The following is a 57,671-nucleotide window of genomic DNA, read 5'->3' as shown; positions in this document are numbered from 1 at the left end:
TTTTTATATTAATTTAGGACTGGATAAAGTTAAGCAGGCACCTGCAGCCACCTCAATAACAATGGTATTCCTGGGGGCCTTTTTAACCGGATTGGGAATATACGATCAGATAGGTAAAAGAGCAGGTGCGGGGTCAATAGTTCCAATTACAGGATTTGCAAATTCCATTGTTTCTCCCGCTATGGAATTTAAAGCAGAGGGTTTCGTTCTTGGGGTAGCCGCAAAAATGTTCGTAGTAGCGGGTCCGGTGATAGTATACGGTGTTACGGTTTCTATGATTATAGGAATTTTATACTATTTTTTGAAGTTGTGAGGGGAAAATATGTCTAATAAAAAAGTGGGAAAGCAAACAATAATGCTTGAAAATGCTCCTGCCATTATTGGAGTGGCATCAATTGTTGGACCGAAGGAAGGGCAGGGTCCTTTAAAAGATTATTTTGACTTAATAATAAACGATATGTACTTCCAGGAAAAAAGCTGGGAAAAAGCGGAAAGAAAGATGATGAAGGAAGCTGTGGAAATGGCTATAAAAAACAGTAAACTTCCTTATGATGCTGTGGAATATTTTATTGCCGGAGATTTGCTCAATCAAATAATATCAGCCGGTTATACAGCTCGGGATATTGGAATACCCTTCTTAGGGATATACGGAGCATGTTCTACAATGTCGGAAGGTTTGGCCCTTGGAGCGATGATAGTTGATGGTGGATTTGCAGAAAATGTAGTAGTTGCTACTTCCAGTCATTTTTGCACTGCCGAAAGACAGTTCCGCTTTCCTCTTGAACTGGGTAATCAACGTCCTCCTACTGCCCAAACCACTGTCACGGGGGCGGGTGCTGCAGTGATTTCTTTAAAAAATGACAATCCAAGAATTACATTTATAACCATCGGCAAAGTAATTGACATGGGCCAAAAAAACCCCAATGATATGGGTAGTGCAATGGCTCCGGCAGCAGTTGATACTATATTCCGTCATTTTGAAGATACAAAAAGAAGTCCGGATTATTATGACCTTATAGTAACAGGAGATCTTGCCAGTATAGGGAAAGATATTGCAGAAGATCTATTAAAAGAAAAAGGCCTGGATATTTCTAACAAATATTCAGATTGCGGTTTAATGATTTTTAGTCCGAATCAGGATGTCCACGCAGGAGGAAGCGGATGTGGATGTGCAGCGACTGTTTTTTGCGGATATATATATAAAGAAATGAAAAAGGGAAGGTTTAATAAGGTTTTACTTGTGGCAACGGGGGCATTGATGAGTACTACGAGCACTCAACAGGGAGAATCAATACCCTGTATAGCTCATGCCGTTGCTATTGAAAATCTGTGAAAAGGGGATTAGAAATGGAGTACTTAAAAGCCTTTATCGTGGGTGGACTAATTTGTGTAATAGGACAGCTTTTAATGGATCTTACCGGTTTAACTCCTGCTCATGTTCTTGTTTTATTTGTTTCCTTGGGAGCAATATTAAGCGGATTGGGAATTTATCAACAACTTGTTGATTTTGCCGGAGCAGGAGCATCTATCCCTCTTCCGGGTTTTGGTCATACCCTTACAAAAGGTGTAATTGAACACGTTAATACCTACGGGATTTTGGGAATTTTTACCGGAGGATTTTCTTCTGCCGCTGCGGGAATAAGTGCAGCAATATTTTTCGGTTATTTAATGTCTATTTTATTCAACCCTAAACAGAAGTGAGGAATTCCTATGTTTGTAGATTTAATAGGACTAATATTAACCGTATTATTTATAAATTTTAATTACTGGTACATTATTTTATTATTAACCTTTGCGGGGGTAATATTTGAATTTTTATTATTCACCACTTTGAATATGAAGATAATGAAGGTATCCGCCGGTGGTATTTTTAGTGAAATTGTATTATATAATTCCTTCTATAATTTAAACTGGGTTATTCCAGTTATTTTCATTGTATTGGGACTTATTTTTATGGATCGTAAGGACATTGATGTTATTAAAATTTTGGACCCTTCTGCAAAATATAATAAACCTGTCCCTGTTTTATTAATTAAATACGGGTTAGCCCGAATGCTAATCATATTATTAATGAATAGATGAAAGAATAAATATGGAATAATATGGTAAGACTAATTAAGAGGTGTTATCTCAATGGTGATAGGAATCCCCAGAGGATTATTTTACTATTTGTATTTTCCTTTATGGAAATCCTTTTTCGAAAATTTAGGTTGCGAGGTTGTAATATCTTCAAAGACCAACAAAAAAATAATGGAGGATGGTTTAAAAAACTGTGTGGATGATGCATGCCTTCCTGTTAAGGTGTTTCACGGTCATGTAATTGATTTAAAAGGAAAATGTGATTATATATATATTCCTCGAATAATTAGCACAAATAAAAGGGAATATATTTGTCCAAAATTTATGGGGCTTCCCGATATGGTATACAATTCAATTGAAATAGATATTCCGATTATAGATGACGAAATAGACTTATATAAAAGTAACATGAGCCTATATAAACATTTCTACGGTATAGGACAAAAACTGGGAAAACCAAAAAAGGATGTTATAAAAGCTTTCTTATTAGCCTTGCATAATTTCAAATCTCATATAAAACTTATAAAGAAAAAACAGATTATACCCTACATGTCAACTATTGAAAATCCTGAAGGTGGATATAAATACAACGTATTGCTTTTGGGACATCCCTATAATATTTATGACGAATATGTCAGCATGAATTTAATCAAAAAATTAAACGATTACCGGGTAAAAGTTCTTACACCGGATGTCATTGATGAGAAAGAGATATTAAAGGGTACTTCTTATTTAAATAAAAAACTTTTTTGGACCTTAGAAAAAAATATAGTGGGAAGCGCCTTTTCGAAAATTTATAGTAAAGAAGTGGATGGTATTATTTATGTGGCTTCTTTTGGATGTGGCCCCGATTCTATTATAGGGGATTTATTGAAAATAAAAATAGAAGATAATTATGAAATACCCTTTCTTCAATTGAATTTGGATGAACATTCCGGACAGGCAGGATTCGATACTCGTTTGGAAGCTTTTATAGATATTTTAGAAAGGAGATAAAATTAAAAATGAAACTTACCTTTCCGCATATGGGGAATTTATATATACCTCTAAAAACCTTTTTTGAAGGAATAGGAAATGAGGTAATAACCCCTCCATATTGCAGCAAACGAACTCTTGAAATTGGAACTAAACTTGCTCCTGAATATGCTTGCTTACCCCTAAAAATTAATCTTGGCAATTTTATAGAAGCTTTTGAAAGAGGAGCCGATACAATAGTTATGGCAGGAGGTATTGGCCCCTGCCGCTTTGGTTACTATTGTGAAATCCAGCGGGAGATATTGAAGAAAAATGGTTATGATTTTGAAATGATAGTTTTAGAACCTCCAAAAAAACAAATGCTTAAACTTATTAATAATATTAAAAGACTTTTAAAAAAAGATATTTCTACATTGATAAATTCTGCCAGGTTTGCATGGAAAAAAGCAATCATTTTAGATAACCTTGAACGAATAATATCGAAAAAAAGGGCTATGGAAAGGAAAAAAGGGGAAACGGAAAAGGTTTACAAGGAATTAATAAAAAAGTTAGAAAATATTTCCGAAGAAAATATGTTGGAAAAATTTTCAGTAGAAATAGAAGAAAAATTAAACATGATTGAAGAAGACAAAAAGGTCCCTCTTGTTATAGGCATTGTAGGGGAAATATATACGATTTTAGAACCTTTTGCCAATTTAAATATAGAAAAACAATTAGGGGAATTAGGTGTAGAAACAAAGAGAAATATATATATTACGGACTGGGTAAGAGAAAATCTATTTCCAAAATTTTTAAAACCCAAAAATCTCAATGAAATAATTGAAAAAGCTTTTCCTTACATCAGGCATTTTGTAGGAGGCCATGGACAGGAGTCAGTAGCACAAATAGTTAATTTTTCTAATAAAAATTTCGATGGAGTAATCCATTTATTACCTTTTACTTGCATGCCTGAAATAGTAGCCAAAAGTGCTATCCCCAAGGTTTCTAAAGATTATAAAATACCGGTAATGACATTAGTATTAGATGAGCATTCCGGTGAAATAGGTTTTAGGACACGATTAGAAGCTTTTGTGGATTTGATTGGTCAAAAAAAGGAGGAATACATTTTAAATGAAAGGCTATTTGGGAGTGGATATAGGGTCAGTTAGCACCAATATTGTGCTATTAAATGAGATGGAAGAAGTAGAATATAAATTATATTTGAGGACAATGGGAAGACCTATTGATGCGTTAAAATCAGGTTTGGAAAATCTTTTATTGCAATACGGAGAAAACATTGAAATTGTTGGTGTAGGGACTACAGGGAGCGGTAGGATATTAGCAGGAACAATACTTGGAGCTGATGTCATAAAAAATGAGATTACCGCTCATTCGATTGCTACGATTAAAGAATTTCCCGATGTGAAAACTATAATTGAAATCGGCGGACAGGATTCAAAAATTATTATTATAAGAAATAAAGTTGTGGTGGATTTTGCTATGAACACTGTCTGTGCTGCAGGAACCGGGTCTTTTCTCGACAGACAGGCTGACCGTTTAGGAATCCCTATCGAAAAGGTTGGTGAAATTGCTTTAAAATCAAAAAATCCTACGAGAATTGCGGGTCGATGTGCGGTTTTTGCTGAATCGGATATGATACACAAACAGCAAATGGGCTATAAAATAGAAGATATTTTAAAAGGGCTATGCAAGGCACTGGTCAGAAATTATTTATCAAATGTAGCAAAAGGAAAAGAACTGAACCCTCCCTATGTGTTTCAGGGTGGGGTTGCTGCAAATAAAGGTATTAAGAAAGCTTTTGAGGAAGAGCTGGGAGAGAATATTTATATCCCGAAAAATTACGATGTAATGGGGGCCATCGGGGCAGCTCTACTTGCAAAAAAATATATTAATTCCACTTTAAAAAAGACAAATTTTAAGGGATTTAAAATTGTCAAATCAAGAATTGACACGGAAATGTTTGAATGCGATGGATGTTCTAATAGTTGTGAAGTTGTTCAGATTTACTTTGAAGGCAAAATTATCGGGAGATGGGGCGATAAATGTGGAAAATGGTCTAATTCTTTAAATTTAGAAAGATACGATATTGCACAAGAAGCTATTTTATGATATACTTACATGCGGTAAAATACGGAATACTCACGCCGGTGATTCCAGAAAGGGTGCCTTAATAGGTCTTTTTGGAAGATGAGCTGTGCGGAGGAAAAAACAAAAAGGAGGTATATTTAATGTCAATTATTTCAATGAAACAACTGCTTGAAGCAGGGGTACATTTTGGACATCAAACCAGAAGATGGAACCCTAAAATGAAGGAGTACATCTTCACCGAAAGAAATGGAATCTACATCATTGACCTGCAAAAAACCGTTAAAAAATTAGAAGAGGCTTATGAATTTGTTAAAAACTTGTCTGCAGAAGGTGGAAAAATTCTCTTTGTCGGTACAAAAAAACAGGCTCAGGAATCCGTCATGGAAGAAGCCAAAAGATGTGATATGTTTTATGTTAATCAAAGATGGCTGGGCGGAATGCTTACCAATTTCAGAACTATAAGAAAAAGAGTGGAGCGTTTAAAGGAACTGGAAAAAATGGAACAGGAAGGAACCTTTGACGTTTTGCCCAAGAAAGAGGTTCTAAATTTAAAAAGAGAAAAAGAGCGCTTAGAAAAGTATTTAGGTGGAATAAAAGAAATGAATTCACTTCCCGATGCCCTATTCATCGTAGATCCAAGAAAAGAAAAAATAGCAGTTGCTGAAGCAAGAAAATTAAATATTCCTATTGTAGCCATTGTAGATACCAATTGTGATCCTGATGAAATTGATTATGTAATTCCTGGAAACGATGATGCCATTAGGGCTGTAAAACTGATAGCTGAAAAAATTGCAGATGCCGTTTTGGAGGGCAGGCAGGGAGAACAATTGAACGCTGCTGAGGCTTAAGACGAAGAGGTAAGGACGGCATTTTGTCCTTACCTTAAGTATATATTACAGGAGGTATAAAAGGATGATTTCATCAGAACAGGTAAAAGAACTTAGAGAAAGAACAGGTGCTGGAATAATGGATTGCAAAAAGGCATTAGCCGAAGCTGACGGAGATATGGAAAAAGCTGTTGTAATTTTAAGGGAAAGAGGATTAGCTAAGGCTGCGAAAAAAGCTGGAAGAGAAGCAAAAGAAGGCATTATTGATTCATACATTCATGGTGGAGGCCGTATCGGTGTGCTTTTGGAAGTAAATTGCGAAACTGATTTTGTAGCAAGAAATGATGAATTCAAATCCTTGGTCAAAGATTTAGCCATGCAAATTGCGGCGGCTAATCCAAAGTACATAAAAAGAGAAGATGTACCTGCTGAAATTATAGAGAATGAGAGGCATATACTCAGAACTCAGGCTATTAATGAAGGTAAGCCCGAACATGTTGTAGATAAAATCGTAGAGGGTAGACTGGAAAAATTTTTTGAAGAAAATTGCTTATTAGAACAACCTTTCATTAAAGATCCCGATAGGAAGGTTTCGCAAATCATAATGGAAAAAATTGCCTTATTGGGAGAAAATATTACCGTATCAAGATTTGTAAGATTTGAAAAAGGAGAAATGGATACGGGAAGCAAAGTATAATTTTAAAAAAGAGACACTATTCGTGTCTCTTTTTTAAAAAATAAAACAATTTATTAAAGAGAGGGTTTATAAATGCAGAAATTAAAGTACAATAGAATTGTATTAAAAATTAGCGGAGAAGCTCTGGCAGGAGAGAAAGGATTTGGTATAGATCAGGAAGTAGTGGATTCTATTGCTGAAGAAATAAAAGAAATAAGAAAATATGGAATTAGTGTAGCAGTAGTTGTAGGAGGAGGCAATATCTGGCGCGGTCGGAATTATCCACAGCTTGATAGAGCTACTGCTGATTATATGGGGATGCTGGCAACGGTAATAAATGCTTTAGCTCTTCAGGATGCACTGGAGAAAAGAAATATAGAAACAAGAGTTCAAACAGCTATTGAAATGAGAGCAATAGCAGAACCTTATATTAGAAGAAGAGCTATTAGACACCTTGAAAAGGGAAGAGTAGTGATCTTTGCTGCGGGTACAGGTAATCCCTTTTTCTCGACCGATACCGCGGCAGCTCTTAGAGCTGCTGAAATCGAAGCAGACGTAATACTTCTTGCAAAACGGGTGGACGGTGTTTATGATTCGGATCCTTTGAAAAACCCAAATGCTCAAAAATTTGAGAGCCTTGATTATATTGATATTTTAAATATGGGGCTTGGGGTTATGGATTCTACCGCTACTTCCTTGTGTATGGATAATAAAATCCCAATTATAGTATTTGGTCTCAATCAACCGGGGAATATAGTAAAGGCGGCATTGGGAGAAAATATAGGAACATTTGTTAAAGGGGGTTAAATTGTGGATAAGAAGCTATTTAAAGAAACCGAGGAAAAGATGAATAAGGTTATTTCCCTTTACAAACAGGAATTAGCAACAATTAGAGCCGGTCGTGCTACAACAGCTTTGCTTGATAAAGTTATGGTTGATTATTACGGTACCCCAACACCCGTAAACCAGGTTGCAACCATAAACATCCCGGAACCAAGAATGATAATAATTCAGCCCTGGGATGCTAAAATGCTTCAACCCATAGAAAAAGCAATTTTAAAATCTGATCTGGGATTAACTCCCAATAACGATGGAAAGGTAATAAGATTAGTGTTGCCCGTTTTAACTATGGAAAGACGAAAAGAACTAACAAAAATGGCCAAACAAAAAGCTGAAGAAGCTAAGGTACATATTAGAAATATAAGAAGAGACGTAAATGATCAGTTGAAGAAAATGGAAAAAAACGGAGAAATATCGGAGGATGAGCATAAGAGAGCCCAAGAGGATATTCAAAAAATGACGGATAAATTCATTGAAGAAATTGATAAAATTTATAATTCTAAGGAAAAAGAAATAATGGAGGTATAAGTATTTTTATTGAAGAATTGACAGGCATTGAGTTAAAAGATGCTTTAGAAATTTTAAATCAGCAAAATGTTGAAATAAATTCAATAAAATATTTATTTCCCTTCAAAGAAGTAAAGGGTTTTACCAGAGAAGTTGTGGTAAGGGTGAAATTAATTAATTCAAAAGCTGATATTCTGGTAGCTTATTTTAAACCTTAACAGGAAATCCCCCTTTTTCATAAAAGGGGGTATGGATTTATTTAGGAGGTAATATGATAGATAAAATTATTCCTTCGCATATTGCTATAATTATGGATGGTAACGGCAGATGGGCTCGTTCAAAGGGTCTTCCCAGAATAGCGGGACATTGGGCGGGCGCAGATAGTTTAAAAGAGATTGTGGAGTACTGTGCGGAAATAGGAGTCAAAGTATTAACGGTTTATGCTTTTTCTACCGAAAATTGGAAAAGACCCTATGAGGAAGTAAGTACGATTTTTAATTTGCTGAGATATTTTTTACAGAGAGAGACAGATAGGTTAAAAAACAACAATATTAAAATTAAAGTATCTGGAGATATCGAAAGATTACCAAAAAAGGTTAAGGAAGAAATAAAAAAATCTTTGGAAAAAACTATAAATTGCAGTGGTTTGATATTAAACATTGCAGTAAATTACGGTGGAAGGGACGAAATTTTAAGGGCATGCAAAAAAATTGCAGATGAGGTAAAAAAAGGTAATTTAGAAATTGATGAGATTGATGACTCATTGTTCAAAAAATACTTATATACAGAAGATTTACCGGATCCCGATCTTTTAATCCGCCCCAGTGGAGAATTAAGAATCAGCAATTTTTTACTTTACCAGTTAGCTTATACGGAGCTTTGGTTTTGTGAAAAAACCTGGCCTGATTTTAAAAAAGACGATTTGATGAGGGCTATCTCGGATTTTCAAAAAAGAGATAGAAGATTTGGGGGTTTAAATAATAACAATGATAAAAAATGAATTTCTTATAAGAAGTATAAGCGCTGTGTTGGGGATAATATTGCTGGGGTATGTTATAAATGTAGGGAAAATAATTTTTCTAATCTCACTGGGCATACTCAATACAATTGCAAATTGGGAACTTTACAATGCTTTTAAGAAAATAGGAATAGATATTAAACTGGGCTACGTCGTTTTGCTAAATATATTTCTGCTTTTTTTTGTTTATTTTGTTCCGAATATTCAGCTCGTATTTTTCCCTTTTTCGATAATAATAATGATGAGTTTTTTAACTACTTTAATAAATAATGACAAGAATAATCTAACCGATATAGTTTATACCTTATTTAGTTTTATTTACACTTCAATAATGTTTTTACATTTTTTACTACTCAGGAATTTAGAAAACGGGATAATTTACGTATGGTGGGTTTTTGCTTCCACATGGGCTTGCGACACCTTCGCATATATTGTAGGTATTCTTTTTGGCAAACATAAACTTATACCGTCGGTAAGTCCTAAAAAAAGTATTGAAGGTAGCATAGGAGGTATAGGAGGAAGTGTCTTAATAAGTATTGTTTTCGCAAAATATTTTTTGCCTGCCGTAAAGCCGTTTGAAGCTTTTATTTTAGGGCTTCTTATTGGAATATTTTCCCAAATAGGGGATTTATCCTGTTCTTTAATTAAACGTTTTTGCAAAATAAAAGATTTTTCCAGGATTATCCCCGGACATGGAGGAATTTTAGATAGATTTGATAGTACTCTATTTTCGTTTCCTGTAGCATATTATTATATTATGATCGTTATAATAAAAGGAGGGTTAATATGGTTTTAAAGAATGAATATAAACCCCTCCTTTACCTCGGTATTTCTATTATAATTGCCACAATAATCGTTACATTAACTATTAGATACCTTTTGCCCTTTGTATTCGGAGTAATAATTGCTTTTTTAATCGAACCTCTGGTTAAATTTGCTGAAAGGCTCAATATTAAAAGAACGTATTCTTCTTTAATAATTTTATTAGGGATTTTTACTCTAATAATTTATATTATTATTTTAAGTATATCGAGAATTACGGTAGAATTGGGTAAGCTCGTAACGATTCTTCCCAATTATTATAACTTAATTTATGAATTATGGAATAAATTTAATCTTGCTCTTTATAATATTTCCAAGTACATACCTAAGGAAACGCTTGATTATTTAAACAATAACTGGGATCAAGTAATTTCTTATGTTTCTACGTATATATCAAATTTTTATAGTTTTTTACTCAATAAGCTTGTTTTGATACCAGGAGTAATTGTATTTTTAATTTTCACATTTCTTGCCAGTTACTTTTTTTCAAAGGATAAGCAAAAAATTTTAGACACATTTAAGAGAATTCTTCCCACTTCCCTTCACAAAAAATTGGAAAACATACAGATAGAATTGTTTTTATCATTTATAGGTCTAATAAAGGCACAAATAATTCTGGTAATAATTTCTACTGCAATTACCATAGCAGGTTTTTACATATTAAAAGTAGACTATGCATTAACCCTTGGATTAATTTGCGGGCTTTTAGATATACTTCCCTTATTTGGTCCCAGTCTAATTTTTATTCCGTGGATATTGTATTTAATATTAACCGGAAGTGTAAGTTTTGCCGTATATATATTGACAATATATTTAGTGGTTATCGGAACAAGACAAATTCTTCAGGCAAAAGTTATAGGTAGTAATTTGGGATTGGATCCTACTTTAGCATTAATAGCTATATATTTAGGTATAAAAATTTTTGGTTTTCTTGGACTTTTTTTAGGTCCGCTTATTGCTGTAATTATAAGGGCTGCTGTGCACTCAGGCTTAATTCCTCCTCTTAGTAAAAAGTAATTTTCATGGCAGGTGATAAAAATGGGTAATACCATTATTTTTTCTATAATAATCTTAGGTGCTCTTGTAATAGCCCATGAATTTGGTCACTTTATTATGGCAAAAAAAAGCGATATGAAGGTGAATGAATTTGCTATAGGTTTTGGTCCAAGTATTTTTTCGAAAAGAATTGGAGAAACAGTTTATTCGTTAAAAATTTTCCCCTTAGGTGGCTATGTTAAAATTGAAGGAGAAGATGAAAAGACAAATGATCCCCGATCTTTTGCTAATAAACCGCTTATTTCAAGAATGGCGGTAGTATTGGCAGGCCCATTAATGAACCTCTTATTAGGAGCCTTGCTGTTTTCGGTGGTAGCTTTTTTTACCGGTATAACTACTACAAGTGTAGAAGTAATTCCCGATTCACCCGCTTTTAAAGCTGGTATTAGAGACGGTGATGTTATTTACAAAATTGATGGGGAAAAAATAAGTTCCTGGGAGAATATAGTGGATATAATAAGTAATAGACCAGATAAGGAAATAAATATAGAGATAAAAAGAGGAGAAAGTATTATACCTTTAAGAGTAAAAACTCAAATCGATCCACAGACAAAAAGGGGTATAATCGGAATAAAATCAAAAATGATAAAACATTCTTTTTTTGCTAGTTTAATATTCGGGTTTAACAGAATGTTTTACGTAGTAAAAATGATAGTGATTTCCTTGGTCACAACAGGTATTAGAACTCAGGATTTAGTAGGTCCTGTAGGAATGGTGCATATAGTAGGGGAAGCTGCTAAATTTGGAATATTTAACGTTATTTTTCTTGCGGCAATAATTAGTATAAACTTAGGATTATTTAACCTATTTCCAATTCCCGCATTAGACGGAAGCAGAATAATTTTCCTGCTTATTGAATTAGTGAGAAAAAAGCCCGTAGATCCAGAGAAAGAAGGTATGATTCATTTTATAGGCTTTGCTATTCTGATTATACTGGCTATTTTTATTGCCTATAAAGATTTTATAAAATTTTACTAAAAAATACTGAGAATAACATTTTAAGGTCAGAATTTGAGGAATGATAAAAATGAATGGAGAAGTAATTAAGAGAAAGTTAACAAAAAAAATCAGAGTGGGGACCATTTATATAGGCGGTGACGCTCCGATTACAGTTCAGTCAATGACCAACACCAAAACTGAAGATATAAAATCTACGGTAGAACAGATCTTGAAATTGGAGGAATGTGGATGCGATATAATAAGAGTGGCAGTTACCAATATAGAATCAGCTGAAGCGATAAAATCGATAAAAAAGAATATACATATTCCAATTGTGGCAGATATACAGTTCGATTACAGGTTAGCAATAGAGTCAGTTAAAAACGGTGCGGATAAAATAAGGATAAATCCGGGGAATATAGGTGACAGGCAAAAATTAATAGAAGTGGTTAAAGCACTTAAATATTATGGTTTACCTTTAAGAGTTGGAGTAAATTCAGGGTCTTTAAAAAAAGAGCTCCTGAATAAATATGGAATGCCCACCGCTGAAGCTCTTGTAGAAAGCGCTTTAGAAGAAATTAATATTTTAGAGGATCTGGATTTTCAAGATATAGTTGTCTCGATTAAATCTTCGGACGTTATAACAACAATAAAAGCTTATGAACTTATTTCTCAAAAGGTAAATTATCCTTTACATTTAGGTGTTACTGAGGCTGGGACATTGATAAAGTCAACAGTGAAGTCCTCGGTCGGTATTGGAACCCTTCTATATAAGGGAATTGGAGATACCATACGGGTTTCTATTACCGGGGATCCGGTAGAAGAAGTAAAGGTGGGTATTGAGCTTTTAAAAAGCCTTAATTTAAAAAAATCAGGGATCGATCTTATTTCATGTCCGACTTGTGCAAGATGTAATGTAAATTTAATATCGATAGCAAAAGAGATAGAACAAAGGCTTTCTAATATAAAAGAACCTTTAAAAGTGGCGGTCATGGGATGTGCTGTAAACGGACCCGGGGAAGCTAAGGAAGCAGACATTGGATTAGCAGGAGGAAATAAAAGTTTTGTTTTATTTAAGAAAGGAAAGATTGAGAGAACCGTGGGAGAGAATGAGGCAGTGGAAGTATTAATACAAGAAATTAAAGAGTTATTAAAGAAGAGTAAAAGTATTTGACAAATATGTAAAATTTTAATAAAATAAAATACAAATTAAAAATTTAAAGGTAATGACGGAGGCTAATAGAAAGTTTACCTGCGAAAAAGAGAGCGCACCCCATAGGCTGAAAGGGTCGCCGCAAGGGACTTTCGAACCCACCTCCCGAGCTGCTTTTGCCGGCAAATGCCGTTATCTCGAATGAGTACCAAATAGGGTGGTACCGCGAATAACCTTCGCCCCTTCAGGCGAAGGTTTTTTAATTTTATGAAGGAGGTATTATTATGGAAGAAAAATTTGTGAAAGAAATTACCCCGCGCAGTGAAGATTTTGCTCAATGGTATGTAGATGTAATTTTGAAAGGAGAACTTGCTGATTATTCACCCGTTAGGGGCTGTATGGTAATAAGGCCCTATGGATATGCAATATGGGAAAACATACAAAAACTTTTGGATAAGCGTTTTAAAGATACCGGACATAAAAATGCATATTTCCCTGTTTTTATACCCGAATCATTACTTAAAAAAGAAGCAGAACACGTGGAAGGTTTTGCCCCCGAAGTTGCATGGGTAACTCATGGTGGGCAGGAAGAACTGGCGGAAAGAATTGCCGTAAGACCTACTTCGGAAACTATTATTTGTAGCATGTATGCAAAATGGATAAAATCTTATAGAGATTTGCCTGTACTGATTAATCAGTGGTGTAATGTAGTAAGATGGGAAAAAAGTACTAAACCCTTTTTAAGAACTGCTGAATTCTTATGGCAGGAAGGTCATACAGCCCACCGAACCGAAGAAGATGCAGAAGAAGAGACTTTACGGATGCTGGAAGTATACAGAGACTTTGTGGAATCGGAACTTTCCATACCGGTAATTAAAGGAAGAAAATCAGAAAATGAAAAATTCGCTGGTGCTCTGAGAACCTATACAATTGAAGCCTTGATGAGCGATGGGAGGGCATTGCAGGCAGGTACTTCGCACAATTTGGGGCAGCATTTTTCAAAAGTTTTTGACATACAATTTTTAGACCAGGACGGGCAGCTGAAATACGTATGGCAAACCTCCTGGGGTGTATCTACGAGATTAATAGGTGCGATTATAATGACTCATGGCGATGACCGTGGATTAAAATTACCGCCCAAGATAGCGCCAATTCAAGTCATAATAGTTCCCATTTTTGGTCAAAAGAAAGATTTAGTTTTGAATAAAGCAAAGGAAATATACGAACTATTAAAGAACGAATTCCGGGTTGAACTTGATGATAGAGATGAATATACGCCGGGATGGAAATTTAACGAATGGGAGATGAAGGGAGTACCTATCAGGTTAGAAATAGGTCCTAAGGATATTGAAAATAAACAGGTAGTGGTTGTCAGGAGAGATACTTTCGAAAAGAATATTGTTGCCGAGGAAAATGCCGTGGAATATATAAAAAATCTGCTGAATGATATTCAAAAAAATATGTTTGAACAAGCCCAAAAATTCAGGGAAGAAAACACAAGGGTAGCTTTAAACTTTGAGGAATTAAAAAATATAATTGAAAATTATAGAGGGTTTGTCAAGGCAATGTGGTGTGGCAATGGCGATTGCGAAAAACACATTAAAGAACAGACAGGAGCCACACTCCGTTGCATACCTTTTGAACAGGAAAAATTATCTGATAAATGCGTAGTGTGTGGAAAGGAAGCACAAAAAATGGTTTATTTTGCAAAATCCTATTAATTCGAGGTGAAAGGAGAATGAAAGCTACCGAAATTTTCCCAAAGAGCACATTTAATATCCCTGCCGGTTTAAAATACGATACCGAAAAACTCTTGTATAAAAGCGGATTACTAAGGTCAGGGGAAACCCTGACCTTTTATTCCCTGGGTGTAAAAATTTTGGATAAAATAAAAGAAGTAATTATAAGTAGAATCGAAGCCGAAAATTTTAAAAAAATACATCAGTTTAAACCTTCCGTAGAAGATATAAAAAGAGAAATCTACAATGAAAAAATCCTTCCTTTATACTTTTATTCTTTAAACGATTTTACCCTCTATTCCTATGAAATCACAAACAATACTCCAAAATTGCTCAAAATATTAAGTGAAATTTTGGATTATCTTATGCAAAAAGGTATCAAACAAAATTATTTTAGCGTAGCAGAAAGTGATGAAAAAATAATCTATTCTTTTTCCTCGGAAAAAGGAGATTTTGCTTTTTTGCATTGTCCGGGGTGCTCAAATTCATACTCCTTAAATTATATAAGTTATAAAAAAGAAATTGAGCCTAAAAATCTTAAAAAAAATGAAAGCATGAAAAAGGTTTATACACCCGGTATTAAGACCATTCCAGAACTTTGTAGCTTTTTAAATATTTCTCCAGAAAAAACTATCAAAACAATGATTTATAAAGTTAATTATAATAATAATAAAGAAGAATACATAGCTGCTCTTGTAAAAGGTTCAAGGAATATTAATGAAGAAAAGTTAAAAAGGGTGTTAGGTGCCATCAAAGTTGCTTTGGCCAATGAAGAAGAAATAATAAATTTTACCAATACCAAAATGGGATTTGCTGGTCCTATTGGGCTTGACTTGAAAGTAATAGCCGATAAGGATATTATTGACATACAGGAAGCAGTAGTAGGTGCAAATGAAGAAGATTATCATTTAATAGACGTTATTCCGGAAAAAGATATAAAGATTGATATCCTTTGCGACATTAAAGAAAATAAAGATGGTGACCCTTGCCCTGTTTGCAACAGACCAATGGAAATAATTGAGGGTCAAATAGTTGCAGAATTTGCGACATCCAAGGAAAATAATATAACCTTTAATTCAATGAAAATAGATTTATTTAATCTCTTTTATTTAATTTCTGAAAAAAATAGGGATTCTGAAGGATTGATATTTACCCCGGAGTTTTCTCCGGTTCTCTGCTATATTATCCCAATAAATGTAAAAAATGAGTCTATTCTTAATGCATCAAAGGAAATTTATGAAAAATTAATAAAGTATGTGGATATCATTATTGACGATAGGGAAGAAAGCCCGGGGGTTAAATTCAAGGATGCAGATTTGCTGGGTATACCGTATAAAATAATAATTGGAAATAAATTTATTAAAGAAGGAAAAGTTGAAATAAAAGAAAGAAAAACTGGTAAGTCCTTTGAAATAGAATTAAATAATATTAATATTGAATTTTTTAATTCTCTGTGATAAATTTTTTTTGCTTGATTTAGATTTTTCTTAATGTAAATTATGGATAAAAGGAGAGGGTACCATGTCAGTGGCAGCTTTAATTCCAGCATATAATGAAGAACGTACGGTAGGATCGGTTTTAAAAACGATTAAAGAAAGCGGTTTGTGCGATGAAATTATTTTAGTTAGTGATGGTTCTACTGACAATACTTCACAAGTAGGAAGAAACCTGGGAGTTAAGGTAATAGACATAAAAGAAAACAAAGGTAAATTTTCGGCTATTTTAGAAGGGTATAAATGTTCTAAATCGGAAATTATTTTAATGTTAGATGCAGATCTGGTAGGCTTAAAAAAAGAGCATATCGAAAAATTAATTGAACCGGTAAAAAAAATGGAAGCAGATATGAGTATTGGAATTTTTAAAAACGGGAGAGGAGCCACTGATTTAGCGCAAAAAATAACACCTTTTCTATCGGGACAAAGGGCTTTGAAAAGAGAGGTAATGGAAAAATTGATAACTTATCCTGCTGATAATTACGGTTTAGAAATGGCGTTAACAATCTTATCGAAAAAAGAAGGATTTAAAGTAAAGATGGTAGATTTATACGATTTAACCCATGTAATGAAGGAAGAAAAAAGGGGATTTTTTAAAGGGAGTATTGCTCGTTTGAAAATGTACTATGATATATTAAGGGTATTTTTAAAACTTAGATTCGGGGTGTATTAAATGATTACTCAAAGTGAAGTGGTGACTCGTCTCCTTTTATCGATAATTCTTGGAGGAATCATAGGAATTGAAAGGGAGAGTGTAAATAGGCCAGCCGGCTTTAGAACACATGTACTTGTCTGCGTAGGTTCGACTTTGACAATGCTGGTTTCAATATTTGTATTTGAAAAATTTAGAGCTTTTACCTCTACAGACCCTTCAAGAATTGCAGCACAGGTAGTAAGTGGTATAGGATTCCTGGGTGCCGGAACAATTATAAGAGTAGGACCTACTGTTAAGGGTTTAACCACGGCTGCCAGCCTGTGGACTGTAGCTTCCATCGGACTTGCTATAGGTTGCGGTTTTTATTCTGCTGCAATTATTGCTACTATTTTTACTTTTATTACACTGATTTCTCTTTCCAGAATAGAAGCGGTATTCATTAATCGCAGGCTACTTTATAACATATATGTCACTGTTTCGGATAAACCGGGACAATTGGGGAAAATTGGTACTGTTTTGGGAGAATACGGAATAAGTATAAGAAATGTCAAAATGGAAAATTTAGATGAGGGTAGAGTAAATATTAATCTTACTGTCAGGTTACCATCAAATGTAAAAATAGAGGATATTATAATGAAATTATCAGCTATTGAAGGTGTTCAATGTATTGATATTTAATTTAGCCGGAGGAAGCATTATGTTAAATCTATTTAAAATTGTTTCTTTACCAAATTATAATGATAAAGAAATTTTAATTATAAAAAATACAATTGTAAAAAAAGTAGAAATAAATAAAAAACAAAAAAGCGTTGAAATATATCTGGAATGCATAGATCCTATAAAAGAAGAGTTAATTAATAAAATTACAAGAGATATTAAACAAAAAATTGGTTATGATGCAAATATAAACTTAAATTTTATAGAAAAATCAAAAGACTATGATAAAAAGGTTGCAATAGAAATAATACAAGAGAATTGGGAAACTTGCAAAGAAGAGCTTTTTAAGAAATATCCTTCCACAAGAATATTTTTAATAAATACAAATTGGGAATATAAAAATGGAGTACTGGAGATCATAGTTGAAAAAAATGGTAACAAGTATTTAGAAAAAAAAAGAGCAAAGGATTTTATCGAAAAATTTTTTCTTACTTTCGGTATTGAAATCAATGTAGAATTTAAAGAAAAGTTAGAAGTTGAATATTATGATTTCGAAGAAGAGGAAAGAAAAATTGTTGAATCTATCTTAATGGATTTAAATTGTGAAAAAGATAAAATACATGAAAAACAGATAGATGTTATTTTGGGGAAAGACTTTGAACAACCACCAATTAATATCAATTCAATTTCCGGTGAAGAGAAAGAAATAGTAATATTAGGGAAAATATTTGATGTACAAGTAAAAGAACTGAAAAATGAAGGATTGCTTGTAACTTTCGCAATTACGGATAATACGGCTTCTTTACCGGTAAAATTATTTTTAAAAAAAGATAAAAAGGAATTAATTAATTATTTAGAAGAAGGACGATATTTAAAAATTCGAGGCAGGATGGAACAAAGTAAATTTACACAGGAATACGAATTGATACCTTATGATATTAAGCTTTCTGAAAAACCCTCGAGAAAGGATGAAGCAGAAGAAAAAAGGATTGAGCTTCATTTACATACTAAATTTTCATCGATGGATGCGATTTGTTCTCCAAAAGAAGTAATAGAAATGGTAAAAAGTTGGGGTTGGAAAGCTATAGCATTTACAGACCACGGGGTTGTACAAGCTTTTCCTGAGATTTACGAAGCTTCTCTAAATTCGGGCGTAAAGCCTATTTACGGAATGGAAGCCTATATCTTTGATGACCAATTTCCAGTAATAGCATTTCCACCGGAAGGAAATATTGATGATTTTATATATGTAGCCGTTGATATTGAAACAACAGGCCTATCAATGGATTCTGACGAAATAATAGAAATTGGTGCTGTAAAAATATATAAAGGAGAAATTATCGATACCTTTCATACTTTTATAAAACCTAAAAAATCTATCCCATCAAGTATTTCCAGCTTAACAGGGATTACAAATGCTATGGTAGAAAATGCCCCTTCTCTTAATGAAGCTTTAGATTTATTTAAAGATTTTATTAAAGATGCTGTATTCGTAGCTCATAATGCAGAATTTGACTCTGGATTTTTAAGAAGAGACTTTTATAAACTGGGTATTCCCTTTAAAAATAGTGTTATTGATACCGTTGCTTTTTCAGCTATGGTTCTTGATGATATTAAAAACCATAAGCTGGATACCGTGGCAAAGTATTTAAACATTAAGCTAAAAAATCATCACAGGGCTACAGATGATGCAAATGCCCTGGCACTTATATTTATAGAATTAATAAAAAGAGCAAAAGAAAAAGGAGCATTAAAACTTTCTGATTTAAACACATTAAGTACACCTTTTAATATAAATTCCTATCATGCGATTATACTGGCTCAGGATGAAACGGGGCTTTATAATTTATACAAATTGGTTTCCATATCTCACTTAAATTATTTTTACAGACACCCGAGGATACCCAAATCTCTGCTTAATTCCATGAGACAAGGTCTTTTGATAGGTTCGGCGTGTGAATCGGGGGAACTTTTTCAGGCTATTTTAAATTATCATTCTGAAGAGGATATTGAAAGGCTTGCATCCTTTTATGATTTTCTGGAAATTCAACCTTTAAAAAATAATTACTTCATGGTTCAAAGAGGTATTGTAAAAAGCGAGGAGACGTTGAAAGAAATAAATAAAAAAATTTACCGCCTTGGAAAGAAATTAAATAAACCCGTAGTTATGACCAGTGATGCCCATTTTATTAATCCGGAAGATGAAATTTATAGAAAGATTCTGCTCCATGCCCAGGGATATCAAGATTATGATAAAAGCTCCATGCTATATTTGAAAACCACAAAGGAAATGTTATCCGAAGCTGAATACTTGGGTGATGGCCCGGCTTACGAAGTAGTTATTGAAAACCCAAGGAGAATTGCCGAACTTATAAAAGATAATTTAAAACCAGTTCCCGATGAACTATATCCCCCTAAAATAGATGGGGCCGAAGAAGAAATAATAAATATGACTTATAAGAGAGCAAAAGAAATTTACGGAGAGGATCTTCCAGAAATTGTTAAAAAAAGAATCGAAAGAGAGCTTAATTCTATAGTAAGTAACGGATATTCGGTAATTTATTTAATTGCTCATAAACTTGTAAAAAAATCTTTGAACGACGGTTATTTAGTAGGTTCAAGGGGTTCCGTTGGATCTTCCCTGGTGGCTACCATGTGTGAAATCACCGAAGTAAATCCTTTACCGCCTCACTATTTGTGCCCCGAATGCAAGAAAACTATTTTTGTAGAGAACAATGAAGGAATTGTGGGACCCGATCTCCCGGACAAATTATGTCCAAATTGTTCAAGTAAGATGAAAAAAGACGGATTTAATATTCCCTTTGAAGTTTTTATGGGCTTTGAAGGAGATAAAGTACCGGATATTGATCTTAACTTTTCAGGGGAATATCAAAGTAAAGCTCACAAGTATACAGAAGAGCTTTTTGGAAAAGATAGCGTTTTCAGGGCAGGTACTATATCTACTATTGCCGAGAAAACGGCCTATGGTTTCGTAAAATCTTATGCAAATGATAATAAATTAAACCTCCCCGAGTGTGAAATTAAAAGGTTAGCACAGGGAATAACGGGAGTAAAAAGAACAACGGGTCAGCATCCCGGCGGATTAATGGTAGTTCCCAAAGATAAAGAGATTTATGAGTTTACACCCATACAATACCCGGCAGATGACAGGGGATCAGGAGTCATAACTACCCATTTTGATTATCATTCGATAAGTGAAAGGCTTTTAAAATTGGATCTTCTGGGGCACGACGATCCTACCGTGATTAAGTTGCTGGAAGAAGAAACCGGGGTAAACGCAAGAGAAATTCCCTTAGATGACAAAAAAACCATGGGTATATTTTCCAGTTTAGAGCCTTTGTCATTAAATCCGGAGGATGTGGGAACTACAGTAGGAACCTTAGGAGTGCCGGAATTTGGGACTCGTTTTGTAAGACAGATGCTGGAAGATACAAGGCCCACTACTTTTTCCGAACTTGTTAGAATCAGCGGTTTATCCCATGGGACTGATGTATGGTTAAACAATGCACAGGATTTAATTAAAAACAAAATAGCAACTTTGAAGGAAGTAATTGCTACCCGTGATGATATTATGCTACATCTTATTGAAAAAGGAGTAGAGCCTAAAATCGCCTTTAATATAATGGAAAGGGTAAGAAAGGGAAAGGGATTAAAACCCGAAGAAGAAGAAATTATGAAAAAAAATAACGTAGAACCATGGTTTATTGAATCCTGCAAGAAAATAAAATATATGTTTCCAAAAGCACATGCAGTTGCTTACGTAATTATGGCTTTTAGAATTGCTTATTTTAAAGTATACTATCCAAAGGCTTTTTATGCTACTTATTTCACGGTTAGGGCAGATGATTTCGATGGAGAATTAATTTTAAAAGGACATAGGGCTATAAAGGAAGCTATTAAAGAAATAGAAAGTAAGGATAAGGAAGCTTCAGCAAAGGAAAAGAATTTATTAACAATTCTAGAAGTAGCTAATGAAATGTACCTGAGGGGAATAGAATTTTTACCCGTAGATTTATATAACTCTCATTATAAAAAATTCATTATTACCGATGAAGGTATTTTACCACCCTTAACTGCTCTACCCGGCCTGGGCATTGCTGCTGCGTTAAGCATTTTTGAAGAAAGACAAAAAGCTCCTTTCACATCAATAGAAGATCTTAGAATAAGGGCCAAGGTAACAAAAAATGTTATTGAAATATTAAGAAAAAACGGGGTTCTTGGTGGTTTAAGGGAAACTGATCAGATTTGTCTTTTTTGAATATTGTATAAAAAAATTCAATGTGCTATAATAAAATGAGATTAATTTTGGAAGATTAGTAATAGAGTGGGTTTTCTCCCACTCTTTTAAATTATTTTAAAGGGTGGTACGGTATTATGCAGAAAAATCTTATTTTAGAAAAAGCTAAAAATATTGCTGACGAAGCATTAAAGGGGAAAAATTACGAATTAGTGGATATTGAGTTTGTTAAAGAAGGAGGTAATTGGTATTTAAGGTATTATATCGATAAACCGGGAGGAGTGACCTTGGACGATTGTCAGGAGGTGAGTGAAGAAATTAGCAGACTGCTGGATATTTATGATCCTATTCCTCAAAGGTATATTCTTGAAGTTTCTTCTCCAGGTGTAGAGCGGCCGCTAAAAAAAGACAGCGATTTTATAAGATTTAAAGGTAAAGAGATAGAAGTAAAAACCTTTGAACCAATATCTGGTAAAAAATCCTTTGCGGGCATTTTAGTTGATTTTATTGATGGAGTAATTGTTTTAAAAGAAAAGGATACTAATTTTAGTATACCGAAAGATAAAATTTCCTCTGCTCGACTTAAATTCAATTTCAAATTTGACGAACAGGAGAGGTAAAGATGAATATTGAATTTCTTGAAGCACTGGAACAAATTGAAAAAGATAAAGGAATTAATAAAGAAATTCTCATAGAGGCAATTGAAGCCGCCCTTGTTTCAGCATATAAAAAAAATTACGGGACGACTCAGAATGTAAAAATCAATATCGATAGAGAAACTGGCGAAGTAAAAGTATTCTCTCAGAAAACAGTAAAAGAAGATGTTTTAAATCCTCTTTTGGAGATTAGCCTTGTGGAAGCAAAAAAAATTAACCCTTTAGTAAAGGTAGGAGATATAATTTCAGTAGAAGTAAAGCCAAAAAATTTTGGCAGAATTGCGGCTCAAACCGCTAAACAGGTAGTCATGCAGAGGATTAAAGAAGCTGAAAGAAATATAATTTATGAAGAATTTGCAGGCAGAGAAACGGACCTGGTAACAGGTATTATTCTGCGCACGGAGAAAAAAAATGTTATAATAGATTTGGGGAAGACGGAAGTTATTTTACCTCCAACTGAACAAATTCCTAATGAAGTGTATAATACCGGTGAAAGGATAAAAGTATATGTTTTGGAAGTTAAAAAAACTACAAAAGGGCCACAGATTACCGTATCCCGTTCTCATCCGGGATTAATAAAGAGGCTTTTCGAATTAGAAGTACCGGAAATTTATGAAGGAATTGTCGAAATAAAAAGCATTGCCAGGGAAGCAGGATCAAGAACAAAAATCGCTGTTCATTCTCGAGATGAAAATGTGGATCCCGTAGGAGCTTGTGTAGGTCAAAAAGGTACCCGAGTGCAAACAATTGTGGATGAACTCAAAGGTGAAAAAATAGATATAATAAAATGGAGTAAAGATCCTGCTGAATATATATCAAACGCTTTAAGCCCTGCAAAAGTATTGAAAGTAGATATAGATGAAGATAACAAAACAGCAAGGGTGATTGTTCCGGATAATCAGCTTTCCCTTGCAATTGGAAAAGAAGGACAAAATGCTCGTCTTGCTGCAAAATTAACGGGCTGGAAAATTGATATTAAACCGAAAAATAAATCTTAGGGGGGATTAACTTGAGCCCTAAAAAAATCCCTCAAAGAATGTGTTTGGGCTGTAAGCAGATGAAACCAAAAAAAGAATTAATCAGGGTTGTAAGAGCTCCTGATGGAAGTATTTTCATAGACCTCACCGGTAAAAAGTCCGGAAGAGGGGCATATTTTTGCAGGGATCCCAAATGTTTTGATAAAGCTTTAAAGGAAGATAGACTTTCAAAAGCTTTGGATTGTAGTATAGATAAAGATACTATTGAAAGGCTTAAGGAGGAAGTTATAGAAAGTGAAGCCTTGTAATATTTATTTTCTCCTTGGCCTTGCTCAAAAAGGAGGAAAAGTAGTTTCCGGGTGGAGCCTTGTGAAAAAACTAATCCCTTTAAAGAAAATAAAGTTAGTAATAGTTACACAGGACGCCTCGGAAGGAACAAAAATTTATTTTAAAGATATGTGTGAAAGGTTCAATGTTCCGTTTTGTATTTTTGGTAATGCATACGATTTGGGTAAATCTATTGGAAAAGATGAAAGGAAAATACTGGGTATAAAAGATTATTATTTTTCCAAAAAAATCATAGAATACGTAGGGGCTCATTTAAAATCGGAGGTGGGGAATATTGACTAAGGTAAGGGTGTATGAACTTGCAAAAAAATTAGGAGTTCCCAGTAAAAAATTAATGACCATTTTAGAGGATTTAGACATTGACGTCAAAAATCATATGAGCAGCCTTGAGGATGATATGGCTCAACTTATTATAGATTTAATAAACGAAGAAAAAGAGCCAAAAAAGAATAAAAAAGATAAAGAAGAGGAAAAGGAATTAAAAATAATTGAACCCAAAAAGGAAGTAGAAAAAAAAGAGGAACAGGCAAAGAGTAAGACCCAAAAGGTAGTTTTACCTGAAAAGATTACAATTAAAGAATTGGGGCAGAAAACTAATATTGAACCGGTAAAACTGATAAAAAAATTGATTGATTTTGGTTTAATGTTAAATATTAATGCTGATATAAATTTTGAATCTGCAAAAAGACTCTTAAAAGAATTCGGTTTTGAAGCTGAAAAGGAAGAAGAGGAATCAAAGGAAAAGCTGGTAAAGAAAATAAAAGAAGAATCTGCAGGAAACCTAAAACCTCGTCCTCCTGTGGTAACAGTTATGGGACATGTAGATCATGGAAAAACCACATTACTTGATGCTATCAGGGAAACAAGAGTGGCAGCTCAAGAAGCAGGAGGAATCACCCAGCACATAGGTGCTTCGCAAATAGAAAAAGACGGGAAAATTATTATTTTTTTAGATACACCAGGCCATGAAGCTTTTACGGCACTTAGAGCAAGAGGAGCAAGCGTAACAGATATCGTGGTTTTAGTTGTTGCTGCTGATGATGGAGTAATGCCTCAAACAATTGAAGCAATAAACCATGCTAAAGCCGCTGGTGTGCCAATTATTGTGGCAGTAAATAAAATAGATAAACCTGATGCTAACCCGGAGAAAGTAAAACAGCAACTGACGGAATATGGCTTGATACCGGAGGAATGGGGTGGAGATACCATTTTTGTAAATGTATCAGCAAGAAACCGTATTGGTATAGATCAACTTTTAGAAATGATTCTGCTCGTAGCAGATATGCAGGAGTTGAAGGCTGATTACGATAGTCCTGCAGTAGGTGTAATTATCGAAGCGAAACTTGACAAGGGGCGAGGCCCTGTAGCATCAGTAATTGTTCAAAAGGGAACATTAAAAGTAGGAGATATAATAGTGGCAGGAGGTACCTGGGGAAAAGTAAGAGCAATGTTTGATTCCCGTGGAAAGATAGTTAAAGAAGCTACTCCCTCTATTCCAGTTGAAGTAATTGGATTTGAAGAAGTACCTGTAGCCGGAGATATTTTAAAAGTAGTCGTAGATGAAAAAACAGCAAGAGAAATGGCTGAAAAAGAAAAAGAGTTATTAAAAGAAAAAGAGGATATTACTTCTCCAAAAGTATCCCTGGAAAAATTGTTTGATAAAATTAAAAAAGGAGAAGTAAAAGAATTAAACATAATTATAAAAGCGGATGTTCACGGCTCTTTAGAAGCTTTAAAACAGGCTATTGAAAAATGTTCCAATGATCAAGTAGTAATAAGGATAATACATGGTGGGGTTGGTGCTATAAATGAAAGCGATATCCTGTTGGCATCAGCTTCCAATGCCGTAGTTATTGGATTTAATGTAAGACCCGATTCGAATGCAAGAAAATTGGCTGAAAAGGAAAACATAGATATAAGAACTTATAGAATCATATATGAACTAATTGAGGATTTACAATCCGCAATGAAAGGTTTATTGGAACCTGAATACAAAGAAGTAGTTATCGGTCATGCACAGGTTAGAGCGCTGTTTAAAGTACCTAATGTGGGTATAGTAGCAGGGTGTTATGTAGTAGATGGTAAAATTACTCGAAATGCTAACATAAGGGTTATCAGAAATGGCGTGGTCATTTATGAAGGTAAAATTTCATCATTAAAGAGGTTCAAGGATGACGTCAGAGAAGTTGCGAGCGGATATGAATGCGGAATTGCAATAGATAAATTTAATGATATAAAAGAAGACGATGTTCTTGAAGCATTTGTAAATAAAAAGGTAGAATAATTATAATCTAAATATTAAAGAAAGATAAAGGGGGAAAAAAGGTGGAATTCTCAAGAACCGATAGAATAGCAGGAGAAATTAAAAAAGCTGTAAGTGAAATTATAAACAATGATCTAAAAGACCCCCGAATACAAGGACTTATTTCTGTAACCAAAGTAGAAGTATCAAAGGATTTAAGACATGCTAAAATATTTTTAAGTATATTTGGTAATGACAGTGAAAAAGAAGAAATAATTTCAACTATACAAAAAGCTGAAGGGTTTATCAGGAAAGAATTGGGATCAAGGATTAGAATCAAGTTTTTGCCCGAATTATCTTTTAAATTAGATGAATCAATTGAATATGGGATTCATATAAGTAAATTGCTAAAAGATATTTCACAAGAAACAAAGGAAGAGGAATAAAATATGGATATTATATCCGTCAAGGAAGCAATATTAAACAATAAAAGTTTTATAATAACTTCTCATTTAACCCCCGATGGAGACGCTATAGGTTCACTGCTGGGACTTACTTTGGCTTTAGATAATTTGGGTAAAGAAGTATTTCCTATTTTAAACGATAGTGTCCCAAAGCGTTATTTATTTTTACCCCATGCAAAATCGATTGTAAACGAAAATGCTCTTTCAGGAAAAAAGGATGTTATTATTTGCCTTGATTCCGCAGATTCCGAAAGGTTAGGTTTTAAAAATCCCTTAAAAAATTACGCCGATATTATAATAAATATTGATCACCATAAAAGCCATGTGCTATTTGGGGATTTAAATTACGTTGATCCTTCAGCTTCCTCGGTGGGGGAAATGGTTTATAATTTGGTTAAGGAAATTAATGTCAAAATAAATTATGATATTGCGCTTTGCCTATATACTGCAATAATTACAGATACGGGTTCTGTAAAACATTCGAATACCACACCCTCTGCTCTTAGAGCTTTAGCTGATTTTGTGGAATTAGGAGTTAAACCCGATAGGGTGAGCTGGGAGGTATTTGAGAAAAACAGCCTTAATAGTATTTTACTTATAAAGGATACATTAAATACATTAAAGATATCTGATGATGGGAAAATTGCCTGGCTAACCATTACCCGGGAGATGCTGGAAAAAACAAATACCTTAGAAGAAGATACCGAAGGTTTGATTGATTACGCAAGAAGTATAGAGGGTGTAGAAATAGCATTGCTTTTTAAAGAAAGAGAAGATAATAAAATAAAAATTAGCTTGCGGTCAAACGGTTGGATAGATGTTAGTGAAATAGCAAAAAAAATGAACGGGGGAGGCCATGCGAAGGCTGCGGGTTGCATGTTGGACGGAAATATGAAAGATGTAGAAAAGAAGGTATTAAGTATTATAAAAGAGTATATGAAAGAGGGGCAAAATGGAGGGAATTATTAATTTAATAAAACCACCGGGGATTACTTCCCACGATGCAGTATCTTATTTAAGAAAGGTTTTTTTCATTAAACGCATAGGCCATGGTGGAACGTTGGACCCCGGTGCTTGCGGGGTAATTCCAATATTTATCGGGAAGGCTACCAGAACAATTGAATACTTTGAAAACTGCGATAAAGAGTATATAGCAGAAATCACCCTGGGTAAAACTTATGATACGGGAGATAACTTTGGGAATTTAATTGACGAAAAAGATCCTTCCAAAATCACCTTTGAAGATTTTAGAGATGTTATTTCAAAATATATTGGGGAGATAGAACAAATTCCTCCGATGTATTCAGCTGTTAAAGTAAGGGGCATAAAGCTTTATGAATACGCTCGAAAGGGAATGGAAATTGAAAGAAAGCCAAGAAAAATATGTATACACACTATTAAAATACTTGATTTTAAAAATCCAATAGCAAGGATCAAAATACACTGTTCCAAGGGTACTTATATTAGGGCTCTATGTGAAGATATTGGAAAAGATTTAGGATGCGGTGCACATATGTCATTACTTATTAGAACAAGATCCGGTCCATTTACCATCGAAAAATCGGTAACTTTTGAAGAAATTGAAAAATATTACAGAACAAATGAAATAAATCGATTTCTTTTACCTGTGGATAAAATGCTCAATAGCATAATGAAAAAAGTTAATATTCCTTATGAAAAAGAACAGATAATAAAAAGAAATTTTATACCTTTAGACAAATTATCAGAGGATTTTAGAGTATATAATGAAGATTATTATATGCTATATGATAAAAATAATGTTTTTTTTGGCATAGGCAAATTAGATTCAGGTGGAAAAATTATAAGGTTCCATAAAATTTTTATTTGAGGGTCGAGATGATAATGAAAACATATTTGGATATAGAAAATTTTACAACAGAAAAAAATACTGCTGTAGGGCTGGGAAATTTTGACGGGGTTCATTTAGGACACAGGAGGCTTATAACCGTTTTAAAAGAAGAATCAAGAAAAAGGAATCTCGTTTCCACAATACTTACCTTTGATCCCCATCCTTCTAAAATTTTATTTCCTGAAAAAGATTTTTCATTAATTGATACACTAAATAAGAAAATTTCTATTATTAAGAGCATGGGAATTAGTTTATTAGTTATCGCTCCTTTTACTTATGAATTATCGCGACTGAATTGGGAAGAATTTGTTGAAGAAATACTCCTTGAAAAAATGAAGGCAAAATTAATTGTAGTTGGTTATAATTTTACATTTGGATATAACGGTCAGGGAAATGTGGAAAAATTATCTTGTATTGGAAAGGAAAAGGGCTTTGAAACCATTGTTATACCTCCGGTAAAAAAAGAAGGAGAGATAGTTAGCAGCTCAAAAATAAGATTGTATATTAAAGAAGGTGATATGGAAAAGGCTCAGATGCTCTTAGGCCGTCCTTTCAGTATTGAAGGAAGAGTAATTAAGGGAAAATCTTTGGGTAGAAAGCTTGGTTTTCCCACCGCCAATATAGAAATTCCTGAAGGAATTGTATTGCCATCTTTTGGTGTATATTCCGTATATATAAAAATTAATAACGATAAAATATATGAAGGGATAGCTAATATAGGAATAAACCCAACTTTCATGGATGGAAAAATTAAAAACCCTATTTTGGAAGTCCACATATTTGATTTTACGAAATTAATATATGGAGAACAGGTAGAGGTGTTTTTTATAAAAAAAATAAGGGATGAAAAAAAGTTTGAGAGTCCCAATGCCTTAGCCGAACAAATTAAAAATGATATAACTACCGCAAAGGAAATTTTGAGAGGAGCATCTTTTTCCAGAATTTCTTGTATAAAGGGATAACATATGTTATAATACCTTTTGGAAAATATTTATGAACCCTTGCGCGGTAACCCATTACCTCCGGTAGGTTACTGGGCAATGGGGATTAAGAGAAGTTAGGAGGTGAAAAAATGGCATTAACAAAGGAATTAAAGCAGGAATTGATAAGTAAATTTAAAGTACATGAAAATGATACGGGATCTCCGGAAGTACAGATTGCTCTTCTTACCGAAAGAATAAATCAGTTAACCGAGCACCTTAAGGTTCACAAAAAGGATCATCACTCTCGTCGGGGACTTTTAAAGATGGTAGGTAAGAGGAGAGCCCTTCTTAATTATTTAAAAGAAAAAGATTTTGAACGTTATAAATCCGTAATAGAAAAATTAGATCTAAGAAAATAAAAAAGCGGGGATTCCCCGCTTTAATTTTTAAAAAAAAGAAGGAAAAAATATATTTAATGTAGAATAAAAATTATGGTTTTTAGTGGAAGAAAGGAGGCAATAATTAGTTGGAAATATTTAATACAGAAATAGCAGGAAGGACATTGGTTTTCGAAACAGGGAAACTTGCTCAACAAGCAAATGGAGCAGTTTTAGCAAAATACGGTGATACTGTTGTTCTTGTTACCGCAACCGCTTCAAAGGAACCGAGAGAAGGGGTGGATTTCTTACCTCTAACAGTTGACTATGAGGAAAGATTATACGCAGTTGGGAAAATTCCCGGCGGATTCATAAAAAGAGAAGGAAAACCCAGCGAAAAAGCAATACTTTCAGCGCGTTTGATAGACAGGCCCCTTAGACCTTTATTTCCGAAGGATTTAAGAAACGATATTCAAATTATTGCTACTATTTTATCCGTAGACCAGGATAATACTCCGGATGTTCTTGCTATCAATGGTGCATCCTTAGCTCTTTGTATTTCTGACATTCCTTTTGAAGGTCCTGTAGGAGCTGTTTCGGTTGGTTTAATTGACGGAAAGTTTGTTATCAATCCTACCGTAGAGCAACATGAGAAAAGTCGTTTGAGATTAGTAGTAGCAGGAACGAAAGATGCTATTTTAATGGTTGAAGCAGGTGCGGATGAGGTTACGGAAGAAGAAATGTTAAATGCAATACTTTTTGGACATGAAGAAATTAAAAAAATAGTAGCTTTTCAGGAAGAGATAATAGCTAAAATAGGTAAACCTAAAATGGAAATACCTCCTATTGACATTGATGCCGAAATGGAAAAAGCTGTTAGAGATTTTGCCACCCCAGAAATACAAAAAGCTATTCGTATATATGAAAAACAGGAAAGAGAAGCGTATCTTTCCAAAATTACTGAAGATACTCTAACTCATTTTGCAGAAATTTATCCGGAAAAGGAAAAGGAAATATCGGATATACTGTATAATATTTTAAAAGAAGAAGTTAGAAAAATGATTACTAAAGAAGGAGTAAGGCCAGACGGGCGTAAAAGCAACGAAATAAGGCCAATCTCTTGCGAAGTAGGAATTCTACCAAGAACTCACGGATCAGGACTTTTTACCCGTGGACAAACTCAGGTTTTAACAGTTGCTACCTTAGGTGCTCTTGGAGATGTTCAAATCCTTGATGGCTTAGATCTGGAAGAAACAAAAAGGTATATGCATCATTATAACTTTCCTCCCTATAGTACCGGTGAAACAAGAGTTCTTAGGGGACCCGGCAGAAGAGAAATTGGACATGGCGCTCTGGCAGAAAGAGCATTAGAACCCATGATACCTCCTGAAGAAGAATTCCCTTACACAATTCGACTCGTATCAGAGGTATTAAGCTCAAATGGATCTACTTCTATGGCGAGTGTATGTGGTTCAACCTTAGCATTGATGGATGCAGGAGTTCCTATAAAATCTCCTGTTGCGGGAATTGCAATGGGTCTTATAAAAGAGGAAGAGGATTTTACTATTCTTTCTGATATTCAAGGTATAGAAGACTTTTTAGGTGACATGGACTTTAAAGTAGCCGGTACAGCAAAGGGAATAACTGCAATACAAATGGATATTAAAATCAAAGGAATTGACGCGGAAATAATGAGAAAGGCTCTGGTTCAAGCCAGGGAAGGAAGACTTTACATTCTTGAAAAAATGCTTTCAGTGATTTCTGAGCCGAGAAAAGAACTTTCTCCTTATGCCCCCAGAATTTTCTCTATCACTATCGATCCAGAAAAAATAAGGGATGTTATAGGACCCGGTGGAAAAACGATAAATAAGATAATTTCTGAAACGGGAGTAAAAATTGATATAGAAGATGATGGAAGAATATACGTGGCAGCACCCAATGAAAAAGCTGGAGAAAAGGCCTTAGAAATGATTAATAGAATCACTCAGGATGTAGAAGTTGGCAAGGTTTATTTGGGCAAAGTACTGAGAATAACGAATTTTGGAGCTTTTGTAGAAATATTACCGGGGAAAGAAGGCCTTGTGCATATATCAAAGCTTGCTAAAGGAAGGGTTAAAAGAGTGGAAGATGTAGTAAATGTTGGAGATGAGATACTGGTAAAGGTCACGGATATTGATAAACAGGGAAGAATTAATTTGTCTCATAAAGATGTTTTTCCTGAAACTCCAAAAAATAAAGTAAATGCATAAACCGATGAAATCGGTTTATGTTTTTTTTATGTACTTTTTTAGTCATTTTTTTTATAAATTTATAATAAATTTTATTAAAAACTTTTATATAGGGGGAAAGCTAAATCTATGAAAATCATTTCTTTTAGCGTCCCCAGGTATTTATCAAAAATAATTTTATTAATAGTTATTATTACATTATGGACCGTAATAAAAACAGAGGTATTTTGGTATAAGGATACCCAAACCTTAAATCCAATATATGAGCTGAATACCGAAAAAAAAATGATAGCCTTTACCTGCAACGTAGCATGGGGGAATGAGTACCTGCCAAACATGCTGGAAATTTTCGATAAAAATAAAATTAAAATCACCTTCTTTATTGAAGGAAGGTGGGCGGAAAAATACCCGGAATTAGTAAAAGAAATTAAGAAAAGAGGACACGAAATAGGGAATCACGGTTACAGTCATGCTCATCATGCCAAGCTGAATTTGATGGACAATAAAAAGGAAATTGAAAAATGTGAACAGGTACTGGTGAAGCTTATCGGTGAAAAAACAAAGTTATTTGCTCCACCTTATGGTGAATTTTCAAAAGATACCATCAAAGCTGCTGAAGAAATGGGTTATAAAGTAATATTATGGTCAATCGATACCATAGATTGGAAAAACCCTGGAGCAAATTATATCATTAATAAAGTATTAAAAAATGCAAATAATGGTAAAATCGTTTTAATGCATCCTACAAAAGATATCATAGAAGCTCTTCCTGTAATAATTGAAAATTTAAAATCGAAAGGATTTATAATAGTTCCTGTAGGAGAATTATTAGAGTAATATGGAAATTTAAGAAAAAGTTGCAAACTACTTTTGAATTTTATATACTTTATTTTAAAAGATTATAAGGTTTGGATGAGGTGCGAATAATTGAAAAAAGTAATAATAAAAATAAAAAAAATTAAAGGTTGCGAAGATTTACCTCTGCCTTCTTATATGACCCCGTCTTCCTCTGGAATGGATCTTTTTGCTGCGGTAGGTGACGAAGTGATGATAAAACCAGGGGAAATAAAATTAATACCTTGCGGATTTATGATGGAATTACCTGAAGGATATGAAGCTCAGATTCGACCCAGAAGCGGATTAGCTTTGAAATACGGGATTACAGTTCTTAATTCCCCAGGTACAATAGATGCAGATTACCGGGGTGAAGTAAAGGTAATTTTAATAAATCACGGAAAACATGATTTTACAGTGAAGAGGGGAGATAGAATAGCACAAATGGTATTATCAGAAGTTATAAAAGCTGAATTTATTGAAGCGGAGGTTTTAGAGATTACCGAAAGAGGAAAGGGAGGTTTCGGACATACAGGCATATAAACTTATAAAATTTTAGTATTAAAATTATCTTTGCCCCCATAGAATATAAATGAAGGGGGGCATGTTTATGAGGTTAAGTGAACTTTGCAGTAAAGAAATAATAAACTTAGAAAATGGCGAAAAAATGGGAAGCAACGGTTATATTGATCTAATATTTGATGAGTTAACGGGGAAAATAGAATATATATTAGTGCCGGGTAAGTTCAGGTTTTTTTCTTTTGGTATAAAAAATTACATACAGATTCCATGGAACTCTATAAAAAGAATTGGCCCGGATATTATTATTATAGAGTTGGAGAAATCTAATTACGGAAATAAAATATAATAATTATTGTATTGGAGGTGCTATTTTTTGTCAAAAAACGAACCAAAGATTCAAATTATACCTCTTGGCGGCCTTGGAGAAATAGGTAAAAATATGACTGTAATTCAATACGAAAAAGAAATACTGGTAATTGATGCGGGTTTGATGTTCCCCGAAGAAGACATGCCTGGAATCGATATTGTAATTCCTGATATTACTTATTTAAAGGAAAATCGCGAAAACGTAAAAGCCATCTTATTAACACATGGGCATGAAGACCATATAGGGGCTCTTCCCTATGTATTGCAAGAATTAAATGTTCCTTTATTTGGGACAAAGCTTACTCTGGGACTGGTTGAAGGTAAATTAAAGGAAAATAAAATCAAAAAAAATGTTTCTATGAATGTGGTAAATCCCCTTCAAACTGTAAAAATAGGTAATTTTACGGTGGATTTTTTTCGTGTAAATCACAGCATACCGGATTCCTTAGGCATTGCTATTCATACTCCTGTTGGTACTATTTGTCATACAGGGGATTTTAAATTCGATCAAACCCCTGTAGATGGTAAAATTGCGGATCTTCATAAATTGGCCGAACTGGGCAGCAAAGGAGTATTAGTACTGCTATCGGACAGCACAAATGCAGAAAGAACGGGTTACACTATGTCCGAAAAAGTAGTAGGAGCTACCATAGAGGAAATATTTGGTATGGCCAAGGGAAGAATTATCGTTGCAACCTTTGCATCTAATATACATAGAATTCAACAGGTCGTAGATGCAGCTTTTAAATACGATAGAAAAGTAGCAATTGTGGGAAGAAGTATGGTAAATACCGTTTCTATTGCAGAAAGCTTGGGGTACATTAATCTTCCCGAAAATATGATACTGGAACTCGACGAAATAAGCCATCTTCCAGAAAATAAGATAGTGATTATAACTACCGGTAGCCAGGGAGAACCGATGTCTGCTTTAACTCGAATGGCTATGTCAGAACATAAAAAGTTAGAAATTTTACCGGGCGATACGGTATTAATAGCAGCCACACCTATACCCGGCAATGAAAAACTTGTCGCAAGAACAATTGATCATCTTTTTAAGCAGGGTGCCGATGTGATATATGAAAAGATTTCTGGAGTACATGTTTCCGGTCATGCAAGCCAGGAAGAACTAAAATTAATGATCAACTTAGTAAGACCCAGGTATTTTATACCTGTTCATGGGGAATTCAGGCATCTTATCCATCATGCAAACCTGGCAAAAGAAGTGGGGATACCTGAAGAAAATATTTTCATCGCCGAGAACGGTAGAATTATAGAATTTTCAAAAGATGGTGCGAGATTTTCCGGAAAGGTAACAGCCGGGAAAGTTCTGGTAGATGGTCTTGGTGTGGGAGATGTGGGAAATATTGTATTAAGAGATAGAAAACAATTAGCACAGGATGGAATAATGATTGTTGTTGTTACAATAGATAAAGAGTCTACTGAAGTCGTTGCTGGACCGGATATTATTTCAAGGGGCTTTGTTTATGTGAGAGAATCTGAACAGCTTATAGAACAAGCTAAGGATATTGTAAAACAGGAATTGAAAAAATGTCAGGAGGAAAATATTACCGAATGGTCATCTATAAAATCTGAAGTCCGAGAAGCCTTGGGGAAATTTCTTTTTGAGCAGACACGGAGAAGACCAATGATACTTCCGATAATAATGGAAGTATAAAATATCATATGAATATTAGATTTACTATTAGTAAAGGCTAATATTAGTTAGAAAACTAATTTGGAAGGATGAAATACTATGGCCTTTACTAATAGAAATAATTCCAAAAATATATCAAAAGAAAACCCAACTCAAGAAATTCCTCTACAAACTTCCGTCACCGATACAATTAATCAATTAGGACAAACGGATATACCTCGTTCGGAAAGCAATATTCACTGTCTTTCTATTGTTGGACAAATAGAGGGACATATAATATTACCACCTCAAAATAAAACAACAAAATACGAACATATTATTCCTCAATTGGTAGCTATTGAGCAAAACCCAAAAATAGAAGGACTTTTGATTATTTTAAATACAATTGGTGGGGATGTGGAAGCAGGACTTGCTTTAGCCGAAATGATAGCCAGCATGAGTAAACCTACTGTTTCTTTAATATTAGGAGGCGGGCACTCCATAGGAGTTCCCATTGCCGTTGCAAGTAACTATTCTTTTATAGCAGAAACGGCTACAATGACAATACATCCAATCAGGTTAACAGGTCTTGTGATCGGTGTACCTCAAACCTTCGAATACCTGGATAAAATGCAGGATAGGGTTATTAAATTTATTGTAAACCATTCAAAAATAACGGAGGAAAATCTACGTAAATTAATGTTTAATACAGGGCAGTTAGCCAGGGATATCGGTACAGTTCTTATTGGTGAAGACGCGGTAAGATATGGAATAATTGATGAAGTGGGAGGGCTTGGTAAGGCGGTAGACAAACTAAAGAGCTTAATTGAAGAAAAAAATAAACCCAAAGGAGTAAATTAAGATGATATTATATACACCGATGCCTTATGAAATAATAATGGAGGGGTTTGAAAAATCCAACGTTAATTATAAAGAAATTTCGGTTGATGTGGACTTAAAACTTATAGTAGAACCAATGGATAATTTTTCTGCTAAAATTATAAGAATTATTAGTTCAAATCCTATGGATTATTTAAATCCGGAATTACAACCGGGGAAAATAATTTTATTTAGAATGCATTAATAAAAAGGCTTAAAAGCCTTTTTATTTTTTAAAAAGGATTTTCCTTCTATATGGAGAATTATTTCTTGGTGGGGTGATTCGGTGAAGACAGTAATTAATAAAAAAAGAGGATTGTTTCAAGAAATAAAAGGAATTGTTTTTGTTTTTTTGGGAATGTACTTTATTATATCTTTATATTTTAAAAATACCGGTGCTGTAGGAAATTTTATTAAAAATATTTTATATTTAATCGCAGGCGAAGGAGCCGTTGTATTCAGTGTAATATTTTTGTTTATAGGTCTTTCTTTATCCTTAAAAATAAATAATAATGAACTCAATCTCAGAACAATGGGAGCAATAATAATTTTTATAGTAGTATCCTCAATCCTTCATTTTAAAATTAAAAACAATATTATCTCGGTAAACCTTACTGAGCTAATTAAAGAAAGTATTCTTTATGCAAAACAGGGCAAAGGTGGAGGAATCTTAGGGGCAATAAATTATTATTTTTTCTTTAAATTATTTGGTTTATGGGGATTCTATATTTTTATTACTGCGCTTTCAAGTATAAGCATAACCCTGATTACAGGGTCTTCGCCTATTGATATAATGCTAAAAACTTTTAAAAGACTATGTAAAAGAAAAATTAAAATTAAATCTCCAATAAAGGAAGAATTAGACAAAATAGAGGCTAAAAATGATTTACAAAGCCCTGCAGCGAATAAATCCTTAGAGATAAATGAGTTACCGATCAAGATAAATAATTTGTCCAATAATAACAAATTTTCGAATGATAAAGATGAAGACAATTTTAAAACTGATGTTGTAAAAAAGAATTCCGTATGCGAAAATTATATTGATTATAAGTTACCGCCGATAAGTTTACTGAAAAAATCCCCTGATAAAGGTCAAAATTTAAGCGAAAAGGAAATTTTAAATACAGCTCAGGTGCTCGAAAATACTTTATTAAGCTTTGGGATTCAAGCAAAAGTTATAGAGGTAGGATGCGGACCTACAGTAACAAGATTTGAGCTTCAACCTTCTCCGGGAGTAAAGGTGAGTAAAATTGTAAGCCTTGCGGACGATATAGCTTTAAGCCTCGCTGTACCGGATGTTAGAATAGAAGCTCCCATACCCGGAAAATCAGCAGTAGGTATAGAAATACCTAACAAAGAAGTCTCAAGGGTATTTCTTAGAGATATTATAGAATCTCCTCCTTTTAAAAATTCTGACTCACCTTTAACTGCGGCTTTAGGTAAGGATATTGCAGGTAAACCAATTGTAGCTGATTTACAGGAAATGCCCCATTTGCTAATTGCAGGTGCTACGGGTTCAGGCAAAAGTATTTGCATTAACTGTATAATTTTAAGCATTTTATTTAAAACTACGCCAATGAACGTAAGGCTATTACTGATTGATCCTAAAAGAGTAGAATTATCTTGCTACAACGGTATACCTCATTTATTGACACCGGTTATCAATGATCCGAAAAAAGCTTCTGCCGCTTTAAATTGGATGGTCAGCGAAATGGAAAGAAGATATCAATTATTTGCTCAAAAAGGTGTAAAGGATATCAACAGGTATAATGAAATTATAGGACAAGAAAAACTACCAAAAATTTTAATAATTATTGATGAATTAGCAGATCTTATGATGGTTTCTCCAAAAGAAGTAGAAGATTCCATATGTCGTTTAGCACAAATGGCGAGAGCAGCGGGAATGCATTTGATAGTTGCCACTCAAAGACCTTCTGTAGATGTAATTACCGGCTTGATAAAAGCAAATATACCTTCAAGAATTTCTTTTGCGGTATCTTCTCAGGTTGATTCCAGAACTATTTTGGATATGGCAGGAGCGGAAAAATTACTGGGTAAAGGCGACATGTTATTCTTACCTATAGGAGCTTCTAAGCCTGTAAGAGTTCAGGGAGCGTATATCAGTGAAAAAGAAATTGATAATGTATTAAATTTCATTAAAAACCAGATGAAACCAACCTATGAGAAAAATTTAGAAGAAATTGATGGCGAAATAGAGCAAAAAAATTACGAAGAATTGGATGAACTATTCAGAGAAGCATTGAAAATTGTTTTTGAAAACGGTCAAGCATCGGTTTCTCTTCTTCAAAGGAAATTAAGAGTTGGATATGCCAGGGCTGCAAGATTGATAGATCAATTAGAAGCACAAGGGATTATCAGCGGTTACGATGGTGCGAAACCTCGACAAGTTTTGATAAACAAAGAGCAATATGATAAGTTAATGAATAAATGATAATAACGAAAAGTCGAAACATATAAATATTGTGAAAATTATGCGATTTCCAGGGAAATATTTTTAAAATTATTAGGGGGGCAAAAAAGTCCTATGGAAATAAATGAAATTAAGAATTTTAAGGATTTGGGTGAGTATTTAAAAAATGAAAGAGAAAAAAAAGGTATAACTTTGGATTATATAGAAAAAGAGACAAAAATAAGGAAAAAATATTTATCTTCTATGGAGGAGGGGAATTTTCATTTAATCCCCGGAGGCGATGTATATGTTAAGGGCTTTTTAAAAAATTATTCCCAAATATGCGGTATCGATTATATATCAATTCTAAATGTATATAAAAACCTGGTTAATAATACTGAAATAAAAAATAAAGAAGAAAATCTTATATATAAAGGGGAAACTTCAAAAAAAGAAATCCAGGAAGTGAAACCAAATAAGAAAAAAATTAAAGCGTGGGTAGTTTGGACTTTTACTCTAATAATAATTGCAGGAATAATATACATTCTTAATTTAAACCCTCTGAACTATTCTTTCAAATCCACAAATAACGTAAATAATTTAAATAATTCGGAATCCGTCATTGAATCCCCCACACCAAATCCTGATCAAGATAACTCTCAAAATAATCAAATGCCGGTAAAGGAAAGCAAGGAAGAAGTAAAAGTTGTGGAAGAGACTGCCAAAAAAATTACTGCTGAAGTTTCATCTGAAAAAATTCGGGCAAATATAAAAGTATTATCTGATAAATGCTGGATCTCGGTGAAAGAAAATGGAAAAATTATATTTGAGGGCACCTTACAATCCAAGGAGGAAAAATACTTTGAATCCACCACTGGATTAGAAATTAGAGTAGGAAATCCAAAGGCAATAGAATTTTTTATATTGAATAAAAAACTACCATTAAGCGGCTCAAGCCCTGTAACTATTTTCATTAATAAAATATAGCTAAAAAATATTACTGCTGGAGGTAAATTCGTGGTTGAAAAAATAAGCTTAATAACCTTAGGATGTGATAAAAATTTAGTAGACTCGGAGTTAATACTGGGAACTCTAAAAAAGGAAGGTTACAGTTTTACCGAAAACATTAAAGAGGCTAATGTAATAATTGTAAATACTTGTGGGTTTATTAAAGCTGCAAAAGAAGAATCTTTAAATACCCTTAAAAAAATTGCCGCACAAAAAAAGAATAATAAAAATGTCTTCCTAATAGCTGCGGGCTGTCTTGCTAAACTTCTCGGAGAAGAAATAAAAAATGAAATCCCTGAAATAGATGCAATAATAGGTTCGGGAGATTTATATAAATTACCCGGAATAATCAAGAATAGGAATAGAACGATTGAGATTAGCGATCACTCTCATTTAATTTATTATAATGAGAAAGATAGGATCTTAAGTGATGCCGTTTCAGCAAACTTAAAAATTGCCGAAGGTTGCGATAATTGTTGTTCTTATTGCGTAATCCCCAGGATAAAAGGAAAATACAAAAGCAGGGATATGGAATCTATAATAAGAGAAGCAAGATATTTAGTTTCAAAAGGAGTAAAAGAAATTAACATAATAGCCCAGGATATAACTTTCTATGGCAAAGATTTATATGGGAAATTCAGCCTTTCAGAACTTCTCAAAAGAATAACTGAGATTCCAGGGGATTTCTGGATAAGATTATTATACGCCTACCCTTCTTATATTGATGATCAGTTAATTGAAACGATTGCAGAAAGCGAAAAAATCGTAAAATATTTAGATATTCCCCTTCAACATGTTAATGATAGGATATTAAAATTAATGGGTAGAAAAACCAGCTCCAGAGAAATAAAAATATTGTTTAGTAAATTGAGGCAAACTATCCCCGATATTGCTTTAAGAACTACATTTATAGTAGGATTTCCATCTGAGAAAAAGGAAGATTTTGAGGAGCTTAAAAACTTTATCTGGACTTATCAAATTGACAGGGTAGGAGCCTTTAAATATTCAAAGGAAGAAGGGACATTAGCCTACCATTATAGATTACATTTATCCGAAAAAATAAAAGAGCAAAGATATGAGGAATTAATGAAAGTTCAGAAACTTATTTCCAAAATCATCAACAAACGTTTTATTGGTAAAAAATTAAAAGTTCTTATAGAAGGATATATAAATGAAAGGAATTTATTTTTCGGAAGAAGTTATAGAGACAGCAAAAATGTAGATGGTGTTGTTTTTGTTAAGGGAAATAATATAAAAATAGGAGAATTTGTAGATGTTATCATAAAAGAAGCATACTATTATGATCTTTATGGAGAAAAGGTTTAAAAAAGAGAGGCTTATTCTAAATATTGCCTCTCTTTTTTTATGACAAAAAAAATTTTTATATGCTATAATATTTGAGTAAACAAATATTCGTTTAAGGGGGATAAAATGAAATTTGAAGATTTAGATGTTAAACTAATAGCTATTGTCTTTATCATTTCTTTTTTTCTTTTGATTGCCGGACAGCAAGTATATAAGAAATACGGTATAGATAAACCATTGTTGGAAGAAATTAAACAAAAAAATTATATAAAAAATGTGGAGATTGAAAAATTTAATGATCAGGTAAATATAAAAATAGAACTCAATAAAGTCGAAAGCTTTAAAGAGAGTTATGAAGATTTAAATAAAACAATTCAAAAATATTTAAAAAATAAACCTTACAGGATAACTATTATCAATAAAAGAGGCGAGCTTAGCAATATATATGAAGAAAAAATAAGATTTATAATTTATGAAGCGCAAAAAACTGGCGAATATGTAAAAATGAAGGATTCGATTGATCAACTTTCTACTAAGAAAAATTTTCATGTAAAAATTGAGTTTGATGAGTATATGAATTTATATTTAACAATGGAAAAAAATAATGAAGTGTTTTATCAAGTTTTATTTGATAAATAAATTTACTCTTAAATTTTTGGGGCATAAGGGGTGTTAACGGTGATTTTTGAAATAATACTCGGATCGGTAATTGCCGTATCAATTTTTCTGTTAATAAATGGAATAAATATTCTTCCAATAATTGGCATCGGGTTGTTTTCAATAGTTTTTTTTAATATTTTAAAGAACACCAATAATATAAAAGTTAGTCAAAAAAAGGATAATAATGAAACAAGAATTACCTTTGAGGATATAGGAGGACAGGATACAGCAAAAAACGAACTTCAGGAGGCTTTAGATTTTATAAAAAATTACGATGAGGTAAAAAGAATGGGTATTAGACCCCTCCGAGGTATCCTTCTTACCGGAGAACCCGGTACAGGAAAAACTCTGCTCGCAAAAGCCGCTTCAAACTATATTGATTCCGCTTTTGTTTATGCTTCTGGTAGCGAATTCGTAGAAATGTATGCGGGTGTTGGGGCTCAAAGGGTCAGGCAGCTTTTTAACACTGCAAGAAATTTAGCCCGCAAGAACTCTAAAAGACACTGTATTATATTTATAGATGAAATCGAAATAATAGCAGGATCAAGAGGTAAAAACAATAGCCATATGGAATATGATCAGACCCTGAATCAGCTTTTGGTTGAAATGGATGGGCTTTCTGCAAAAGATGATGATGTAAATATTTTAGTTATTGCTGCAACTAATAGACCTGATATATTAGATCCTGCAATTTTAAGACCGGGTAGATTTGATAGAATAGTAAAAGTTAATTTACCTGATAAAGAAGGAAGACTTGAGATATTAAAAATTCATACTCAGGATAAGCCTCTCGATGTGGATGTAAATTTAGATGCAATAGCAAAAGAAACCTTTGGTTTTTCCGGAGCTCACTTAGAAAGTTTATGCAACGAAGCAGCTATTCTTGCTATGAGGGAAAAAGAAAAGAAAATAAAGCAGAAGCATTTTTTAGAAGCAATAGATAAAGTAATAATGGGAGAAAAGCTCAAGAGAAAGCCCGGAAAAGAAGAAATCCGGAGAATTGCCGTGCACGAAATAGGTCATGCTTTGGCCAGCGAATATTATAAACCGGGTTCCGTATCAGCAATTACCGTAACCTCAAGAGGTCAAGCCCTGGGGTACATGCGTCAGAAAATGGAGGATGACACGTATCTTTTTACAAAAAGGGATTTGGAAGCAAATATTGCAATATCATTGGCTGGAGCTGCCGCTGAAGAAGTATTATTAGGTGAAGCAAGTACGGGTTCAACGAGTGATATTAATCAAGCTGTAAATTATGCTAAAAATATAATTTATTCCGGTATGTCTTCTCTTGGCACGGTAGATAAAAATACACTGCCGCAGCGCGAACTCTATACGGAAATGGTTAAAATCATAAATAATATAAAGGAAGAAGTAAAAGAATTAATAGAAAAATGCAAGAAGGATTTAACCAATATTGTGGAAATTTTAATTGAAAACGAGAAAATTGATGGAGATACTTTCCGAAACTTATTAAAATCTTCAGAAATCTTTAAAGCTGCTTAAAAAACTTTCAAATCTTATTAGAAGGGTGAAAAAGAATGAAGGCAGAAATAATTTGTGTAGGTACAGAATTACTGCTGGGAGATATAGTAAATACAAATGCTTATGTTATTGCCAGAGCACTGAAAGAAATCGGTATTGATGTGTACTATCACACTGTGGTTGGGGACAATTTTGCAAGAATAAAGGAGGTTTTTCTATCTGCCTTAAAAAGATCCGATATTATTATTACTACTGGGGGATTAGGACCGACCAGGGATGATATTACCAAGGATGCAATTGCTGAAGCATTAAATTTAAAAATGATTATCAATGAAGAAGCATTGATAAAAATTGAAGAATTTTTTAAACGAGTCAACAGGGAATTTACTAAAAATAATCTTAGACAGGCTCTGATTCCTGAAACCTCTCAAATAATTCCTAATGAAATAGGTTTAGCTCCGGGAGTTTTACTTGAAAAAGATGATAAAATTGTTATAATGCTCCCGGGGCCACCTTTTGAAATGGAACCAATGCTTTATAATTATTGTATTCCTTATCTTCAGAAAAAAAGCGGAGCAATAATATTTTCTCGTGTATTAAAATTTTACGGAATAGGAGAATCATCCTTAGAAGAAAAATTAATAGATCTAATAGATTCTCAATCGAATCCTACTATAGCCCCGTATGCAAAAATGGGAGAAGTTACCATCAGGATTACTGCCAAAGCAAAAAATAAAGAAGAAGCTATACAAATGATTATTCCTATAGAAGAAGAAATTAAAAGAAGGGTGGGCAATTACATTTACGCCTTTGATGATCAAAAAATAGAAGATGTAGTAGCAAAAATGCTCATAGAAAAAGGTATTACCATAGCAATCGCAGAATCCTGTACCGGAGGGCTTATTTCCCATAAACTCACCAATGTACCGGGTATTTCAAAATCCTTAGAAAGGGCAGTAGTTAGTTATAGTAACAAATCAAAAATCGAGTTATTGGAGGTAAACCCAGAAACAATCGAAAAAACCGGCGCTGTCAGCGAGAAAACTGCGGAAGAAATGGCAATGGGCATTAGAATTAATGCTAAATGCGATATAGGGCTTTCGATTACAGGAATAGCCGGACCCGATGGAGGCACATTGGAAAAACCTGTAGGATTGGTATATATAGGATATTCGGATAAAAATAATACTTTTTCAAAAAAATTTTTATTCAAAGGCAAAAGACAAGAAATTAAAGAACGGGCTGCAAATGCTGCTTTACAATTATTAAGAGAAAAATTACTGGAATTTTAGGAAGGGTGCATTGCTTTTGAGTGAAAATCTAATTAGAACCTTTATTTCCATTGAAATAGACGAAGATACAAAAAAAGAAATAGCAAAATACTGCAGAAGACTTAATTACATTAAGGGCATTAAATGGGTGGAACCCTATAATTACCATTTAACTCTAAATTTTCTGGGAGAAATACCTGAAATTATAATACCAAAATTAATCGAAATATTAGACAAAGTTAGCCTAAAATACAGTAGTTTTAAAATAGAATTAGGGGATATAGGATTTTTCCCAAACTCTAAAAAACCCAGGGTTTTATGGGTGGGTATTAAAAATCCTGAGCAGGTTATTAATATCAAAAAAGAATTAGATGAATTGTTGAAAAATAGTAATATTTCCTTTGATGAAAAAAGTTTTAAACCTCATTTAACTCTGGGAAGATTTAAAGAGGATACAAAACAGATTTTTCTACCGGAAGATTTAAAATTTGAAATTTCTTTTATTGTGAATTCAATTTATTTAATGAAAAGCACACTTTCAAGGCAGGGTCCTCAGTATTCCGTAATTCATTCTTCTTTCTTCAAAAACAATATTGTATAAAATTTTATATGTTTTTTATTTTACTCATTGTGTATAATTAACTTATTACTTATTATTATTTTATTTTTGGAGGGGTTAATATAATGATGGAAAAGCAAAAAGCGCTCGAAATGGCATTGACTCAAATAGAAAGACAGTTTGGCAAAGGTTCTATTATGCGCTTGGGTGAAGCTGCGGCAAAATTAAGCGTAGAAGTAATCCCAACGGGGGCCCTTCCTCTTGATATCGCCTTAGGAGTAGGGGGTGTACCAAGAGGGAGAATCATTGAAATATATGGTCCTGAATCCTCAGGAAAAACTACCGTTGCTTTGCATATAATTGCTGAAGCGCAAAAAATGGGAGGAATTGCTGCCTTCATCGATGCAGAACACGCTTTAGATCCTTCTTATGCAAAAAAATTAGGTGTAGATATCGATAATCTTTTGATTTCTCAGCCCGACACAGGAGAACAGGCATTGGAAATAGCAGAAGCTCTCGTAAGAAGTGGGGCTGTGGATGTAATAGTAGTGGATTCGGTAGCAGCTTTAGTCCCAAAGGCAGAATTGGATGGCGAAATGGGCGATTCCTTTGTTGGCCTTCAGGCAAGGCTAATGTCTCAAGCCTTAAGAAAATTAGCAGGATCCATTAGTAAATCAAGAACTGTAGCTATTTTCATTAATCAATTAAGGGAAAAAGTGGGTGTTATGTTCGGTAATCCTGAGACTACCCCTGGAGGAAGGGCGCTAAAATTCTATGCATCGGTGAGATTAGAAGTACGAAAAACTAATGTTTTAAAGGAAGGGGACGAAAGTATTGGAAGCAGAACCCTTGTTAAAGTGGTAAAAAACAAGGTCGCGCCTCCCTTTAAGCAGGCTGAATTTGACATTATGTATGGTGAAGGAATTTCTAAAGAAGGTTGTGTTCTGGATTATGCGGCGGATATAGGTATAATACAGAAAAGTGGTGCATGGTATTCTTACGGCAATGAAAAAATAGGACAGGGCAGGGAAAATGCAAAACAATTTTTAAAAGAACACCCCGAATTATTAAGAGAGATTGAGAAAAGGGTAAAGGAAAAATATAATATTCTGGATAAAACCGATATAATTCAAACAAATATAGCCAGCGAAAAAAACTTAGATGAAAGAAAAAAGGCATTAGAACCTAAAGCAACAGAAGGGAATAAAAAATGAAGTTTTTGTTTTTTACCGATACCCATATTAGAAACACGAACCCTCAGGGTAGAAAGGATAACTTCCTTGAAACAGTATTGAAAAAATTAGAAGAAATAATTAATATAGCCCGGCAAACTAATGTGAATGCTGTAATACACGGGGGAGATTTATTCGATAGACCTGATATACCTCCTTCTTTGGTGAGAGAAGTGGTAATTCGTTTAAAAAAATTAGATGTTCCTCTATATATGGTTGCCGGTAATCACGATATGTATGGGCAAAATCCAGCTACAATTAAAAGAACAATGCTCGGATTACTGGATTCAATTAATATTATAAATCTTATAAATCCGGGGCAAAAAATCTTTTTTAAAGAAAACGGCATCACCGTAAGATTGACGGGAACACATTTTTTTTATAATTTGGATAAAGAGTATAAAGAGGGCTACAGAGTAAAAAAGGAAGATTGTGATGTGGCTATACATATTGTTCACGGCATGCTCATGGACAAACCTTATTTTAGAACTTCCTTTTTTACCACTATTGATGAAATTATTAATACCGAAGCAGATATCACTTTATCAGGACATTATCACACCGGATTTGGCGTGAAGCAAATAAACGGAAAATATTTTGTAAATCCTGGAAGTGTAGTTAGAATAGATAGCTCATTAATAGAGATGTCAAGAATGCCAAAGATCACCCTGATTGAGATAGAAAATGATATAAAAATAGAAAATATGGTATTAAGAACCGCTTTACCCGGTCAGGATGTGCTGGATAGATCAAAATTGGAGGAAATGGAATTTAAAGAAAAAAAAATATCAGATTTTATTCAGGGTATTAATTCTGCTTCCAGTTTTAAATCTTATGATTTCACAACGATTTTAAACGAAATCTCTAAAAAAGATAATCTAAAAAAAGAAATTGTGGAAGAAGCTTTAAAGAAGATAGAACAGGCTCAACTAACCAGTTCTTTTGATGGTGAAGACCTTGAGGTGATTTAATGAGCAAAATATTAAGCTTAGAGATTGAAAATTTTCAGTCCCATAAAAAAACGAAAATAGAATTTGATGATGGAATGACAGTAATACTGGGACCTACAGATCAGGGAAAAAGCTCGATTATTAGAGCCTTAAAATGGGTCCTTTATAATGAACCCCGAGGAAGCGATTTTATATCGGTGGGGGAAAATTTTTGCCGCGTTAAATTAACTTTAGAAGATAATACTCAAATTATTAGAGAAAAAGGGGTAAACAGAAATAGATATATTTTAATTAAAAACGGTGAAGAAATGGTTTTTGAGGGATTTGGTAATACCATTCCTCAGGAAATATATAAAGCTCACGGTATACCTAAAATAAAGATAGACAAAGATGCCATCTCCTTTGCAAACCTTTCAGAACAATTAGAAGGGCCTTTTTTGCTTTCGGAAAATCCAGCTACAAGAGCCAGAATCCTGGGGAAGTTAGCAGGAATACACGTACTTGATGCAGCTCTAAAAATTACCAATAAAGAATTAAATGATTATAATTTTAAAGAAAAAATTGTATTACAGAAATTAGAAGAGTTAAATAATAGATTAAATGAATACAAAGATTTATATGAAGTAAAGTATAAATTGGATATCGCTAAGAATTTAATTGAGTTTCTAAAAGTAAAGTTGTCTTCATTAAAGAATTTAATGAGTATCAAAGAAAAATTTCAATATATTTCTGAAGAAGAATACAATATTAATTTATTACTTAAAAGCTTACAGACCGTTGAAGGTGCAGAAGAACTAACAAAAACCGCAGCAAAAAAAACACTATCCTTTAAGCAGCTTTTTAATCTATATCAAAAATTAATTGAACTTGAATTACAAAAACTAAGTATTCAAAAAGTGTTAAATGATACGAAGAATGTTTTAATTGCAGAAAGAATTTTTATAGAAACTAATGACAAAATACAAAAATATAAAAAACTTAAAGACTTTTCATTAAAACTTAATAAATTAGAAAAGGAAAGATTATTAATACTATCAATAATGGAAAAGACAAAAGATGTAAATAAAAGCGAGGAATTTTATACAAAAGCAGAGGAAAACCTTAAAAAATATAAGGATTTGTTGGATATAAAAAATAAAATCGTCAACCTTTCAAAGAATATTAAACAATTAGAACAAAAAGCAAATAATTTTAAAGATATATTTAAGATTGAAGAATACTTAAAGCAATTAGATAATAAGAAAACTCTTCTTGAGAAATTAAAAACACTTAAAGAAGAATTAATAGCAAATCAAAATAATATTAATGAAACCCTAAGGTATTCAGAAAAAATTGAAGATTATTTAACTAAGGAATCTCATAAATACGTTTTTTTAATGAAAAAACTTTCTAAGTGTCCTATTTGCTTTAGCATATTAGATGAAAAGCAAGTAGAAAAAATTGCTGCAGAAATTTTATCAAAAGGAGGCAATGATTAATGGACCCAGAAAAAGAAATCCAGGAAATAAAAGAAAAAATAGATAAAGCTAAAGCTCTTAAATATAGAGCAGAAGCAAAACTTGAGGAACTGCAAAGGCAAAAACAGGATTTACTTGTTGAACTTCAAAAATTAAACGTAAAACCTGAAGAATTGGATAAAGAAATTGAAAGACTCGGTAAAGAAATTGAAGACTTACTTTCCAGGGCAAAAAGTATGCTTCCCGAAAATATATAAATTAGGGGATTGGTGAACCCAAATGGAATTAGAAAAAGAAATAGAAATCCTTGAGCAAAATTATCAGAAATTATTTTTGGATTATACAGTTAAAAAAAATATCAAAGAACAGCTTGAAAACGAAAAAAATAAAACCCTTAAAGAATATAATGAAATAAAAGAAAGAGAAGATATTCTACAACAGGTAAGAATTCTTCTGCAGAAAACCGCAGAATTCTCAAGAGAACAGGTAAAACAACAAATAGAAATATTAGTTACTAATTGTCTACAATATGTTTTTGGATCAAATATAGAATTTAAAATATCTATTGAAGAAGCAAGAAATCGCCCTGAAGCGGAATTTTTTGTAATATCCAATTATAATGGTCAAAAAATTATTACAAAACCGCAGGATGCTCGTGGCGGAGGAGTTGTGGATGTTATATCCTTGGCTTTAAGAATTGCCGTATTAGAAAATATATTTAGTTATAAGAAAGGGCCAATCATTTTAGACGAACCTGCAAAGCATGTCAGTAGCGAATATATACAAAATGTTGCGATGTTTTTAAAACATATAAGTGAAGCTTTTAACAGACAGATAATTATGGTTACTCACAATACCTTCTTAAGCGAAATAGCAGATGTGGCTTATAAGGTGGAATTAAAAGAAGGAAAAAGCGTAGTTACCAAAATAAGGAACGAAGATTAGCACTTGCTTGACATTAAAATTAAAAAATTATAAAATAAACTTGAAGCTTTATTGTAAAAAGCTTTAAGGAGGAAAGACCGAGTTCCCCTCGGTTTTTTATTTTGATAAAATAATTTATGAAAGTAAATAGGAAAGGGTTCTGGGGAGGTGAGTAAATATTAATTTTTCGACCGTATTTATAGTTGGAGCAACGGGTTTAATAACCTTTGCTATAGGTTATTTTACAAGAAAATACATTGCCGAAGCAAAAATTAAATCAGCGGAAGACGAAGCAAAAAAAATTATTTCTGATGCTCAGTTAAAAGCTGAATCTTTAAAGAAGGAAGCTTTAATCGAGGCCAAGGAAGAAATTCTAAAACAAAAAAATGAATTTGAAAAAGAACTCAGAGAGAGAAGAAATGAACTGCAGAGAACTGAAAGAAGGTTACAACAAAAAGAAGAAGCTTTAGATAGAAAAGCTGAAATTTTAGAGAAAAAAGAAGAATCTGTAGCAAAAAAAGAACAGGAGATTAATAGATTAAATGAAAAAGTAAAAGAGCTATTCAATACTCAGGTTGCTGAGCTTGAAAGAATTTCCGGTATGACTACAGAAGAAGCAAAAGAATATCTCTTAAATAAAGTTCGTGATGAAATTCGTCATGAAATGGCAATGATGATTAAAGAAATTGAAACCCAGGCAAAAGAAGAAGCCCAGAAAAAGGCGAAAGAAATCATATCCTATGCAATTCAAAAATGCGCGCCGGATTACGTTGCAGAAACTACAGTTTCGGTGGTAACTTTGCCCAATGATGAGATGAAAGGTCGAATTATTGGGAGAGAAGGAAGAAATATTAGAGCATTGGAGACCTTAACAGGAGTAGATTTAATTATCGATGATACTCCGGAAGCGGTTATATTATCAGCGTTTGATCCTGTAAAAAGAGAAATAGCAAAGATAGCCCTGGAAAAATTAATAATAGATGGTAGAATTCATCCAGCGCGAATAGAAGAAATGGTAGAAAAAGCTCAAAAAGAAGTGGAGAATATAATAAGAGAAGAAGGAGAAAAAGCAACCTTTGATGCCGGCATTCACAATCTGCATCCTGAATTGATAAAATACCTGGGTAAACTTAAATTCAGGACAAGTTACGGCCAAAATGTGCTTTTACATTCTATTGAAGTTGCTCATATAGCCGCAGCAATGGCTGCAGAATTAGGAGTAGATGTTCAGGTCACAAAAAGAGCCGGTTTACTACACGATATAGGTAAAAGTGTAGATCAAGATATTGAAGGCCCTCATGCTCTGATAGGTGCCGAGATTGTAAAAAAATTTGGAGAATCACAGGTAATCATAAATGCTATTGCATCCCATCACAATGACGTCGAACCGACATCTATTGAAGCTATTCTTGTCCAGGCAGCAGATGCTATTTCTGCGGCAAGACCCGGAGCAAGAAGGGAAACTCTTGAAGCATATATAAAACGCTTGGAAAAATTAGAAGAAATTGCCAATTCTTTTAAAGGCGTAGAAAAAGCCTATGCTATTCAGGCGGGTCGTGAGATAAGAATTATGGTTAAGCCAGAAGAAATCGACGACCTTGAAACCATTGAACTTGCTCGAAATATTGCTAAAAGGATTGAAGAAGAACTGGAATACCCCGGACATATAAAGGTTAACGTAATAAGAGAAATAAGGGCAACCGAATATGCAAAATAAAAGTGCGCGAATATTTCGCGCACTTTTTTAGATAATTATAATGGGATAATATTTTTCCATCGTTCGGGGAAAAATAAAGAAAGGTTGTGAAAGGTTTGAAAATATTGTTCATTGGAGATATCGTGGGTAGACCGGGACGAAATATATTAAAAGAAAATTTAAAGAATATCATTGAGGAGTATACGGTTGATTTTGTAATTGCCAACGGAGAAAATGCAGCCGGAGGTAATGGCATAACGAAAAAAGTTGCTGAAGAACTTTTTGAGACAGGAGTTAATTTTCTTACCATGGGCAACCATGTTTGGGACAATAAAGATATTTTTACCTTTATCGATAATGAAGAAAGAATTATTCGTCCCCTTAATTATCCCCCGGGTACTCCCGGCAAGGGTTCAAAAATTATAGAGATAAAAAATAACCTTAAAATTGGTATAATTAATATATCCGGTCGTACATACATGCAAAATTTAGATTGTCCTTTTAGAACCTGCATAGAAGAAATCGAAAAAATCAGTTCTATTACAAATATTATAATTGTCGATTTTCATGCTGAAGCTACTTCTGAAAAACAAGCAATGGGTTGGTACTTGGATGGAAAAGTATCTGCCGTAATAGGCACTCATACTCATGTTCAAACAGCAGATGAAAGAATATTGCCAGGAGGCACCGCATATATCACCGATGTTGGAATGACTGGAGCTTTCAATTCCATTTTAGGAGTCGAAGTTGAAGGTGTCATAAAAAAATTTATAACCCAATTACCGGCAAGATTTGATGTGGCAAAAGGAATAGCACAATTAAATTCTGTTTTAATAGAAATAGAAGAAAATACAGGAAGAGCTACTTCTATTAATAGAATAAATTTATTAAAATAATTTTAAAAAACAAAAGGAATTTTATGTTTTTTAGAGAATAATAAATTAAACAATGTAAAATTTTTAAGGAGGAATTAAAAATGGAAGTATTAAAAGTGTCAGCTAAATCAAATCCAAATTCTGTAGCCGGGGCTTTAGCTGGTGTAATTAGAGAAAAAGGAGCTGCAGAAATTCAAGTAATAGGCGCCGGAGCACTTAATCAAGCAGTAAAAGCTATAGCGATTGCAAGAGGGTATGTAGCTCCCAGCGGAATTGACCTGATTTGTATTCCCGCTTTTACCGATATAGAAATAGAAGGCCAGGAAAGAACAGCAATAAAATTAATAGTAGAACCTCGATAAACCTATAAATAATACTGAACATTATATACATAAAAGTTTTTAAATTAATTTTGAGATTAGATAGCCTGTTTTATACAGGCTTTTTTGATTTCAAGGAGGAAATACAATGAAAATCGACCTTCATATTCATACAAATTTTTCCGATGGTAAACTGACTCCCGAAGAAATAGTTGATAAGGCAATAGAGTTTAAACTCAAAGCTATTGCTATAACAGATCATGATACTGTAGATGGAATAAAGTTTGCTATAGATAAGGCAAGGTTTTATCCTTTTTTGGAAGTTGTACCAGGAATAGAAATTAATACCGACTTTGAAGAAGAAGAAATTCACATTCTGGGATATTATATAGACTATCAAAAGCCTTTTTTACAAGAAAATTTGAGAGAATTACAGAAAAAAAGGGAAAATAGAATCAAGGATATGGTAGAAAAACTAAATAAACTTAAAATTGATATAAAAATCGAAGAGGTAGAAAAAGAAGCAGAAGGCCCTTCAATTGGAAGACCTCATGTAGCAAGGGTACTAGTAAAAAAAGGTTATGTTTCCTGTGTAGAAGAAGCTTTTTCATTTTATTTAGATAGAGGAAAGCCCGCTTACGTTCCCCGTTATAAATTATCGCCCGAGGAGGCAATTGAGCTAATCAAAAAAAGCGGAGGCGTTCCTGTTCTTGCTCATCCGGGATTGATTAAAAATAAAGAATCAATTATAAAAATTATTTTTAAGGGGATACAAGGAATAGAAGTGTATCACAAAGAGCACAATGAAGAAGCGGTAAGATTTTTTATGGAATTAGCCAAGGAATACAACCTACTTATGACAGGGGGTTCTGATTGCCACGGAGAACCTTTAATATTGGGCAGTCTCCCTGTACCCTATGATTTTTTACTAAAGCTTAAAGAATATGTGTATCATAAAATAATTTCATAATTTTGTATACACCAAATCAATTATTTTTGTATTTTTTCTATTAATGAGATAAATTGGAAGGATAAAAATAAATTATATAGAATACATTATACACGAAGAAAAATAATTTAAATAAAGGAATTTGAGGTGAGAGAGTGTCTGAAAAAAAGGTTGAAATTAAGATTGATCTGAAAGCATGCAAAAAATGTGGAATATGTATTGCTTTTTGTCCAAAAAAAGTATTTAACTCCGAAAACGGTAAACCCGTAGTAGCAAATCCGGAAGCCTGTATTAATTGTAAATTATGCGAATTAAGGTGTCCTGACTATGCTATAGTGGTAGGTGATGATAAAGATGACAAATAAGCCTGTATTAATGCAAGGTAATGAAGCCTGTGTAGAAGGTGCAATAGTAGCGGGAATGCGTTTTTATGCCGGTTATCCTATTACACCATCTACAGAAATTGCGGAAATTGCTGCGGAGAGGCTCCCGAAAGTGGGAGGAAAATTTATTCAAATGGAAGATGAAATTGCCAGTATGGGGGCTGTTATAGGTGCTTCCCTTGCGGGTTTAAAATCCATGACAGCTACCAGTGGCCCAGGTTTTTCTTTAAAACAAGAAAACATAGGCTATGCATGTTTAACCGAGGTCCCCTGCGTTATAGTCGACGTTCAAAGGGGTGGACCGAGTACCGGGCTTCCTACTCTTCCTGCTCAAGGAGACGTAATGCAGGCAAGGTGGGGTACTCATGGTGACCATCCTATTATCGTTTTATCTCCATCTTATGTGAGAGAAGTATTTGATATGACCGTACGTGCTTTTAATTTGTCGGAAAAATACAGAACTCCAGTAATACTTCTGATGGATGAAGTTATTGGACATATGAGGGAAAAGGTGATTTTACCCGATCCTTCCACAGTAGAAGTAATAAACAGGAAAAAACCCGATTTATCAAAGATTACTAAATACAATCCATATGAAGATGTGGATGGAGATGGAATTCCCCCTATGGTAAATTTTGGTGAAGGTTTTCCCTATCATGTTACTGGATTAATACACGATGTTTATGGTGCTCCTTCCACTAACCCTGAAGTGACTTTTAAATTGATTTCAAGATTAATGAAAAAGATAGAAAATAATATAGATGACATTATAGATTATGAAAAATTGTATACGGAAGATGCTGAAACAGTTGTAATTTCTTTTGGCTCTACAGCTCGTTCAGTTACAAGAGCGGTAAAAATACTAAGAAATGATAATGTAAAAATTGGAGCATTGAGATTAAAGACGATTTGGCCCTTCCCTAAAACGGCGATTAACGAACTTCCTGATAGTGTTAAAAATATAATTGTAGCAGAGATGAATTACGGTCAATTAATAGAAACTATTGAAGCTACTTCAAAAGGAAAGTTTAACATATTCGGATTAAATAAATTTAATGGTGAACTTATTAGCCCCGATGAGGTAATCAATAAAGTTCGGGAGGTATTAAACAATGCGTAAAAGCCTTGAGAAATATTATAGGACCGAAAGATTGCCCCATATATGGTGCCCGGGTTGTGGTCATGGAATAGTAACAGGAGCGGTAATAAGAGCTATAGACAATTTAAATATTGATCAAAATAAAATTTGTATAGTGTCTGGTATTGGTTGTTCTTCTCGCGCTCCGGGTTATTTAAATTTTAATACCCTTCATACTACTCACGGAAGAGCTCTTGCTTTTGCAACTGGGATTAAGCTTGCTAATCCCGAATTAAAAGTAATTGTTTTAACGGGAGATGGAGACTGTACTGCCATTGGCGGTAATCACTTTATTCATTCTGCAAGAAGAAATATAGATATTACAACTATTATTTTTAATAATAATATATACGGTATGACGAGTGGTCAATACTCTCCAATGACTCCAAAAGGTGCTTTTGCTACCACAGCCCCCTACGGAAATATTGATAGAAATTTTGATCTTTGCAAGCTTGCTCAAGCCGCAGGCGCAACATATGTGGCAAGAGGTACAGTTTATCATGTCCCTCAATTGATAAAGATGATAGAAAAAGCTATTACTCACAAAGGTTTTTCGGTGGTAGAAGCTGCAACAATTTGTCCCACTTATTTTGGCAGGAAAAATAAAGTAGGTTCCCCTGTAAAAATGATGGAAATTTTAAGAGATAACACAATTACAATCAAAGCTGCCGAAAAGATGAGCAAAGAAGAATTAGAAGGCAAAATAGTAATGGGAGAATTTTATGAAGAAACTGCGCCAGAATATACGGAAGAATATATGAAAATTATTAAAAATGCTCAGGGGGTAGAATAGAATGGATGATAGATTTGAATTGAGACTAAGTGGTTCCGGCGGACAAGGTTTGATTCTGGCAGGTATTATTTTAGCCGAAGCAGCAATTATTGATGGAAAAAATGCTGTTCAATCCCAGTCTTATGGACCCGAAGCACGAGGCGGAGCCAGCAGAGCTGAAGTAATAATAAGTAATAGTGAAATTGACTACCCGAAAGTTACAAAGCCTAATGTTCTTCTTGCTTTATCAGAAGAGGCTTTGAAAAAATTTAAAGATAATGTTTCAGAAAAGGGGATAATAATAAAAGATTCCTTACTTTCAAAAATAGATTCTCCCTTTAAAATTTATGAGCTTCCGATAATTGAAACTGCCCAAAATAAAATTGGAAGGTCTATGGTAGCAAATATTGTGGCCCTGGGAGTAATCACAGAGCTAACCGGTATTGTAAGCAAAAAAGCTATAGAAACTGCTATATTAGCAAGAGTTCCCAAAGGAACGGAAGAATTAAACAAAAAAGCTTTATACGCAGGTTTTGAACTGGCAGCAGAAGCTAAAAAATAAAAAGTAACTTACGAAAGGAGGGAAGCATTTAAATTTATTCTAATTTATTCTCTTTAAAATTAAAATAAATAGAGGGGGAGTTTACCATGGTAGAAACCTTAAATCCTTTTGAGATAGTACAAAAACAAATAAAAACTGCATGTGACAAACTCGGTTTAGAAAATTCTTATTTTGAAGTACTAAAAGAACCGGAGAAAGTGTTAACCGTTTCAATACCGGTAAAAATGGATGATGGTTCAGTAAAAACCTTTATAGGATATCGTTCGCAGCACAGCACAGTATTAGGGCCAGCAAAAGGTGGAGTAAGATTTCATCCCGATGTAACAATGGACGAGGTAAAAGCCTTATCTGCATGGATGACTTTTAAATGTGCCGTTATAGGGTTACCTTACGGTGGAGGAAAAGGCGGAATCAAAGTTAATCCTAAGGAGCTTTCAAAAGGTGAACTGGAAAGGTTGAGCAGAGGATATTTTGCTGCAATCAGTCCTATTATAGGTCCTGAAAAAGATATTCCTGCTCCTGATGTTTACACCAACGCGCAAGTTATGGCCTGGTTTATGGATGAATTCAGCAAATTAAGAGGTTATTACTGCCCGGGTGTTGTAACAGGAAAACCAATTGTTATTGGAGGTTCTCTCGGAAGAAATGAAGCTACAGCTCGCGGAGCAATGTTCACAATTAGAGAAGCGGCAAAAAGAGTGGGAATTGATCTTAAGAATGCTACCGCGGCAATTCAGGGATTCGGAAATGCAGGAAGCATTGCGGCAAGACTTTTAAATGAATTGGGCTGTAAAATAGTTGCTGTAAATGACTCCCGCGGCGGTGCCTATAATCCTGAAGGCCTTGATCCTAAAGCTGTTCTCGAATATAAGAACAAAAATGGCACGGTAAAAGGATTCCCTGGTAGCAAGGATATTACCAGTGATGAATTACTATCCTTAGATGTGGACATTTTAGTACCAGCTGCATTAGAAAATGTAATAACGAGCAAAAACGCTGATAACATCAAAGCAAAAATCATAGGCGAAGCTGCAAATGGCCCCACCACACCTGAAGCAGATGAAATTTTATACAAGAAGGGTGTTCTGGTAATTCCCGATATTTTGTGCAATGCCGGCGGAGTAACTGTATCATATTTTGAATGGGTACAGAACTTAATGAACTTTTACTGGACGGAAGAGGAAGTAAATCAAAGGTTAGAGCATTTAATGGTAAAAGCTTTCAATGAAGTTTACAGCCTACATAAGGAATACGGGGTAAATATGAGAGAAGCTGCATACATGGTTGCTATAAAGAGGATTGCAGAAGCCCTGAAGGTAAGGGGCAGAGTATAAAAAAATCCCTCCCTTTTCAGGGAGGGATTTTTAAATAAAAGTTATGATAACTATACATTTTTGGTATGTAAGTTATTACAAATTACTAAAGGATTTTTTTTATAAATATAGAATTTATAAAATATAGAAGAAAGACAGGAGGGTAGTTGTAAATGTTTGACAAAGAAACCCTTAGCAGGATAGAAGCAGAACAAAAAAGATGGGAAGACACAACTTTAAAAAAGACGATTGCGAAAGCACCCGAAAGATACGAAAAATTCTATACCGGTTCAAATATAGA

General features: G+C 33.7%; 60 protein-coding genes (1 of these 60 running past the window's edge). All 60 read left to right on the top strand.

What is annotated here, in order from left to right:
- Positions 1-313, top strand: the 3' portion of a protein-coding gene (gene spoVAC / locus ATZ99_RS07140) for a stage V sporulation protein AC (protein WP_068748549.1). 146 nt of this gene lie to the left of the window's left edge; 313 of the gene's 459 nt are visible here — the last part of the coding sequence; the start codon falls outside the window, past its left edge; it ends in the stop codon at positions 311-313.
- Positions 314-322: 9 nt separating this feature from the next.
- Positions 323-1,333, top strand: a complete 1,011-nt coding sequence (gene spoVAD, locus ATZ99_RS07135) for a stage V sporulation protein AD (RefSeq protein WP_068748548.1) — start codon at positions 323-325, stop codon at positions 1,331-1,333.
- A gap of 14 nt (positions 1,334-1,347) precedes the next feature.
- Complete coding sequence (spoVAE, locus tag ATZ99_RS07130; RefSeq protein WP_068748547.1) at positions 1,348-1,701, top strand: stage V sporulation protein AE; 354 nt, start codon at positions 1,348-1,350, stop codon at positions 1,699-1,701.
- Between the two features lie 9 nt (positions 1,702-1,710).
- On the top strand, positions 1,711-2,082 hold the full coding sequence (locus ATZ99_RS07125; RefSeq protein ID WP_068748546.1) for a hypothetical protein: 372 nt from the start codon (positions 1,711-1,713) through the stop codon (positions 2,080-2,082).
- A gap of 51 nt (positions 2,083-2,133) precedes the next feature.
- Positions 2,134-3,075: an acyl-CoA dehydratase activase-related protein gene (locus tag ATZ99_RS07120; RefSeq protein ID WP_083947405.1), complete on the top strand. Its 942-nt coding sequence runs from the start codon at positions 2,134-2,136 to the stop codon at positions 3,073-3,075.
- Between the two features lie 8 nt (positions 3,076-3,083).
- Complete coding sequence (locus tag ATZ99_RS07115) at positions 3,084-4,202, top strand: acyl-CoA dehydratase activase-related protein (RefSeq protein ID WP_068748544.1); 1,119 nt, start codon at positions 3,084-3,086, stop codon at positions 4,200-4,202.
- Positions 4,165-5,163, top strand: a complete 999-nt coding sequence (locus ATZ99_RS07110) for an acyl-CoA dehydratase activase (RefSeq protein ID WP_068748543.1) — start codon at positions 4,165-4,167, stop codon at positions 5,161-5,163. The genes ATZ99_RS07115 and ATZ99_RS07110 overlap by 38 nt, the downstream gene beginning before the upstream one ends.
- 119 nt (positions 5,164-5,282) lie before the next feature.
- Positions 5,283-5,990, top strand: coding sequence for a 30S ribosomal protein S2 (gene rpsB, locus ATZ99_RS07105; RefSeq protein WP_068748542.1), 708 nt, complete (start codon positions 5,283-5,285; stop codon positions 5,988-5,990).
- A 64-nt stretch (positions 5,991-6,054) separates the two neighbouring features.
- Complete coding sequence (gene tsf, locus ATZ99_RS07100) at positions 6,055-6,666, top strand: translation elongation factor Ts (RefSeq protein ID WP_068748541.1); 612 nt, start codon at positions 6,055-6,057, stop codon at positions 6,664-6,666.
- Positions 6,667-6,738: 72 nt separating this feature from the next.
- Complete coding sequence (pyrH, locus tag ATZ99_RS07095) at positions 6,739-7,452, top strand: UMP kinase (RefSeq protein ID WP_068748540.1); 714 nt, start codon at positions 6,739-6,741, stop codon at positions 7,450-7,452.
- 39 nt (positions 7,453-7,491) lie between these two features.
- Positions 7,492-8,013 (top strand): ribosome recycling factor, encoded by a 522-nt coding sequence (gene frr, locus ATZ99_RS07090; protein ID WP_068748625.1) that lies wholly within the window; start codon positions 7,492-7,494, stop codon positions 8,011-8,013.
- A 17-nt stretch (positions 8,014-8,030) separates the two neighbouring features.
- Positions 8,031-8,210 carry a hypothetical protein gene (locus tag ATZ99_RS07085; protein WP_068748539.1) on the top strand — a complete coding sequence of 60 codons (180 nt, stop codon included), beginning with the start codon at positions 8,031-8,033 and terminating at the stop codon, positions 8,208-8,210.
- A 53-nt stretch (positions 8,211-8,263) separates the two neighbouring features.
- Positions 8,264-8,992 carry an undecaprenyl pyrophosphate synthase gene (locus ATZ99_RS07080; RefSeq protein WP_068748538.1) on the top strand — a complete coding sequence of 243 codons (729 nt, stop codon included), beginning with the start codon at positions 8,264-8,266 and terminating at the stop codon, positions 8,990-8,992.
- A complete protein-coding gene (locus ATZ99_RS07075; RefSeq protein WP_068748537.1) occupies positions 8,979-9,806 on the top strand; it encodes a phosphatidate cytidylyltransferase in 828 nt (275 codons plus the stop codon). Before ATZ99_RS07080 ends, ATZ99_RS07075 begins: the two co-directional genes overlap by 14 nt.
- Positions 9,797-10,849 (top strand): sporulation integral membrane protein YtvI, encoded by a 1,053-nt coding sequence (ytvI, locus tag ATZ99_RS07070; RefSeq protein ID WP_068748536.1) that lies wholly within the window; start codon positions 9,797-9,799, stop codon positions 10,847-10,849. Before ATZ99_RS07075 ends, ytvI begins: the two co-directional genes overlap by 10 nt.
- A gap of 21 nt (positions 10,850-10,870) precedes the next feature.
- Entirely contained in the window at positions 10,871-11,866 is a 996-nt protein-coding gene (gene rseP / locus ATZ99_RS07065; RefSeq protein WP_068748535.1) for an RIP metalloprotease RseP, read from the top strand.
- Positions 11,867-11,915: 49 nt separating this feature from the next.
- Positions 11,916-13,001 (top strand): flavodoxin-dependent (E)-4-hydroxy-3-methylbut-2-enyl-diphosphate synthase, encoded by a 1,086-nt coding sequence (ispG, locus tag ATZ99_RS07060; RefSeq protein ID WP_068748534.1) that lies wholly within the window; start codon positions 11,916-11,918, stop codon positions 12,999-13,001.
- Between the two features lie 263 nt (positions 13,002-13,264).
- On the top strand, positions 13,265-14,701 hold the full coding sequence (proS, locus tag ATZ99_RS07055; RefSeq protein WP_068748533.1) for a proline--tRNA ligase: 1,437 nt from the start codon (positions 13,265-13,267) through the stop codon (positions 14,699-14,701).
- A 17-nt stretch (positions 14,702-14,718) separates the two neighbouring features.
- Entirely contained in the window at positions 14,719-16,176 is a 1,458-nt protein-coding gene (locus ATZ99_RS07050; protein ID WP_068748532.1) for a YbaK/EbsC family protein, read from the top strand.
- Between the two features lie 64 nt (positions 16,177-16,240).
- A complete protein-coding gene (locus ATZ99_RS11860; protein WP_068748531.1) occupies positions 16,241-16,885 on the top strand; it encodes a glycosyltransferase family 2 protein in 645 nt (214 codons plus the stop codon).
- A complete protein-coding gene (locus ATZ99_RS11855) occupies positions 16,886-17,545 on the top strand; it encodes an MgtC/SapB family protein (protein ID WP_068748530.1) in 660 nt (219 codons plus the stop codon). It begins immediately after the preceding gene.
- A 19-nt stretch (positions 17,546-17,564) separates the two neighbouring features.
- The gene (locus ATZ99_RS07035) at positions 17,565-21,803 is read left to right on the top strand and encodes a PolC-type DNA polymerase III (RefSeq protein WP_083947415.1); all 4,239 of its coding nucleotides are present in this window, start codon (positions 17,565-17,567) and stop codon (positions 21,801-21,803) included.
- A gap of 116 nt (positions 21,804-21,919) precedes the next feature.
- On the top strand, positions 21,920-22,402 hold the full coding sequence (locus tag ATZ99_RS07030; protein ID WP_068748529.1) for a ribosome maturation factor RimP: 483 nt from the start codon (positions 21,920-21,922) through the stop codon (positions 22,400-22,402).
- Positions 22,403-22,404: 2 nt separating this feature from the next.
- Positions 22,405-23,436 (top strand): transcription termination factor NusA, encoded by a 1,032-nt coding sequence (gene nusA / locus ATZ99_RS07025; RefSeq protein WP_068748528.1) that lies wholly within the window; start codon positions 22,405-22,407, stop codon positions 23,434-23,436.
- A gap of 11 nt (positions 23,437-23,447) precedes the next feature.
- Positions 23,448-23,723, top strand: coding sequence for an RNase P modulator RnpM (rnpM, locus tag ATZ99_RS07020; protein ID WP_157074732.1), 276 nt, complete (start codon positions 23,448-23,450; stop codon positions 23,721-23,723).
- Positions 23,710-24,045 (top strand): L7Ae/L30e/S12e/Gadd45 family ribosomal protein, encoded by a 336-nt coding sequence (locus ATZ99_RS07015; RefSeq protein ID WP_083947402.1) that lies wholly within the window; start codon positions 23,710-23,712, stop codon positions 24,043-24,045. Before rnpM ends, ATZ99_RS07015 begins: the two co-directional genes overlap by 14 nt.
- Positions 24,046-24,097: 52 nt before the next feature.
- Positions 24,098-26,047: a translation initiation factor IF-2 gene (gene infB, locus ATZ99_RS07010; protein ID WP_425428302.1), complete on the top strand. Its 1,950-nt coding sequence runs from the start codon at positions 24,098-24,100 to the stop codon at positions 26,045-26,047.
- A gap of 41 nt (positions 26,048-26,088) precedes the next feature.
- Positions 26,089-26,451 (top strand): 30S ribosome-binding factor RbfA, encoded by a 363-nt coding sequence (gene rbfA, locus ATZ99_RS07005; protein ID WP_068748526.1) that lies wholly within the window; start codon positions 26,089-26,091, stop codon positions 26,449-26,451.
- A 3-nt stretch (positions 26,452-26,454) separates the two neighbouring features.
- Entirely contained in the window at positions 26,455-27,438 is a 984-nt protein-coding gene (locus ATZ99_RS07000; protein ID WP_068748525.1) for a DHH family phosphoesterase, read from the top strand.
- Entirely contained in the window at positions 27,422-28,318 is an 897-nt protein-coding gene (gene truB, locus ATZ99_RS06995) for a tRNA pseudouridine(55) synthase TruB (protein ID WP_068748524.1), read from the top strand. The genes ATZ99_RS07000 and truB overlap by 17 nt, the downstream gene beginning before the upstream one ends.
- A gap of 8 nt (positions 28,319-28,326) precedes the next feature.
- Positions 28,327-29,301, top strand: a complete 975-nt coding sequence (locus ATZ99_RS06990; RefSeq protein ID WP_157074731.1) for a bifunctional riboflavin kinase/FAD synthetase — start codon at positions 28,327-28,329, stop codon at positions 29,299-29,301.
- A gap of 110 nt (positions 29,302-29,411) precedes the next feature.
- Positions 29,412-29,681: a 30S ribosomal protein S15 gene (gene rpsO, locus ATZ99_RS06985; protein WP_068748522.1), complete on the top strand. Its 270-nt coding sequence runs from the start codon at positions 29,412-29,414 to the stop codon at positions 29,679-29,681.
- 107 nt (positions 29,682-29,788) lie between these two features.
- Positions 29,789-31,888 (top strand): polyribonucleotide nucleotidyltransferase, encoded by a 2,100-nt coding sequence (locus tag ATZ99_RS06980; RefSeq protein WP_068748521.1) that lies wholly within the window; start codon positions 29,789-29,791, stop codon positions 31,886-31,888.
- A gap of 108 nt (positions 31,889-31,996) precedes the next feature.
- Positions 31,997-32,704 carry a polysaccharide deacetylase family protein gene (locus ATZ99_RS06975; RefSeq protein ID WP_068748520.1) on the top strand — a complete coding sequence of 236 codons (708 nt, stop codon included), beginning with the start codon at positions 31,997-31,999 and terminating at the stop codon, positions 32,702-32,704.
- A 90-nt stretch (positions 32,705-32,794) separates the two neighbouring features.
- Positions 32,795-33,244 (top strand): dUTP diphosphatase, encoded by a 450-nt coding sequence (gene dut / locus ATZ99_RS06970; RefSeq protein ID WP_068748519.1) that lies wholly within the window; start codon positions 32,795-32,797, stop codon positions 33,242-33,244.
- A 67-nt stretch (positions 33,245-33,311) separates the two neighbouring features.
- Positions 33,312-33,569, top strand: a complete 258-nt coding sequence (locus ATZ99_RS06965) for a YlmC/YmxH family sporulation protein (RefSeq protein WP_068748518.1) — start codon at positions 33,312-33,314, stop codon at positions 33,567-33,569.
- A 27-nt stretch (positions 33,570-33,596) separates the two neighbouring features.
- Positions 33,597-35,264 carry a ribonuclease J gene (locus ATZ99_RS06960; protein ID WP_068748517.1) on the top strand — a complete coding sequence of 556 codons (1,668 nt, stop codon included), beginning with the start codon at positions 33,597-33,599 and terminating at the stop codon, positions 35,262-35,264.
- Between the two features lie 78 nt (positions 35,265-35,342).
- Positions 35,343-36,083, top strand: a complete 741-nt coding sequence (locus ATZ99_RS06955) for a ClpP family protease (RefSeq protein ID WP_068748516.1) — start codon at positions 35,343-35,345, stop codon at positions 36,081-36,083.
- Between the two features lies 1 nt (position 36,084).
- On the top strand, positions 36,085-36,306 hold the full coding sequence (locus ATZ99_RS06950) for a YlzJ-like family protein (protein ID WP_068748515.1): 222 nt from the start codon (positions 36,085-36,087) through the stop codon (positions 36,304-36,306).
- Positions 36,307-36,387: 81 nt separating this feature from the next.
- Positions 36,388-38,553: an FtsK/SpoIIIE family DNA translocase gene (locus ATZ99_RS06945; RefSeq protein ID WP_068748514.1), complete on the top strand. Its 2,166-nt coding sequence runs from the start codon at positions 36,388-36,390 to the stop codon at positions 38,551-38,553.
- Between the two features lie 93 nt (positions 38,554-38,646).
- Positions 38,647-39,498: a helix-turn-helix domain-containing protein gene (locus ATZ99_RS06940; RefSeq protein ID WP_068748513.1), complete on the top strand. Its 852-nt coding sequence runs from the start codon at positions 38,647-38,649 to the stop codon at positions 39,496-39,498.
- Between the two features lie 30 nt (positions 39,499-39,528).
- Entirely contained in the window at positions 39,529-40,845 is a 1,317-nt protein-coding gene (gene rimO, locus ATZ99_RS06935; RefSeq protein ID WP_068748512.1) for a 30S ribosomal protein S12 methylthiotransferase RimO, read from the top strand.
- A gap of 105 nt (positions 40,846-40,950) precedes the next feature.
- Complete coding sequence (locus ATZ99_RS06930; RefSeq protein WP_068748511.1) at positions 40,951-41,463, top strand: hypothetical protein; 513 nt, start codon at positions 40,951-40,953, stop codon at positions 41,461-41,463.
- Positions 41,464-41,502: 39 nt separating this feature from the next.
- A complete protein-coding gene (locus ATZ99_RS06925; RefSeq protein ID WP_068748510.1) occupies positions 41,503-42,990 on the top strand; it encodes an AAA family ATPase in 1,488 nt (495 codons plus the stop codon).
- Positions 42,991-43,025: 35 nt separating this feature from the next.
- Positions 43,026-44,261, top strand: a complete 1,236-nt coding sequence (locus ATZ99_RS06920; protein WP_068748509.1) for a competence/damage-inducible protein A — start codon at positions 43,026-43,028, stop codon at positions 44,259-44,261.
- A 16-nt stretch (positions 44,262-44,277) separates the two neighbouring features.
- Entirely contained in the window at positions 44,278-44,841 is a 564-nt protein-coding gene (thpR, locus tag ATZ99_RS06915; protein WP_068748508.1) for an RNA 2',3'-cyclic phosphodiesterase, read from the top strand.
- Positions 44,842-44,924: 83 nt separating this feature from the next.
- Positions 44,925-46,013, top strand: coding sequence for a recombinase RecA (recA, locus tag ATZ99_RS06910; RefSeq protein WP_068748507.1), 1,089 nt, complete (start codon positions 44,925-44,927; stop codon positions 46,011-46,013).
- On the top strand, positions 46,010-47,002 hold the full coding sequence (locus ATZ99_RS06905; protein WP_068748506.1) for a metallophosphoesterase family protein: 993 nt from the start codon (positions 46,010-46,012) through the stop codon (positions 47,000-47,002). Before recA ends, ATZ99_RS06905 begins: the two co-directional genes overlap by 4 nt.
- Entirely contained in the window at positions 47,002-48,459 is a 1,458-nt protein-coding gene (locus ATZ99_RS06900) for an AAA family ATPase (RefSeq protein ID WP_068748505.1), read from the top strand. The genes ATZ99_RS06905 and ATZ99_RS06900 overlap by 1 nt, the downstream gene beginning before the upstream one ends.
- On the top strand, positions 48,459-48,695 hold the full coding sequence (locus ATZ99_RS06895; protein ID WP_068748504.1) for a hypothetical protein: 237 nt from the start codon (positions 48,459-48,461) through the stop codon (positions 48,693-48,695). The genes ATZ99_RS06900 and ATZ99_RS06895 overlap by 1 nt, the downstream gene beginning before the upstream one ends.
- 22 nt (positions 48,696-48,717) lie before the next feature.
- Entirely contained in the window at positions 48,718-49,383 is a 666-nt protein-coding gene (locus ATZ99_RS06890) for a P-loop NTPase family protein (RefSeq protein WP_068748503.1), read from the top strand.
- A gap of 157 nt (positions 49,384-49,540) precedes the next feature.
- Positions 49,541-51,079, top strand: a complete 1,539-nt coding sequence (rny, locus tag ATZ99_RS06885; RefSeq protein WP_068748502.1) for a ribonuclease Y — start codon at positions 49,541-49,543, stop codon at positions 51,077-51,079.
- 95 nt (positions 51,080-51,174) lie between these two features.
- Positions 51,175-51,954 carry a TIGR00282 family metallophosphoesterase gene (locus ATZ99_RS06880; RefSeq protein WP_068748501.1) on the top strand — a complete coding sequence of 260 codons (780 nt, stop codon included), beginning with the start codon at positions 51,175-51,177 and terminating at the stop codon, positions 51,952-51,954.
- Positions 51,955-52,034: 80 nt separating this feature from the next.
- A complete protein-coding gene (locus tag ATZ99_RS06875; RefSeq protein ID WP_068748500.1) occupies positions 52,035-52,295 on the top strand; it encodes a stage V sporulation protein S in 261 nt (86 codons plus the stop codon).
- Positions 52,296-52,401: 106 nt separating this feature from the next.
- Positions 52,402-53,223, top strand: a complete 822-nt coding sequence (locus ATZ99_RS06870; RefSeq protein WP_068748499.1) for a PHP domain-containing protein — start codon at positions 52,402-52,404, stop codon at positions 53,221-53,223.
- Between the two features lie 134 nt (positions 53,224-53,357).
- Positions 53,358-53,567: a 4Fe-4S dicluster domain-containing protein gene (locus ATZ99_RS06865; RefSeq protein ID WP_068748498.1), complete on the top strand. Its 210-nt coding sequence runs from the start codon at positions 53,358-53,360 to the stop codon at positions 53,565-53,567.
- Positions 53,557-54,705, top strand: a complete 1,149-nt coding sequence (locus tag ATZ99_RS06860; RefSeq protein ID WP_068748497.1) for a 2-oxoacid:acceptor oxidoreductase subunit alpha — start codon at positions 53,557-53,559, stop codon at positions 54,703-54,705. Before ATZ99_RS06865 ends, ATZ99_RS06860 begins: the two co-directional genes overlap by 11 nt.
- Entirely contained in the window at positions 54,698-55,516 is an 819-nt protein-coding gene (locus ATZ99_RS06855; RefSeq protein WP_068748496.1) for a 2-oxoacid:ferredoxin oxidoreductase subunit beta, read from the top strand. Before ATZ99_RS06860 ends, ATZ99_RS06855 begins: the two co-directional genes overlap by 8 nt.
- 1 nt (position 55,517) lies before the next feature.
- Entirely contained in the window at positions 55,518-56,057 is a 540-nt protein-coding gene (locus ATZ99_RS06850) for a 2-oxoacid:acceptor oxidoreductase family protein (RefSeq protein WP_068748495.1), read from the top strand.
- An 86-nt stretch (positions 56,058-56,143) separates the two neighbouring features.
- The gene (locus tag ATZ99_RS06845; protein ID WP_068748494.1) at positions 56,144-57,391 is read left to right on the top strand and encodes a Glu/Leu/Phe/Val family dehydrogenase; all 1,248 of its coding nucleotides are present in this window, start codon (positions 56,144-56,146) and stop codon (positions 57,389-57,391) included.
- The last annotated feature ends 280 nt before the right edge of the window (positions 57,392-57,671 follow it).

The organism is Thermovenabulum gondwanense (genome assembly GCF_001601575.1).
GTDB classification, from domain to species: Bacteria; Bacillota; Thermosediminibacteria; order Thermosediminibacterales; family Thermosediminibacteraceae; genus Thermovenabulum; species Thermovenabulum gondwanense.
The sequence above is the reverse complement of the archived record's forward strand: the minus strand, read 5'-3'. Positions and strand labels throughout refer to the sequence as shown.

What these genes read in the sequence shown, in the direction of transcription:
- ATZ99_RS06850 (WP_068748495.1), top strand. Translation starts at nt 55,518, where the DNA reads ATGGATGATAGATTTGAATTGAGACTAAGTGGTTCCGGCGGACAAGGT.
- ATZ99_RS06990 (WP_157074731.1), top strand. Translation starts at nt 28,327, where the DNA reads ATGATAATGAAAACATATTTGGATATAGAAAATTTTACAACAGAAAAA.
- ATZ99_RS06900 (WP_068748505.1), top strand. Translation starts at nt 47,002, where the DNA reads ATGAGCAAAATATTAAGCTTAGAGATTGAAAATTTTCAGTCCCATAAA.
- ATZ99_RS06940 (WP_068748513.1), top strand. Translation starts at nt 38,647, where the DNA reads ATGGAAATAAATGAAATTAAGAATTTTAAGGATTTGGGTGAGTATTTA.
- ATZ99_RS11860 (WP_068748531.1), top strand. Translation starts at nt 16,241, where the DNA reads ATGTCAGTGGCAGCTTTAATTCCAGCATATAATGAAGAACGTACGGTA.
- ATZ99_RS06890 (WP_068748503.1), top strand. Translation starts at nt 48,718, where the DNA reads ATGGAATTAGAAAAAGAAATAGAAATCCTTGAGCAAAATTATCAGAAA.
- ATZ99_RS06875 (WP_068748500.1), top strand. Translation starts at nt 52,035, where the DNA reads ATGGAAGTATTAAAAGTGTCAGCTAAATCAAATCCAAATTCTGTAGCC.
- nusA (WP_068748528.1), top strand. Translation starts at nt 22,405, where the DNA reads ATGAATATTGAATTTCTTGAAGCACTGGAACAAATTGAAAAAGATAAA.
- infB (WP_425428302.1), top strand. Translation starts at nt 24,098, where the DNA reads ATGACCATTTTAGAGGATTTAGACATTGACGTCAAAAATCATATGAGC.
- rpsB (WP_068748542.1), top strand. Translation starts at nt 5,283, where the DNA reads ATGTCAATTATTTCAATGAAACAACTGCTTGAAGCAGGGGTACATTTT.
- spoVAE (WP_068748547.1), top strand. Translation starts at nt 1,348, where the DNA reads ATGGAGTACTTAAAAGCCTTTATCGTGGGTGGACTAATTTGTGTAATA.
- pyrH (WP_068748540.1), top strand. Translation starts at nt 6,739, where the DNA reads ATGCAGAAATTAAAGTACAATAGAATTGTATTAAAAATTAGCGGAGAA.
- recA (WP_068748507.1), top strand. Translation starts at nt 44,925, where the DNA reads ATGATGGAAAAGCAAAAAGCGCTCGAAATGGCATTGACTCAAATAGAA.
- ATZ99_RS06855 (WP_068748496.1), top strand. Translation starts at nt 54,698, where the DNA reads ATGCGTAAAAGCCTTGAGAAATATTATAGGACCGAAAGATTGCCCCAT.
- ATZ99_RS06950 (WP_068748515.1), top strand. Translation starts at nt 36,085, where the DNA reads ATGATATTATATACACCGATGCCTTATGAAATAATAATGGAGGGGTTT.
- ATZ99_RS06870 (WP_068748499.1), top strand. Translation starts at nt 52,402, where the DNA reads ATGAAAATCGACCTTCATATTCATACAAATTTTTCCGATGGTAAACTG.
- ATZ99_RS07035 (WP_083947415.1), top strand. Translation starts at nt 17,565, where the DNA reads ATGTTAAATCTATTTAAAATTGTTTCTTTACCAAATTATAATGATAAA.
- ATZ99_RS07080 (WP_068748538.1), top strand. Translation starts at nt 8,264, where the DNA reads ATGATAGATAAAATTATTCCTTCGCATATTGCTATAATTATGGATGGT.
- ATZ99_RS06955 (WP_068748516.1), top strand. Translation starts at nt 35,343, where the DNA reads ATGGCCTTTACTAATAGAAATAATTCCAAAAATATATCAAAAGAAAAC.
- ATZ99_RS06930 (WP_068748511.1), top strand. Translation starts at nt 40,951, where the DNA reads ATGAAATTTGAAGATTTAGATGTTAAACTAATAGCTATTGTCTTTATC.
- ATZ99_RS11855 (WP_068748530.1), top strand. Translation starts at nt 16,886, where the DNA reads ATGATTACTCAAAGTGAAGTGGTGACTCGTCTCCTTTTATCGATAATT.
- ATZ99_RS07000 (WP_068748525.1), top strand. Translation starts at nt 26,455, where the DNA reads ATGGATATTATATCCGTCAAGGAAGCAATATTAAACAATAAAAGTTTT.
- ispG (WP_068748534.1), top strand. Translation starts at nt 11,916, where the DNA reads ATGAATGGAGAAGTAATTAAGAGAAAGTTAACAAAAAAAATCAGAGTG.
- ATZ99_RS07050 (WP_068748532.1), top strand. Translation starts at nt 14,719, where the DNA reads ATGAAAGCTACCGAAATTTTCCCAAAGAGCACATTTAATATCCCTGCC.
- ATZ99_RS06920 (WP_068748509.1), top strand. Translation starts at nt 43,026, where the DNA reads ATGAAGGCAGAAATAATTTGTGTAGGTACAGAATTACTGCTGGGAGAT.
- proS (WP_068748533.1), top strand. Translation starts at nt 13,265, where the DNA reads ATGGAAGAAAAATTTGTGAAAGAAATTACCCCGCGCAGTGAAGATTTT.
- ATZ99_RS06965 (WP_068748518.1), top strand. Translation starts at nt 33,312, where the DNA reads ATGAGGTTAAGTGAACTTTGCAGTAAAGAAATAATAAACTTAGAAAAT.
- ATZ99_RS07120 (WP_083947405.1), top strand. Translation starts at nt 2,134, where the DNA reads ATGGTGATAGGAATCCCCAGAGGATTATTTTACTATTTGTATTTTCCT.
- ATZ99_RS07115 (WP_068748544.1), top strand. Translation starts at nt 3,084, where the DNA reads ATGAAACTTACCTTTCCGCATATGGGGAATTTATATATACCTCTAAAA.
- spoVAD (WP_068748548.1), top strand. Translation starts at nt 323, where the DNA reads ATGTCTAATAAAAAAGTGGGAAAGCAAACAATAATGCTTGAAAATGCT.
- rseP (WP_068748535.1), top strand. Translation starts at nt 10,871, where the DNA reads ATGGGTAATACCATTATTTTTTCTATAATAATCTTAGGTGCTCTTGTA.
- ATZ99_RS06845 (WP_068748494.1), top strand. Translation starts at nt 56,144, where the DNA reads ATGGTAGAAACCTTAAATCCTTTTGAGATAGTACAAAAACAAATAAAA.
- ATZ99_RS07125 (WP_068748546.1), top strand. Translation starts at nt 1,711, where the DNA reads ATGTTTGTAGATTTAATAGGACTAATATTAACCGTATTATTTATAAAT.
- ATZ99_RS06975 (WP_068748520.1), top strand. Translation starts at nt 31,997, where the DNA reads ATGAAAATCATTTCTTTTAGCGTCCCCAGGTATTTATCAAAAATAATT.
- tsf (WP_068748541.1), top strand. Translation starts at nt 6,055, where the DNA reads ATGATTTCATCAGAACAGGTAAAAGAACTTAGAGAAAGAACAGGTGCT.
- ATZ99_RS07075 (WP_068748537.1), top strand. Translation starts at nt 8,979, where the DNA reads ATGATAAAAAATGAATTTCTTATAAGAAGTATAAGCGCTGTGTTGGGG.
- ATZ99_RS07030 (WP_068748529.1), top strand. Translation starts at nt 21,920, where the DNA reads ATGCAGAAAAATCTTATTTTAGAAAAAGCTAAAAATATTGCTGACGAA.
- frr (WP_068748625.1), top strand. Translation starts at nt 7,492, where the DNA reads ATGAATAAGGTTATTTCCCTTTACAAACAGGAATTAGCAACAATTAGA.
- ATZ99_RS06895 (WP_068748504.1), top strand. Translation starts at nt 48,459, where the DNA reads ATGGACCCAGAAAAAGAAATCCAGGAAATAAAAGAAAAAATAGATAAA.
- ATZ99_RS06860 (WP_068748497.1), top strand. Translation starts at nt 53,557, where the DNA reads ATGACAAATAAGCCTGTATTAATGCAAGGTAATGAAGCCTGTGTAGAA.
- ATZ99_RS06905 (WP_068748506.1), top strand. Translation starts at nt 46,010, where the DNA reads ATGAAGTTTTTGTTTTTTACCGATACCCATATTAGAAACACGAACCCT.
- ATZ99_RS07110 (WP_068748543.1), top strand. Translation starts at nt 4,165, where the DNA reads ATGAAAGGCTATTTGGGAGTGGATATAGGGTCAGTTAGCACCAATATT.
- truB (WP_068748524.1), top strand. Translation starts at nt 27,422, where the DNA reads ATGGAGGGAATTATTAATTTAATAAAACCACCGGGGATTACTTCCCAC.
- rpsO (WP_068748522.1), top strand. Translation starts at nt 29,412, where the DNA reads ATGGCATTAACAAAGGAATTAAAGCAGGAATTGATAAGTAAATTTAAA.
- ytvI (WP_068748536.1), top strand. Translation starts at nt 9,797, where the DNA reads ATGGTTTTAAAGAATGAATATAAACCCCTCCTTTACCTCGGTATTTCT.